Origin of the sequence: Vibrio sp. 070316B, assembly GCF_013114115.1 — a bacterium.
Taxonomy (GTDB): Bacteria; Pseudomonadota; Gammaproteobacteria; order Enterobacterales; family Vibrionaceae; genus Vibrio; species Vibrio chagasii_B.
Window position 1 is genome coordinate 53,644 of the sequence record NZ_VTYC01000015.1, and the last position, 57,671, is coordinate 111,314.

The 57,671-nt window shown below is 43.7% G+C and carries 56 protein-coding genes and 2 pseudogenes (1 of these 58 running past the window's edge); 29 read left to right on the plus strand and 29 right to left on the minus strand.

Annotation, left to right across the window (positions count from 1 at the left end; all coding sequences use genetic code 11):
* Nucleotides 1–98 precede the first annotated feature (98 nt).
* A complete protein-coding gene (gene pmbA, locus F0251_RS13085; protein ID WP_171731129.1) occupies nucleotides 99–1,442 on the plus strand; it encodes a metalloprotease PmbA in 1,344 nt (447 codons plus the stop codon).
* A gap of 95 nt (nucleotides 1,443–1,537) precedes the next feature.
* On the opposite strand, the gene mgtE is transcribed toward pmbA, so the two are convergent.
* The 12 genes from mgtE to F0251_RS13145 form a co-directional block, all read right to left on the minus strand.
* On the minus strand, nucleotides 1,538–2,893 hold the full coding sequence (gene mgtE, locus F0251_RS13090; RefSeq protein ID WP_004738711.1) for a magnesium transporter: 1,356 nt from the start codon (nucleotides 2,891–2,893) through the stop codon (nucleotides 1,538–1,540).
* Between the two features lie 148 nt (nucleotides 2,894–3,041).
* Entirely contained in the window at nucleotides 3,042–3,317 is a 276-nt protein-coding gene (locus tag F0251_RS13095) for an HPr family phosphocarrier protein (protein WP_008220439.1), read from the minus strand.
* Nucleotides 3,318–3,319: 2 nt separating this feature from the next.
* The gene (gene rapZ / locus F0251_RS13100; protein ID WP_102424948.1) at nucleotides 3,320–4,189 is read right to left on the minus strand and encodes an RNase adapter RapZ; all 870 of its coding nucleotides are present in this window, start codon (nucleotides 4,187–4,189) and stop codon (nucleotides 3,320–3,322) included.
* 1 nt (nucleotide 4,190) lies between these two features.
* Nucleotides 4,191–4,652, minus strand: coding sequence for a PTS IIA-like nitrogen regulatory protein PtsN (gene ptsN / locus F0251_RS13105; RefSeq protein ID WP_004738707.1), 462 nt, complete (start codon nucleotides 4,650–4,652; stop codon nucleotides 4,191–4,193).
* Between the two features lies 1 nt (nucleotide 4,653).
* A complete protein-coding gene (hpf, locus tag F0251_RS13110) occupies nucleotides 4,654–4,941 on the minus strand; it encodes a ribosome hibernation promoting factor (RefSeq protein WP_008220435.1) in 288 nt (95 codons plus the stop codon).
* Nucleotides 4,942–5,002: 61 nt separating this feature from the next.
* Complete coding sequence (locus tag F0251_RS13115) at nucleotides 5,003–6,463, minus strand: RNA polymerase factor sigma-54 (protein ID WP_105025877.1); 1,461 nt, start codon at nucleotides 6,461–6,463, stop codon at nucleotides 5,003–5,005.
* Nucleotides 6,464–6,517: 54 nt separating this feature from the next.
* Nucleotides 6,518–7,243 (minus strand): LPS export ABC transporter ATP-binding protein, encoded by a 726-nt coding sequence (lptB, locus tag F0251_RS13120; RefSeq protein WP_004738702.1) that lies wholly within the window; start codon nucleotides 7,241–7,243, stop codon nucleotides 6,518–6,520.
* A gap of 2 nt (nucleotides 7,244–7,245) precedes the next feature.
* On the minus strand, nucleotides 7,246–7,740 hold the full coding sequence (lptA, locus tag F0251_RS13125) for a lipopolysaccharide transport periplasmic protein LptA (RefSeq protein WP_004738701.1): 495 nt from the start codon (nucleotides 7,738–7,740) through the stop codon (nucleotides 7,246–7,248).
* Entirely contained in the window at nucleotides 7,721–8,284 is a 564-nt protein-coding gene (gene lptC, locus F0251_RS13130; protein WP_008220430.1) for an LPS export ABC transporter periplasmic protein LptC, read from the minus strand. The genes lptA and lptC overlap by 20 nt, the downstream gene beginning before the upstream one ends.
* Complete coding sequence (kdsC, locus tag F0251_RS13135) at nucleotides 8,281–8,838, minus strand: 3-deoxy-manno-octulosonate-8-phosphatase KdsC (RefSeq protein ID WP_061033902.1); 558 nt, start codon at nucleotides 8,836–8,838, stop codon at nucleotides 8,281–8,283. Before kdsC ends, lptC begins: the two co-directional genes overlap by 4 nt.
* Nucleotides 8,838–9,809, minus strand: a complete 972-nt coding sequence (kdsD, locus tag F0251_RS13140; RefSeq protein WP_008220426.1) for an arabinose-5-phosphate isomerase KdsD — start codon at nucleotides 9,807–9,809, stop codon at nucleotides 8,838–8,840. The genes kdsC and kdsD overlap by 1 nt, the downstream gene beginning before the upstream one ends.
* 34 nt (nucleotides 9,810–9,843) lie before the next feature.
* On the minus strand, nucleotides 9,844–10,809 hold the full coding sequence (locus tag F0251_RS13145) for a calcium/sodium antiporter (RefSeq protein WP_008220425.1): 966 nt from the start codon (nucleotides 10,807–10,809) through the stop codon (nucleotides 9,844–9,846).
* Between the two features lie 265 nt (nucleotides 10,810–11,074).
* Between F0251_RS13145 and mlaF the strand changes: the two genes are divergently transcribed.
* From mlaF to F0251_RS13185, 8 genes are all read left to right on the plus strand, one after another.
* On the plus strand, nucleotides 11,075–11,869 hold the full coding sequence (mlaF, locus tag F0251_RS13150; protein WP_008220421.1) for a phospholipid ABC transporter ATP-binding protein MlaF: 795 nt from the start codon (nucleotides 11,075–11,077) through the stop codon (nucleotides 11,867–11,869).
* Nucleotide 11,870: 1 nt separating this feature from the next.
* The gene (mlaE, locus tag F0251_RS13155) at nucleotides 11,871–12,650 is read left to right on the plus strand and encodes a lipid asymmetry maintenance ABC transporter permease subunit MlaE (RefSeq protein WP_008220420.1); all 780 of its coding nucleotides are present in this window, start codon (nucleotides 11,871–11,873) and stop codon (nucleotides 12,648–12,650) included.
* Nucleotides 12,651–12,652: 2 nt separating this feature from the next.
* Nucleotides 12,653–13,144 (plus strand): outer membrane lipid asymmetry maintenance protein MlaD, encoded by a 492-nt coding sequence (gene mlaD, locus F0251_RS13160; RefSeq protein WP_061033901.1) that lies wholly within the window; start codon nucleotides 12,653–12,655, stop codon nucleotides 13,142–13,144.
* A 49-nt stretch (nucleotides 13,145–13,193) separates the two neighbouring features.
* Nucleotides 13,194–13,808 (plus strand): phospholipid-binding protein MlaC, encoded by a 615-nt coding sequence (locus F0251_RS13165; protein ID WP_116872052.1) that lies wholly within the window; start codon nucleotides 13,194–13,196, stop codon nucleotides 13,806–13,808.
* Entirely contained in the window at nucleotides 13,808–14,116 is a 309-nt protein-coding gene (locus tag F0251_RS13170) for a lipid asymmetry maintenance protein MlaB (RefSeq protein WP_061033900.1), read from the plus strand. The genes F0251_RS13165 and F0251_RS13170 overlap by 1 nt, the downstream gene beginning before the upstream one ends.
* 13 nt (nucleotides 14,117–14,129) lie before the next feature.
* Nucleotides 14,130–14,384, plus strand: coding sequence for a BolA family iron metabolism protein IbaG (ibaG, locus tag F0251_RS13175; protein ID WP_004738686.1), 255 nt, complete (start codon nucleotides 14,130–14,132; stop codon nucleotides 14,382–14,384).
* Nucleotides 14,385–14,392: 8 nt separating this feature from the next.
* Nucleotides 14,393–15,658, plus strand: a complete 1,266-nt coding sequence (gene murA / locus F0251_RS13180) for a UDP-N-acetylglucosamine 1-carboxyvinyltransferase (RefSeq protein WP_008220410.1) — start codon at nucleotides 14,393–14,395, stop codon at nucleotides 15,656–15,658.
* A gap of 153 nt (nucleotides 15,659–15,811) precedes the next feature.
* Nucleotides 15,812–16,537 carry a 1-acylglycerol-3-phosphate O-acyltransferase gene (locus F0251_RS13185; protein WP_171731130.1) on the plus strand — a complete coding sequence of 242 codons (726 nt, stop codon included), beginning with the start codon at nucleotides 15,812–15,814 and terminating at the stop codon, nucleotides 16,535–16,537.
* A 108-nt stretch (nucleotides 16,538–16,645) separates the two neighbouring features.
* On the opposite strand, the gene F0251_RS13190 is transcribed toward F0251_RS13185, so the two are convergent.
* The 5 genes from F0251_RS13190 to arcA form a co-directional block, all read right to left on the minus strand.
* Nucleotides 16,646–17,035: a RidA family protein gene (locus tag F0251_RS13190; protein WP_004738682.1), complete on the minus strand. Its 390-nt coding sequence runs from the start codon at nucleotides 17,033–17,035 to the stop codon at nucleotides 16,646–16,648.
* 134 nt (nucleotides 17,036–17,169) lie between these two features.
* The gene (pyrI, locus tag F0251_RS13195) at nucleotides 17,170–17,631 is read right to left on the minus strand and encodes an aspartate carbamoyltransferase regulatory subunit (RefSeq protein ID WP_004738681.1); all 462 of its coding nucleotides are present in this window, start codon (nucleotides 17,629–17,631) and stop codon (nucleotides 17,170–17,172) included.
* 12 nt (nucleotides 17,632–17,643) lie between these two features.
* The gene (gene pyrB / locus F0251_RS13200; protein WP_004738679.1) at nucleotides 17,644–18,573 is read right to left on the minus strand and encodes an aspartate carbamoyltransferase; all 930 of its coding nucleotides are present in this window, start codon (nucleotides 18,571–18,573) and stop codon (nucleotides 17,644–17,646) included.
* 269 nt (nucleotides 18,574–18,842) lie between these two features.
* On the minus strand, nucleotides 18,843–19,844 hold the full coding sequence (locus F0251_RS13205; protein ID WP_061033898.1) for an ornithine carbamoyltransferase: 1,002 nt from the start codon (nucleotides 19,842–19,844) through the stop codon (nucleotides 18,843–18,845).
* Nucleotides 19,845–20,000: 156 nt separating this feature from the next.
* The gene (gene arcA / locus F0251_RS13210; protein WP_004738676.1) at nucleotides 20,001–21,221 is read right to left on the minus strand and encodes an arginine deiminase; all 1,221 of its coding nucleotides are present in this window, start codon (nucleotides 21,219–21,221) and stop codon (nucleotides 20,001–20,003) included.
* Between the two features lie 576 nt (nucleotides 21,222–21,797).
* Here arcA and rraB point away from each other — a divergent pair.
* The 5 genes from rraB to F0251_RS13235 all read left to right on the plus strand — a co-directional run bounded on the left by rraB (nucleotide 21,798) and on the right by F0251_RS13235 (nucleotide 28,357).
* The gene (gene rraB / locus F0251_RS13215; RefSeq protein ID WP_171731131.1) at nucleotides 21,798–22,220 is read left to right on the plus strand and encodes a ribonuclease E inhibitor RraB; all 423 of its coding nucleotides are present in this window, start codon (nucleotides 21,798–21,800) and stop codon (nucleotides 22,218–22,220) included.
* Nucleotides 22,221–22,360: 140 nt separating this feature from the next.
* Nucleotides 22,361–23,998 (plus strand): site-specific integrase, encoded by a 1,638-nt coding sequence (locus tag F0251_RS13220; protein ID WP_171731132.1) that lies wholly within the window; start codon nucleotides 22,361–22,363, stop codon nucleotides 23,996–23,998.
* Nucleotides 23,995–25,836 carry a hypothetical protein gene (locus tag F0251_RS13225; protein ID WP_171731133.1) on the plus strand — a complete coding sequence of 614 codons (1,842 nt, stop codon included), beginning with the start codon at nucleotides 23,995–23,997 and terminating at the stop codon, nucleotides 25,834–25,836. The genes F0251_RS13220 and F0251_RS13225 overlap by 4 nt, the downstream gene beginning before the upstream one ends.
* Nucleotides 25,837–25,838: 2 nt before the next feature.
* Nucleotides 25,839–27,845 carry a hypothetical protein gene (locus F0251_RS13230; RefSeq protein ID WP_171731134.1) on the plus strand — a complete coding sequence of 669 codons (2,007 nt, stop codon included), beginning with the start codon at nucleotides 25,839–25,841 and terminating at the stop codon, nucleotides 27,843–27,845.
* A 2-nt stretch (nucleotides 27,846–27,847) separates the two neighbouring features.
* Nucleotides 27,848–28,357, plus strand: a complete 510-nt coding sequence (locus F0251_RS13235) for a hypothetical protein (protein WP_171731135.1) — start codon at nucleotides 27,848–27,850, stop codon at nucleotides 28,355–28,357.
* Nucleotides 28,358–28,395: 38 nt separating this feature from the next.
* On the opposite strand, the gene F0251_RS13240 is transcribed toward F0251_RS13235, so the two are convergent.
* Nucleotides 28,396–28,602: a helix-turn-helix domain-containing protein gene (locus F0251_RS13240; protein WP_011149149.1), complete on the minus strand. Its 207-nt coding sequence runs from the start codon at nucleotides 28,600–28,602 to the stop codon at nucleotides 28,396–28,398.
* A gap of 93 nt (nucleotides 28,603–28,695) precedes the next feature.
* Between F0251_RS13240 and F0251_RS13245 the strand changes: the two genes are divergently transcribed.
* Genes F0251_RS13245 through F0251_RS13260 form a run of 4 tightly spaced genes read left to right on the plus strand, consistent with a single transcriptional unit; the run spans nucleotide 28,696 to nucleotide 31,465 of the window.
* Nucleotides 28,696–29,238, plus strand: a complete 543-nt coding sequence (locus F0251_RS13245) for a phage tail tape measure protein (protein ID WP_171731136.1) — start codon at nucleotides 28,696–28,698, stop codon at nucleotides 29,236–29,238.
* Nucleotides 29,232–30,614, plus strand: a complete 1,383-nt coding sequence (locus F0251_RS13250; RefSeq protein ID WP_171731137.1) for a DEAD/DEAH box helicase — start codon at nucleotides 29,232–29,234, stop codon at nucleotides 30,612–30,614. Before F0251_RS13245 ends, F0251_RS13250 begins: the two co-directional genes overlap by 7 nt.
* 43 nt (nucleotides 30,615–30,657) lie before the next feature.
* A complete protein-coding gene (locus F0251_RS13255) occupies nucleotides 30,658–30,963 on the plus strand; it encodes a hypothetical protein (RefSeq protein WP_171731138.1) in 306 nt (101 codons plus the stop codon).
* A 19-nt stretch (nucleotides 30,964–30,982) separates the two neighbouring features.
* A complete protein-coding gene (locus F0251_RS13260) occupies nucleotides 30,983–31,465 on the plus strand; it encodes a hypothetical protein (protein ID WP_171731139.1) in 483 nt (160 codons plus the stop codon).
* Nucleotides 31,466–31,545: 80 nt separating this feature from the next.
* On the opposite strand, the gene F0251_RS13265 is transcribed toward F0251_RS13260, so the two are convergent.
* A complete protein-coding gene (locus F0251_RS13265) occupies nucleotides 31,546–32,208 on the minus strand; it encodes a hypothetical protein (protein ID WP_253821632.1) in 663 nt (220 codons plus the stop codon).
* Nucleotides 32,209–32,456: 248 nt separating this feature from the next.
* Between F0251_RS13265 and F0251_RS13270 the strand changes: the two genes are divergently transcribed.
* The 10 genes from F0251_RS13270 to F0251_RS13315 are packed head-to-tail and all read left to right on the plus strand — an operon-like array spanning nucleotide 32,457 to nucleotide 47,008.
* Complete coding sequence (locus F0251_RS13270; protein ID WP_367613551.1) at nucleotides 32,457–35,351, plus strand: amino acid adenylation domain-containing protein; 2,895 nt, start codon at nucleotides 32,457–32,459, stop codon at nucleotides 35,349–35,351.
* Between the two features lie 16 nt (nucleotides 35,352–35,367).
* Complete coding sequence (locus tag F0251_RS13275) at nucleotides 35,368–38,865, plus strand: AMP-binding protein (protein WP_171731141.1); 3,498 nt, start codon at nucleotides 35,368–35,370, stop codon at nucleotides 38,863–38,865.
* On the plus strand, nucleotides 38,852–39,775 hold the full coding sequence (locus F0251_RS13280; RefSeq protein WP_171731142.1) for a threonine/serine dehydratase: 924 nt from the start codon (nucleotides 38,852–38,854) through the stop codon (nucleotides 39,773–39,775). Before F0251_RS13275 ends, F0251_RS13280 begins: the two co-directional genes overlap by 14 nt.
* Nucleotides 39,768–40,631 carry an NAD(P)-dependent oxidoreductase gene (locus F0251_RS13285; protein WP_171731143.1) on the plus strand — a complete coding sequence of 288 codons (864 nt, stop codon included), beginning with the start codon at nucleotides 39,768–39,770 and terminating at the stop codon, nucleotides 40,629–40,631. The genes F0251_RS13280 and F0251_RS13285 overlap by 8 nt, the downstream gene beginning before the upstream one ends.
* Nucleotides 40,624–42,009, plus strand: coding sequence for a 4-hydroxyphenylacetate 3-hydroxylase N-terminal domain-containing protein (locus F0251_RS13290; protein ID WP_171731144.1), 1,386 nt, complete (start codon nucleotides 40,624–40,626; stop codon nucleotides 42,007–42,009). The genes F0251_RS13285 and F0251_RS13290 overlap by 8 nt, the downstream gene beginning before the upstream one ends.
* A complete protein-coding gene (gene speB, locus F0251_RS13295; RefSeq protein ID WP_171731145.1) occupies nucleotides 42,006–42,974 on the plus strand; it encodes an agmatinase in 969 nt (322 codons plus the stop codon). The genes F0251_RS13290 and speB overlap by 4 nt, the downstream gene beginning before the upstream one ends.
* Nucleotides 42,967–43,791 carry a 3-methyl-2-oxobutanoate hydroxymethyltransferase gene (gene panB, locus F0251_RS13300; RefSeq protein ID WP_171731146.1) on the plus strand — a complete coding sequence of 275 codons (825 nt, stop codon included), beginning with the start codon at nucleotides 42,967–42,969 and terminating at the stop codon, nucleotides 43,789–43,791. Before speB ends, panB begins: the two co-directional genes overlap by 8 nt.
* A 36-nt stretch (nucleotides 43,792–43,827) precedes the next feature.
* Nucleotides 43,828–44,967: an MFS transporter gene (locus F0251_RS13305; RefSeq protein ID WP_253821634.1), complete on the plus strand. Its 1,140-nt coding sequence runs from the start codon at nucleotides 43,828–43,830 to the stop codon at nucleotides 44,965–44,967.
* Entirely contained in the window at nucleotides 44,964–45,983 is a 1,020-nt protein-coding gene (locus tag F0251_RS13310; RefSeq protein ID WP_171731148.1) for a hypothetical protein, read from the plus strand. Before F0251_RS13305 ends, F0251_RS13310 begins: the two co-directional genes overlap by 4 nt.
* An 8-nt stretch (nucleotides 45,984–45,991) precedes the next feature.
* Entirely contained in the window at nucleotides 45,992–47,008 is a 1,017-nt protein-coding gene (locus F0251_RS13315) for a 2-ketoarginine methyltransferase (protein WP_171731149.1), read from the plus strand.
* A 259-nt stretch (nucleotides 47,009–47,267) separates the two neighbouring features.
* Here the strand turns inward: F0251_RS13315 and F0251_RS13320 are convergent, their stop codons facing one another.
* The 5 genes and pseudogenes from F0251_RS13320 to F0251_RS13335 form a co-directional block, all read right to left on the minus strand.
* Complete coding sequence (locus F0251_RS13320; RefSeq protein ID WP_171731150.1) at nucleotides 47,268–47,990, minus strand: 4'-phosphopantetheinyl transferase superfamily protein; 723 nt, start codon at nucleotides 47,988–47,990, stop codon at nucleotides 47,268–47,270.
* A 121-nt stretch (nucleotides 47,991–48,111) separates the two neighbouring features.
* Nucleotides 48,112–48,312, minus strand: a pseudogene (locus F0251_RS13325) (IS3 family transposase); the annotation flags it as partial.
* 12 nt (nucleotides 48,313–48,324) lie between these two features.
* Nucleotides 48,325–48,576 carry a transposase gene (locus F0251_RS24665; protein ID WP_216610935.1) on the minus strand — a complete coding sequence of 84 codons (252 nt, stop codon included), beginning with the start codon at nucleotides 48,574–48,576 and terminating at the stop codon, nucleotides 48,325–48,327.
* Nucleotides 48,577–48,591: 15 nt separating this feature from the next.
* Nucleotides 48,592–49,356 carry a transposase gene (locus F0251_RS13330; RefSeq protein ID WP_216610936.1) on the minus strand — a complete coding sequence of 255 codons (765 nt, stop codon included), beginning with the start codon at nucleotides 49,354–49,356 and terminating at the stop codon, nucleotides 48,592–48,594.
* A gap of 190 nt (nucleotides 49,357–49,546) precedes the next feature.
* Nucleotides 49,547–50,505 (minus strand): annotated as a pseudogene (locus F0251_RS13335) (IS3 family transposase); the annotation flags it as partial.
* Between the two features lie 519 nt (nucleotides 50,506–51,024).
* Here F0251_RS13335 and F0251_RS13340 point away from each other — a divergent pair.
* Entirely contained in the window at nucleotides 51,025–51,819 is a 795-nt protein-coding gene (locus F0251_RS13340; RefSeq protein ID WP_061033896.1) for a hypothetical protein, read from the plus strand.
* A gap of 7 nt (nucleotides 51,820–51,826) precedes the next feature.
* Here F0251_RS13340 and F0251_RS13345 read toward each other — a convergent pair whose 3' ends face one another.
* The 5 genes from F0251_RS13345 to pepA form a co-directional block, all read right to left on the minus strand.
* Complete coding sequence (locus F0251_RS13345; RefSeq protein WP_171731151.1) at nucleotides 51,827–52,732, minus strand: bifunctional helix-turn-helix transcriptional regulator/GNAT family N-acetyltransferase; 906 nt, start codon at nucleotides 52,730–52,732, stop codon at nucleotides 51,827–51,829.
* Between the two features lie 89 nt (nucleotides 52,733–52,821).
* Nucleotides 52,822–53,220, minus strand: a complete 399-nt coding sequence (locus tag F0251_RS13350; protein ID WP_004738671.1) for a DUF2061 domain-containing protein — start codon at nucleotides 53,218–53,220, stop codon at nucleotides 52,822–52,824.
* 234 nt (nucleotides 53,221–53,454) lie between these two features.
* The gene (locus F0251_RS13355; RefSeq protein WP_061033894.1) at nucleotides 53,455–56,328 is read right to left on the minus strand and encodes a valine--tRNA ligase; all 2,874 of its coding nucleotides are present in this window, start codon (nucleotides 56,326–56,328) and stop codon (nucleotides 53,455–53,457) included.
* 102 nt (nucleotides 56,329–56,430) lie between these two features.
* Entirely contained in the window at nucleotides 56,431–56,880 is a 450-nt protein-coding gene (locus F0251_RS13360; RefSeq protein ID WP_171731152.1) for a DNA polymerase III subunit chi, read from the minus strand.
* A gap of 99 nt (nucleotides 56,881–56,979) precedes the next feature.
* On the minus strand, nucleotides 56,980–57,671 hold the end of the coding sequence (gene pepA, locus F0251_RS13365) for a leucyl aminopeptidase (protein WP_004738667.1). 829 nt of this gene lie beyond the right edge of the window; only the last 692 of its 1,521 coding nucleotides appear in the window; the start codon falls outside the window, past its right edge; the stop codon is at nucleotides 56,980–56,982.

The window sequence follows — 57,671 nt, forward strand, 5'->3', positions numbered from 1 at the left end:
TCTCAAACGAATATATTGCCTATTTTAGCAAGAATCTTGGGGAGAAAGCGAAATTCTTGTTATCCTACGTAATATTGACCTACAAAATTAGAATAGATATGGATGTAAAACAGCAAGTCGCCCAGCAAAGAGTTGATCTAGAAGCCGCAGTTGCAAAAGCGTTGGACATGGCCTCTGTGAGTGCCGACGCCGCTGAGGTCGCTATTACTAAGTCAACGGGTTTGAGTGTTTCAACACGCATGTGTGAAGTGGAAAACGTTGAATTTAATAGTGATGGTGCGCTAGGCATTACTGTTTATCGCGGCCAGAAAAAAGGCAGTGCATCTACATCTGATCTGAGTGAAAAAGCGATTGCTCAAACAGTCGCAGCTGCACTCGATATCGCTCAGTACACCTCGGAAGATCCGTTCGCTGGCCCTGCAGCAAAAGAATACATGGTGAAAGAGATTCCAGACTTGGACCTTTTTCACCCTGATGAACCAAACCCAGACTATGCCGCTGAGATTGCGATTGCTGCTGAGAAGCAAGCATTAGCTTATAGCGACAAGATCAAACAAAGTGATGGCGCGAGTTACGACAGCCACTATGGTGTTAAGGTCTATGGTAACAGCCACGGTTTGCTAGCAAGTTATGCATCTAGCCGTCATAGCACGAGCTGTTGCGTGATTGGTCAGGGTGCTAATGGTGAAATGGAACGTGACTACAGCTATACCGTTGCACGTCACCGTGATGAGCTAAGGACGCCTGAGCGCGTAGGTCAAGAAGCAGCAGAAAAGACCATTAGCCGCTTAGATGCTAAAAAGCTAGCAACAGGTCAATACCCGATCATGTTCGCCAATGATGTAGCGACTGGCCTTATTGGTCACCTAGTGATGGCGATCAGCGGTGGTAACCTGTATCGCAAAGCATCCTTCCTATTGGATCATCTAGGTCAGAAAATCTTGCCAGATTGGTTCAATATCTTTGAGCGCCCACATATCTTACGTGGCTTGGCGTCGAGCCCATTTGATAGTGAAGGGGTATTTACTCAAGATCGTGAAATCATCACTGACGGTGTTTTAGCCACTTATCTACTAACGAGTTACGCAGCACGTAAAATGGATATGACACCGACAGGTCATGCTGGTGGTATTCATAACTGGTTCGTTAAGTCGACAGGTCAAAACTTTGAGCAGATGCTGAAAGAGTTGGGTACTGGCTTCCTCGTAACTGAAGTGATGGGCCAAGGCGTAAATACTGTCACTGGCGATTATTCTCGTGGCGCTGCAGGTTTCTGGGTTGAGAATGGAGAAATCCAATACCCAGTATCGGAAGTGACGATCGCGGGTAACCTAAAAGACATGTTCAACCAGATCGTTGCAGTGGGTAACGACGTTGAAACACGCTCTCAAATTCAGACGGGTTCTATCCTGCTTGAGTCTATGAAAGTGGCAGGTGAGTAATTCACTTAACGCCAACTTGAAGAACTAAAAAAGGGAGCCGATGGCTCCCTTTTTGTATTCAGTGTTTCGCAGTTAAAGTGACTTATGACGACAACTTAGATAAGTATGGTCGCTAAGCCTAAGAACACCGATAGGCCAATAACATCAGTTACTGTTGTGAGCGCCATACCACCGGCTAGGGCTGGGTCGATATTCATCTTCTTCAGCATCACTGGAATGGTTACACCAGCGATACCTGCCACAATCAAGTTGGTCATCATTGCTGCTGAGATGATGCCTCCCAGTATCCAGTTGCCTTTCCAAGCTACCACAATACCACCAATGATAACGGCCCATAGAACGCCGTTGAGGAAGCCGATAGCTGCCTCTTTGAATAGTAGTTCGCGTTTGTTACTGTCACCGATGTGACCAAGTGCTAAACCACGAATCACTAGAGCAACGGTTTGGTTACCAGCAACACCACCCATCGACGGTACAATCGTCATCAGAACCGCAATCGCAGCCATTTGGTCGAGCGTTGCTTCAAACATGTTCGAAACAGATGCGGCAGCAAGCGCTGCTAGAACGTTAGCACCAAGCCATACGCTACGACGACGAGCCGATTTTACGACCGGTGCGAAGGTATCTTCGTCATCGTCCATACCTGCCATACTCATCATCGAGTGTTCGGCATCTTCACGGATAACATCAACCACGTCATCGATGGTGATACGACCAACGAGATGTTGGTTGCTATCGACAACCGGTGCTGAAACCCAGTTACGACGCTCAAATAAGCTCGCGATATCCGACGCGCTGGTCTCTACTGAGATGGCTTCATCTGCATCGTCCATCACTTCTGAAACGGCGATATCAGGCTGAGTCGTAATCAGTGTCGTCAGTGACAAGTTACCAATAAGGCGCTCTTCTTCATCAATGACATACAGAGCATCGGTTGCATCAGGCAGTTCGCCACGCATACGTAAATAACGCAATACAACATCGACATCGACATCACCACGAATCGTGATTACGTCGGTATTCATGATCGCACCGGCAGAATCTTCTGGGTACGACAGGGCGGTTTCAACTAGTGCACGATCGGCGGAGTCCATTTGAGAAAGGACTTCGCGAGATACATCGTCGGGCAGGCTTCGAAGTACGTACGCGACGTCATCGGTCTCCATGCCTTCGGTTGCTTCGGCCAAGGTCTCTGGTGCCATTTTTGACACAAGAGCATCTTTGACGTCTTCGTTTAGTTCATCAAGAATTTCACCGTAGTCTTCTGGATCGGTGAGTTGCCAGAGTACGTCACGACTTTTGCGAGGGGAGGCTTCTAAAAGGTGTGCAATATCCTCAGGTTCCATGTCCTGAAGTTGTCGGCGTACGTGAACAAATCGGCCGTTTTCTAGGGCTTCGCTGACTTCTTGGAGGGTTTGGTGAGCTTGGTCGAATTCTAATTGCTCTGCCATATTTTCCTCCTATCTCATTATTCTTACAATGCTTGGAATAGTAACTTAATTCTAGGGCTTATTTAAATCATAAACTTAGGTAGAACTAAGATTTAATATAGGTTGGTTCACCGTTTGAGTTTGCGGTGTTGTGAGTAAAGCGTCTTGGCTACTCACCCTCATCAAATTTATCTTCGATAAGGTGGCAAACGGCATCAAGTGCTTGTTGTGAATCAGTACCCGAAGCTTGAATCGTGATGTGTTGGCCTTGGGCTGACTCCAGCATCAATAGTCCCATTACGCTGTCTGCGGTGGCACTTTTATCTTCTTCACTATGAATTGTGATAGTGGCATCAAAGCTTTGTGCAAGCTCAACCAACTTTACGGCCGCTCTAGCGTGAAGACCCAAACGGTTTTGGATCAGTACAGTTCGAGTTAATTCCATGGTTAGCCCTGTTGATGCTTCTCTAAAGAGGCATGTCTGATTTGAACTTGATGACCAAGTTGTTCGAAGTATTCGCCAATTTTCTGCGTTAGATACACCGAGCGGTGCTTACCACCAGTACAACCAATGGCTACCGTTAGGTAACTGCGATTGTTTTTCTCTAACATTGGTAGCCACTGCTCAACAAAGCCTTGAATCTGTTGTTTGAGTTCAATCACTTCTTGATGCTGCTCTAGGAAGGAGTGAATCGGAGCATCAAGGCCTGTCATTGGTCGTAAGTCAGGTTCCCAGTGAGGGTTTGGCAAGAAGCGAACATCAAACACGTAGTCGGCATCGCTTGGCAGACCAAATTTAAAGCCGAAAGATTGAAAGACAATGATTAGTTCTTGCTTCTCTTTGCCTTCGACTTTAAAGCGCACTTTTTCACTCAACTCGTAGAGGTTGCAGTCACTGCTATCAATCACAATGCTGGCTTGCTCTGCTAGAGGGCTGAGAAGTGTCTTTTCTAAATCAATAGCCTGCTCCAGAGAAAGTTTCTCTTGGCCAATTGATAAAGGGTGGATTCTGCGGGTTTCGCTGTAGCGCTTAAGGAGTGTCTGCTTGCTGGCATCGAGGAACAATACATCAACATCGATGTTTGTAGCTAACTCGAGTTGCTCGAGCGTGTCGGTGACTAACTGAGGCTCTTTCGGTAGGTTACGTATATCAATACTTACCGCAACGTTTTGGTTGCTTTCGCGTACCGATTCGACAAAGTTGTTGAGCAGGTTTACTGGTAGATTATCGACACAGTAATACCCCAAGTCTTCTAGGACTCGTAACGCAACACTTTTACCGGCCCCTGATTGGCCACTAACCACGATTAATCGCATGTTATTGCTCGCAAGTTGGCACTTGAATCATGATGTCGTAAAGCTCTTGATCGCTCTGAGCATTACGCAGCTGTTTAAGAGTCTGCTTGTCGTTTAGTCGTTCTGCCATACAAGAAAGGGTTTTTAGATGCTCTTTGCACTGTTCGCTAGGAACAAGCAAGGCAAATAGTAGGTCGACAGGACGGTTATCAATCGCATCAAATTCGATCGGATCTTGGCATTGCAGCAATACAGCGATGGCTTTATCACTGACATTCATACGAGCGTGAGGAATGGCGATACCATTACCAATACCGGTACTGCCCATCTTCTCGCGGCTCAACATGCACTCAAATAGCTCTGTTGAATCTTGACCACAGCTCTCTGCTGCGATTTGACTGATGAGCTCAAGGGCTCTTTTTTTGCTTGTGCATTGGACTGCACTTTTGGTGCAGTCCAATGAAAGTACTTCGCTTAATTGCATGTTAGTGACTACTTAGCTTTTCTTTGTGCTTGTTGAGTTGGCGGACGAGTTTATCAACCAATGAATCAATCGCAGCATACATGCTTTCATCTGTTGCTGTTGCATGAATCTCACCTTGATTTACATGAAGGGTCGCTTCTGCAATTTGATTGATTTTCTCAACTTTTAATACAACCTGAACACTATTGATATGATCAAAGAAGCGCTCAAGTTTGTCGAATTTGGTGTGAACATAGTCTTGCATTGAATCGGTAAGATCAACGTGATGGCCTTGAATATTGATTTGCATAGACTTTCCTTTTCAGTTGGTGCCTGATAATAGCTATTAAGCAAAAAGCTATTAAATTAGCTTATAGCAGGCGTTTACGCTGACTCGATGGGGCAATGCCCAGAGACTCACGGTATTTCGCTATCGTACGTCTAGCTACCTGAATTCCTTGGTCAGCCAGTAAAGCAGCTATCTTGCTATCACTGAGAGGCTTAGCGGTATTTTCTGCCGCAACAAGCTTCTTAATGAGTGCTCGAATTGCTGTCGATGAACATTCGCCGCCATTGTCAGTACTGACATGGCTCGAGAAAAAGTATTTCAGTTCGAAGATGCCACGAGGTGTATGCATGAACTTTTGAGTCGTCACACGAGAGATCGTGGATTCGTGCATATCAACGGCTAAAGCAACATCGTTGAGTACCATTGGCTTCATCGCTTCTTCGCCATGTTCGAAGAAATCGCGCTGATGTTCAACAATGCATCGCGCAACTTTGAGTAGCGTCTCATTTCGGCTTTCTAAGCTTTTGATTAACCATTTCGCCTCTTGCAAGTTTGAGCGAATGTATTGGTTATCAGCGCTATTGCCTTTACTGCCTAAGTCGGCATATTGCTGATTGACTTTCAGCTTTGGCACACTGTCCGGGTTAATGGTCACTAACCATTTACCTAGGTCTTTAAATACCGACACATCAGGAACCACATATTCGGTTTCGTCTGGCGTAATCTTGCTGCCAGGTCGTGGGTCCAGTTGTTGAATGAGCTGCAGAACCTCACGTAGCTCTGCTTCCTTCAACTTAGTTTCTTTGATCACGAGTTTGTAATCACGGTTACCGAGTTGGTCAATATGGCTAGTAAGCACTAACTTAGCTTCTTCAAGCCAAGGTGTGTCTTGTGGGAAAGTCGCCAGTTGTAGCAGTAAGCAATCTTGAAGATTTAGTGAACCAACACCCAATGGGTCAAACTGTTGGATTCTTTTGCGCACAGCTTCGATTTCATCAAGCTCTACGTCTTCACTGTCGAAGTTTTCAAGGATGTCTTCACAAGATACGGTGAGATAGCCATAGTCATCGATGGCATCGATTAGCGCGAATGCAATGCTTCGGTCTGTTTCTGTGAATGGTGTGAGGTCGAGTTGCCAAAGTAGGTAATCGTGCAGGCTTTGGGTGGTTTCACCTTGATATACAGGCATGTCGTCATCGATAGCAATACCAGTGTTACCTGTATTTGCGCTGTAGACATCTTCCCAAGTTGTGTCGATCTCGAGCTCGTTACCAATCTCTGATTTTTCGATTAAGTCTGAGCTGTCAGGTAAGTCTTGCTCTGCGGCTTCAACTGTTTCTTTCTCGTCACTGCTAGGCTTTTCTTCCGATGATGGCGTTTCTTCATTGCCTTCTTCGACATCGAGTAGTGGGTTAGATTCAAGTGCTTCTTGGATCTCTTGTTGCAAATCTAAAGTAGACAACTGCAACAAACGAATCGCTTGCTGCAATTGAGGAGTCATTGCTAACTGTTGGCCTAGCTTAAGTTGTAATGAGGGTTTCATTCAGTGTTACTTACCTAGTTATTATTCTTAGAACTCTCGATACTCTCTATATAATCATAGACGGAATTGTTCGCCTAGATAAACTTGTTTAACTTGTTCGTTATTGAGAACATCTTCAGGAGTACCCTCTGCGATCAGGTGTCCTTGGCTCACGATGTAGGCCTTTTCACACACGTCTAATGTTTCACGAACGTTGTGGTCGGTAATCAAAACCCCCAAACCGCGATCGCGCAGGTGTTCGATGATTTTCTTGATATCGATAACCGAGATCGGGTCAACACCAGCAAACGGTTCGTCTAGCAAGATAAACTGAGGGTTTGCTGCAAGGGCGCGAGCGATTTCAACACGACGACGTTCACCACCCGATAGGGCCATACCATTACTGTGACGGATATGTTGGATGTGGAACTCTTCTAGAAGGTCTTCTAGCTTATCCTGACGCTGCTCATTGGTCATCTCATCACGGGTCTGTAACACCGCCATGATGTTGTTCTCTACAGACAGCTTGCGGAAGATAGACGCTTCTTGAGGCAAGTAACCAATACCAAGTCGCGAACGGCTATGCATTGGTAAGATACTGATATCTCGGTCATCAATGCTGATGGTACCTTCGTCACGTGCAACTAAGCCTACAATCATGTAGAAAGAAGTCGTTTTACCGGCACCATTAGGACCAAGCAAGCCGACAATCTGGCCTGACTCAACCTGCAGGCTTACGTCAGTCACTACTTTACGTTTGCTGTATGTTTTCGCTAGGTTTTGTGCTTTTAGAACGGCCATGGCTACTTATTCACTTCCGTTGGTTGTAAAACCGTTGATACTCGTTTGTTCTCACCACTGTCAGCGACTAGCTTCTGAGAGCCAATCTGGTAAGTGATTTTAGAGCCTCGGATGATACTGCCATCTTGAGATAGCATCGCATTCTTGGTCATGATCAGTTTGTCAGCAACAAGCTGGTAATGTAGGTCGTCAGCTTCACCGTAGAGCGTCTTTCCATCATCAGTCAGTTGAGAGAAGGTCGCCGGTTTACCGAAGCCTTGAATCTCTTCAATCTCACCATTTACGGCGTTGCGGGTAACAATCACTTTATCGGCATTGATATTGATGCTGCCTTGTTTCAGGTTTACATCACCGATGAAGGTTACTTGGTTACTTTTCATATCCAATTGCTGGCTGTCTGAGTCAATGTAGACAGGTTGCTCGCTATCCGAAGATAGGGCGTAGACATTTGGTGCCGCAAGAGTCAAAGCGAATAAACTAAGGTGTAAGAGTTTCATATCTACCTTGAACAGAATTAAAGAGAGTCGCATTGTTGGTACCGAAGTTACCTTTTATTGCTTGACCCTCATTTTCAAAAAATGTACCGATCATATGGACCGGAGTATCTGAATAAAAATCTCGGCTTTTCAGCTCAATCACCATTTTTTCAGTGGTCATTGTATCGAAGCTTGCCCCTGGCAGTAGATTCTTTGCCACAACGTTGTCATAAAAAGTGACAACCTGATTTTCATCCATAATCGCGCGATCAGCGGTGACTTGCCATTCAATCGTATGTCCTTCACGGAATACCGAGAGGACAGGGTTTTGAAAGTGCGTGTCGCCAACCACCGAGAAGTGTTCTAAATACGTCGATTCAACTTGGTAGCTGCGAATGCCTGATTCATCGTAACTGATGTTGTTTAGGCTGTTGCCGCTAAAAGCAGGTAGCTCCAAATTCGGAGCCACTTGTATCGTCGATGTTTGCTCTTTGTCGAACAAGTAGTAGGTCGACCAAGAGGCAATAAATATTAGTATTAAATAGATAATACGAGTAAAACTCATATGCTTAAACCTTTATGCACGTCGAGTTCATTTCTTGCTTGTAAAATAAGGTCGCAGACTTCACGTACTGCACCGTGACCACCGTTGATGGTTGTCACATAGTTTGCTCGCTGTGCAAGTAGCGGGTGACCATCTGCTACACAAACTTTCAAGCCAACTTTTTCCATTACCGGCCAGTCGATCAGATCATCGCCGATGTAACCAGTGTTCTCAGGATTAACAGAAAGCTTATCGCAAATGTCTTGGTAAGCCTTAACTTTATCGTCTTGGCCTTGATAAATAAGTTTGATACCGAGAGCCGTCATTCGATTTTCAACAATCTGAGATTTACGGCCTGTGATGATTGCGATTTCAATGCCCGCGTTCATCAGTGATTTGATGCCGTAGCCGTCACGAGTGTGAAAGGTTTTCAGCTCTTCACCATTGTTGCCCATGTAGATACGACCATCAGAGAATACGCCGTCTACATCGCAAATTAGGAGTTTGATGTCTTTTGCGATAGCAAATACATCTGAGTCAACAGTGCCGTAGAGAGTTTCGACTGTCTGTGTCATTACATTACTCCAGCTTTCAATAAATCATGCATGTTTAGAGCACCAACTAGTTTGCCATCTTGGCATAGCATCAAGCCATTGATGCTTTTAGCTTGCATTAAGTTTAAACCCTCAACCGCAAGCATGTTCGGATCGGCAACGGTAGGGTTTAGCGTCATCACATCGCCAATTTGAGTGCTATGAATATCAACGCGTTTATCTAAGATACGACGTAAATCACCATCGGTAAAAATACCGGCCATTTGACCATCTTGATCAACGATGGCTGTCATGCCCAAGCCTTTCTGAGATATCTCTAGTAAAGCATCTCTTACTAAAGCATCAGGTGCAACGACAGGGAGTGCATCGCCTGTGTGCATGATGTCGTCTAGTTTCAATAGTAGCTGACGACCTAAAGCGCCACCTGGGTGAGATAGGGCAAAGTCTTGAGCCGTGAAGCCTCGAGCTTGTAAAAGTGCAACGGCTAATGCATCACCCATTACTAGGGTAGCAGTGGTGCTGGTTGTTGGGGCTAAACCTAGCGGACACGCTTCTTCCGGCACCGAAATTTGTAAATGGATATCAGACAAGGTCGCCATATTCGATGCAGGCTTACCTGTCATGCTGATGATCTTGATGTTCAAACGCTTCAACACAGGAAACAAGCTAAGAATTTCACCTGATTCACCTGAGTTCGATATTGCAATCACGATATCACCCGGTTCGATCATGCCTAAGTCACCGTGTGCCGCTTCACCTGGGTGAACGAAGAAAGCTGATGTCCCCGTACTTGCTAGCGTTGCTGCGATTTTGTTGCCGATATGGCCGGATTTACCCATGCCCATCACAACCACTTTACCCTTGTTGTTTAGGATTAAGTCGCAAGCTTTGCAAAAATCATCATTAAAATATTGGTCCAATTGAGTGAGACCTGCAACTTCGGTTTCCAAAACTTGTTTGGCAACACTGCGATAATCAAATGGCTGAGACATCAAATACTCCAAGTACGGAAAGTTAAGTCAACAATTAAGCCGACATGTTCATTAGTAGGTAGCTTTGGTAAGCCACAAACGTCACGATTAACACGCCACCTTCAATACGATTCACACTGCGTGATTTACCTAGCGCCATCACAACAAGTAGCAGAGATACACCTAGCATGACCCAGAAGTCACGACCCATCGCAAATTCGCTCAAGATAGAAGGGTTTAGGATGCCTGGAATACCCATAACAGCCAGAATATTGAATACGTTTGAGCCAATGATGTTACCCACGGCCATATCGTCTTCGCCTTTCATTACACCAGCAAGTGATGCAGCAAGCTCAGGTAGGCTGGTACCAACGGCAATAATGGTTAAACCGATAACAAGGTCGCTCATGCCGAAGAACTTAGCGATGATCACGGCATTATCAACCAGCATATCAGCGGCTAAAGGAAGAATGATAAGACCAATTACTACCCACATTGCAGCTTTCGGGTTACTAACACCCTCTGGAATCTCTGATTCTTGTTCATCAAGAAACGCATCGCCGTTCTTTTTCTCACTGCGGCTGATTTGCAGCATGGCAAACAAAAACGCACCGAACAGAACAAATAGCAATACGCCTTCGTAGAAACCTAAGTGGTTATCCCAAAGCAGTGCGCCAGCTAGTAAAGTGACACCAATCATGAGTGGTAGTTCACGGCGAATCACAGCGGAGCTGATTGATAGCGGCTTGATAAGCGCAGTGATACCTAAAATTAGCGCAATGTTGGCAATGTTTGAGCCTAAAACATTTCCGACCGCAGTATCTGTTTTGCCATCAAGTGCAGCGGTTGCAGAAACCATCATTTCTGGAGCTGAAGAGCCCATTGCAAGAATCGTCATACCGATAACTAATGGTGAGATACCGAAGTTGCGAGCAAGAGCTGCGGCGCCGTAAACCAGCTTATCTGCACTCCACACCAAAAAACCTAGACCGATAATAAGAAACGCAATCGCTTCAAGCATGATGATTCCTAAAAAATTAATAAAAAACGGAGAATTAACCGCTAATTTTGACCTGTTGGTAGATAAAAGGGAAGTCACTCAGCAAATTAATTACCACTTAGCGACTGAGAAAGAGATCTGAAAAGATAATTTTCTAATGCTTTCAAATCCCTGCATAGATTCCTGTTTAATATGAATTAATTGAACAGTGCTTTTAATTCTAAAGTAGACTCATTATTATTGCAGCCATAATTGGCGTTTTTTAAAGCAAGGAAACTACAAGAGTATGTCGAATACTGAACTTGTAAAAGTTAAGAACCTTAGCTTCTCACGCGGTGATCGCGTTATTTTTGACGACATCAGTTTAGAGGTCCCTCAAGGCAAGATTACTGCCATCATGGGGCCATCAGGGATCGGTAAAACAACTTTACTGCGTTTGATTGGTGGACAATTGCCTCCAGATAACGGTGAAGTTTGGTTTGATGGCGACAATATCCCAACTCTATCTCGTCGAAAGCTTTATCAAGCACGTAAAAAAATGAGCATGCTTTTTCAATCGGGTGCACTTTTTACGGATCTCAATGTGTTTGATAATGTGGCGTTTCCACTGCGTGAGCACACTGAACTTAACGAAAAATTCATTCGTACCATCGTGTTACTTAAGCTTGAGGCTGTAGGGTTACGTGGTGCAGCGCAGTTAATGCCAAGTGAGTTGTCTGGCGGAATGGCAAGGCGTGCCGCATTGGCGCGTGCTATCGCGCTGGATCCTGAACTTATCATGTACGATGAGCCCTTTGTCGGCCAAGATCCAATTACAATGGGTGTGTTGGTTGAGCTTATTCGTAACCTCAATCAAGCCTTGGGCTTAACCTCGATTGTTGTTTCTCACGATGTTCCAGAAGTAATGAGTATCGCGGATTGGGTTTACCTACTCGCAGATGGCAAAATCATTGCTGCTGGGTCACCGGAAGAGTTGTACAACAATGACGACCCGAGAGTGCAGCAATTTTTGCAAGGCGAAGCTGATGGCCCTGTGCCATTTAGGTTCCCAGCGCAAAGTCTTGAAAAGGATTTGTTTTAATATGATTGCTAAAACTATTGCAGGTGTCGGTAAGCGAACACTTGCGATCTGTGAGTCATTTGGTCGAGCAAGCCTGATGTTATTCGGGGCTTTGTTTGGCATCCCGCGACTAAAAAACTTCCCTTTATTAGTTAAACAACTTTATAGCGTTGGCGTTCAGTCATTGGCTATTATTTTAGTTTCGGGCTTGTTCATTGGCATGGTATTAAGCCTGCAAGGTTATGTCGTGTTAATTGACTACGGCGCTGAGGGCAACCTTGGCCAAATGGTCGCACTTTCATTGTTACGTGAACTTGGCCCTGTGGTTACTGCATTGCTGTTTGCTGGTCGTGCTGGTTCAGCACTGACGGCTGAAATCGGTTTGATGAAAGCAACGGAGCAGATCTCCAGTTTAGAAATGATGGCGGTAGATCCTCTAAAGCGCATTATTGCACCACGCTTGTGGGCTGGGCTTATCTCTATGCCTCTACTGGCGATGATCTTTATGGCGGTCGGTATTTGGGGCGGCCAGTTAGTCGGTGTTGATTGGAAAGGCATTGATCACGGCAGCTTTTGGTCAGCGATGCAGTCTTCTGTTGAGTTAGGTCGAGATATCGGTAACAGCATGATCAAATGCATGGTGTTTGCCATCACCGTAACTTGGATCGCTCTTTTCAATGGTTATGATGCGGTACCGACCTCTGAAGGTATTAGTCAAGCAACCACACGTACAGTAGTACACTCTTCTCTAGCGGTATTAGGGCTAGATTTTGTTCTTACCGCATTGATGTTTGGGAATTAATCATGCAACAAACTCGAAAGTTAGAATTATGGGTCGGCACCTTTGTTATAGCCGGAATTTGCGCAATCTTAATCATGATCTTTCAAGTCGCTGACGTAAAAGGGCTGGGTTCAAACCATACTTACAATCTGAAAGCGACCTTTGACAACATTGGTAGCCTAAAAGTTCGTTCTCCAGTGAAGGTTGGTGGCGTAGTTGTTGGTCGTGTGAAAAGCATTGAGCTTGATACCGAAAGCTATCTGCCTGTGGTTGAAATGTCGATTGATGCGAAGTACTCACAGTTTCCTGATACCTCTAGTGCTCAAATCTTAACGTCAGGTTTAATCGGTGAGCAGTACATCAGTTTAGTTCCAGGCTTCATTTTTGACGATGAAGAGATGTTGGTTGATGGTGATTCGATTGAAGACACTAAATCGGCATTGGTACTCGAAGATTTGATTGGCCAAGTGCTCTATAGCGTTGGCGGCTCTGATGACAATAACGCTGAGGAATAAGATGATGTTGAAAACGATGAAACACTTGAAAATAGGTTTTTTCGCTGTAATGGCCTTGTTGGTTTCAACTCAAGCTTTTGCGGATGCAACTATTGATAAAACGCAGCCTTACCAAATGATGACGCAAGTCGCTGAGGTGGCATTTGAGCGTTTGAAGAGCGAACAAGACAATATCCACAAAGATCCAGAATTACTCAAGGTGATCGTGGAAGAAGAGTTGATGCCTTATGTGAATGCTCAATATGCAGCACTTAAGCTGCTTGGGCCAAACTTGAAAGGCGCAGATAGAAAAGATGTGCGTGTATTTATCGACTCATTCCGTAAATACTTGGTTTCTTCTTACGCGCAAGTGCTGACTCAATACACAGATCAGACAATTGAATTTGGTCCTGAGCCAAAAATCAAAGCAGACAGTCGTATTACCAGCATCAAGGTCGATATCATCGATTCACCACGACCTAACATCAAACTTGAATTTAAGCTTCGCAAAGACAAAAAGTCTGGCGAGTGGAAAGCATTTGATATGGTTGCGGAGGGGATCAGCCTGCTGTCGAGTAAGCAATCAGAGTGGAATACTAAGATTCGTCAAGACGGTATCTTAGCGGTTGCTGACGAGCTAGAAAAACTGGCTGCACAACCGATTCGCTTTGAGAGTAATAAATAATGAGCCAATCTCAATGGCAAGCGCTAAGCTCTAAAGAGTATCAGCTTATCGGAGATATTGACCGAGACAGTGTTCCTGCAATCTGGCGTATATTGGAAAAGTGGCAAACAACGGAATCGAGCGTTGAAATTGACCTTCGCCATATAAATCGAGTCGATTCAGCAGGAATGGTGATGCTAATTCACTTATTAGAGCATGCAAAAAATCAAAACTGTCATATAATGCTCAGTTTCGTGCCAGAACAATTACGAACGTTGTTCCAATTGAGCAATATCCAGCCAATGATGGCAGAACACATAAAAAATTAGGCAGGAGCTATTTGTGGACAGCACAAAAGTACAAGAATTATTAGCAGAGGCACTGAACCTTCAAGAAATTATCGTGAAGGGTGAAGGCAGTCATTACGAAGTTGTTGCGGTTGATCCATGTTTTGACGGCATGAATCGAGTTAAGAAGCAGCAACTAATCTACGGCCCACTAATGGAATACATTCAACGCAATGACATCCATGCTCTTTCTATCAAGGCATTTACGCCGGAAGAGTGGGAACGTGATAAGAAACTGATGTCACTTTAAGGTTTATGATGGAAAAGTTTCGAGTTATTGGATCAGACAAGCCGTTAAGCGGTGAAGTGACGATCTCTGGCGCAAAGAACGCTGCGCTACCAATCCTATTTGCTTCAATTCTTGCTGAAGAGCCAGTGGAAGTAAGTAACGTTCCTCATCTACGTGACATCGATACTACGATGGAACTGCTAAAGCGTTTAGGCGCGAAAGTATCACGTAACGGAAGCGTTCATGTTGATGGCAGCGAAATTAATGAATTTTGTGCGCCTTACGATTTAGTAAAAACAATGCGTGCTTCTATCTGGGCTTTAGGTCCTCTCGTTGCTCGTTTTGGTGAAGGCCAAGTGTCACTTCCTGGCGGTTGTGCAATTGGTGCTCGCCCTGTTGATCTGCATATCCATGGCCTAGAGCAACTAGGTGCAACCATTACATTGGAAGATGGTTATGTGAAAGCAAGTGTTGATGGCCGTTTGAAAGGCGCGCACATCGTGATGGATAAAGTAAGCGTAGGCGCTACGATCACTATCATGTGTGCAGCAACACTCGCAGAAGGTAAAACGGTATTAGATAACTCAGCGCGTGAGCCTGAGATTGTTGATACGGCTGATTTCCTTAACAAACTGGGTGCTAAGATTTCTGGCGCAGGTACAGATACGATTACTATCGAGGGCGTTGAGCGTCTAGGTGGTGGTCAACACTCTGTGGTTGCAGACCGTATTGAAACGGGTACTTTCCTTGTTGCTGCAGCGGTTTCTGGCGGTAAAGTCGTTTGTCGTAACACTAACGCTCATCTTCTTGAAGCTGCCTTAGCGAAGCTTGAAGAAGCGGGTGCGAAGGTTGAAACGGGCGAAGACTGGATCAGTCTTGATATGACAGGTCGTGAGCTTAAAGCGGTGAAAATCGTAACGGCACCACACCCTGGTTTCCCAACCGACATGCAAGCTCAGTTTACTCTGCTTAACATGATGGCGAAAGGTAGCGGTGTGATCACTGAAACCATCTTCGAAAACCGTTTCATGCATATTCCTGAACTTCAGCGAATGGGTGCAAAAGCGGAGATTGAAGGTAATACAGCTATCTGTGGTGAAACCGAGCAGTTGAGCGGCGCTCAAGTAATGGCAACGGATCTTCGTGCATCAGCGAGCCTTGTTATTGCTGGTTGTATCGCACAAGGCGAAACCATCGTTGACCGTATCTATCACATCGATCGTGGCTACGATAAGATTGAAGATAAGCTTTCAGCGCTGGGCGCAAACATTACCCGATTTCGTGACTCAAACTAACTTAGGTTAGTAAATTCATGAATCAGTAAAATGAAAACACAAAAAGTCGGAACCTTGGTTTCGGCTTTTTTATAGTTGTATTTACCGCAAGTGAACCTGTTTGCTTATTATAAAGTGAATAGGTGGGTAAGCTTTGCGGTTGTGAGGAACAAAATGATAGCAATATTACGTATTTTCGCATTGGCGATATTTGCGATTCTTATGTTTGTATTCGGCTGTGGCTATTGTCTACTTAGCCCACGTAACCCAAAGCACGTATTTACCTTTGGTCGTTACTTCGGTCGTATGTCGAAAGTGTTTGGTATCAAGCTAGAGCTGCGTATCCCTGAAGATGCTTACTCTCGTGGTCAACATGTTTATGTTGCGAACCATCAGAATAACTGGGACCTGTTCACGGTATCATCGGCTGTGACGCCTAAAGTGGTAACTGTTGGTAAGAAAAGTCTAGCGTGGATGCCTCTGTTTGGTCAGCTTTACTGGTTGACGGGTAATATTCTAATCGACCGTGCAAACCGCAGCAAAGCGGTTGGTACGATTGATCAAGTGGTCGATAATCTGAAAGGCAGCGATGTTTCGGTATGGATGTTCCCTGAAGGAACGCGTTCAAGAGGCCGTGGTCTGTTGCCATTTAAAACTGGCGCTTTCCATGCGGCAATTGGCGCAGGCTTACCTATTATACCTATCGTATGTAGCTCTACAGGTGGCGTTAAGCTAAACCGTTGGAACAATGGTCATGTGATTGTGGAAATGCTAGCCCCAATTAATACCGAAGGTTACGACAAGTCGAATGTTCGTGAATTAGCAAACCTAACTCGTGAACAGATGGCGGCTAAGTTGGAAGAGCTAGACAAAGAAGTGGTTGAGCTTAATAAGAAGTAGCTTAAACGCAGAAAACAAATAATAAAAAAGGTTGCCCAGTTGGCAACCTTTTTTGTATCTAATCAGTGCTTAGCTCTGCATTAAGCCACTGACTAAATAGAGTGGAACCTATTTGCGAACTGCAATAGCTTCGATCTCGATACCAACATCTTTTGGTAGACGAGCTACTTCAACACATGAACGTGCAGGGTAGTTTGCAACGCCGTGCTCATCAAAGAATTTACCGTAAACTTCGTTTACTGTGCCGAAGTCGTTTAGGTCTTTAACGAATACAGTTAGCTTAACGATGTCTTTTACAGTCAGGCCAGAAGCTTCTACAACCGCTTTCACGTTGTCTAGAGATTGGCGTGCTTGCTCTGCGATATCAGCAGATACTTCACCAGTTGCTGGGTTTACTGGGATTTGACCAGAAGTCAGTACCATGTTGCCAAGGTCAACGCCTTGTACGTATGGGCCGATTGCAGCTGGAGCCGATTCTGTGTGAAGTACTTTAGTCATTGGTTTATTCCATCAGTTATTAGATAAAAATCGTTTTTCAGTGTGCCTACAAACCGTGGCTAGGTAAAGCGCAAAATACCCCGCACGGGCGAGGTATTTCATAGTTTTTACATTAATCACGTGCTACGCGAAGCTTATCTTTCTGTCACGATCTCGCGAGAGAAGACTTTTTCGCAGTACTTACATTTCAGGCGAATATCTTCATTCTTCTCAAAGATCTTAAAGCTGCTCTCAACCGGCTCGTTGTGAGTAATGCAGTTGGTGTTTGGACACTCAAACACATCGTTGATTTGCTCAGGTAGTTCAAGCGCTAGCTTCTTAACCACTTCGTAATCTTCGATTTGGTTTACCGTTGCGTGAGGTGCGTACAGTGCTAACTTGTTTGCTTGCTCTTCGGTGATAAACACATTCTCAATTTTAAGTAAGTCTTTACCGCCAAGTGCTGAAGAAGGCAGGTTTAAACCAATAGTGACACGCTGATGAGAGTTGTGCATATCAAACAGTTTTAGCACCTTGATCCCGATGTTTGCTGGGATGTGGTCGATAACGGTACCGTTCTTGATTGCTTCAACTTTTAATTGAGTCTCTTTAGACATGATATCTCTCCTCTACAGCGTTTCGTTAAGAACAAGGGCTAGTAATGCTTCACGCGCGTAAACACCATTTTCAGCTTGCTGGAAGTAGTAAGCGTAAGGTGTTTTATCGACATCGACAGTGATTTCATCAACGCGAGGAAGCGGGTGCAGTACCTTCAAGTTATCACGTGCATTTTCTAATAGAGCAGCCGTTAGGATGTAGGCTGACTTGATGTGTGCGTATTCCGACTCATCAAAGCGTTCTTTCTGTACGCGAGTCATGTATAGAACATCCAGCTCAGGAATCACATCTTCCATGTCGGTCAGGAGTTGGTATTTGATGCCAGCTTCGTCAAGCTCTTCACAGATGTAATCAGGCATAGCCAATGCTTCTGGCGCTACAAAGTAGAAACAGATGTTATCGAACTTAGCCAGTGCTTGAGTCAGAGAGTGAACCGTACGGCCGTATTTAAGGTCACCAACGAACGCGACATTAAGGTTGTCTAGGCGGCCTTGTGTCTCAGCGATAGAGAATAGATCAAGCAGGGTTTGTGTTGGGTGTTGGTTAGCACCATCACCAGCGTTGATTACTGGTACACCGTTAGAGAACTCAGACGCTAGGCGCGCTGCACCTTCTTGAGGGTGACGCATTACGTACGCATCAACGTATGAAGAGATAACCTGTACTGAGTCTGCTAGCGTTTCGCCTTTTTTCGCCAGTGAGGTGTTACCGCCGCTGTCGAAACCAATCACATCACCACCGATGCGTTGAATCGCAGTTTCAAAAGAGAGACGAGTTCGCGTTGAAGGTTCGAAGAAGCAGCTAGCCACAACTTTGTTCTTGATAAGTTCTGGGTTTGGTTCTGCTTTAAGCTGACCAGCCGTTTGAACAATTAATTCTAGCTCTTCACGAGAAAGCTCTGGAATTGAGATGATGTGCTTTTGATAGAGCGAATTCGCCATGATCTTCTTCCCCACAATAATGTATTGGCCACAAAAAAGCCCCCCATAATGGGAGGCTTTAAAAAAGTGCTGAAAAGCAGAATAGACCGCCTGGCAAGCATGCTAGCTTACGAGCAATATTAGGTGTTTTCACAATTTTATTATGTGTGATCACAATATTGGTTGGCGTCATTTTCACTACTCTCAGACAAATTGCCGAGAATTATACGCTTTCAATTTGTGAGCGCAAGCGATTACATCAAGCTTTTGTTTACTTTCACTATTCTCAATTAACCGAGTGTTGCGACCATGACAGCTTTGATGGTGTGCATGCGATTCTCCGCTTCATCAAACACGATAGAGTAGTCAGATTCAAACACTTCATCCGTCACTTCCAAACCGTTCATGCCATATTTGTCAGCCACCTGCTGACCGATGACGGTCTCATTATTGTGGAAAGCGGGTAAGCAGTGCATGAATTTCACTTGAGGGTTGCCCGTTAGCTTAATCACATCCATATTCACTTGATATGGTTTCATCACTGCCACACGTTCGTCCCAAGCTTCTGGCGCTTCGCCCATCGATACCCAAACATCGGTGTAGAGGTAGTCACAGCCTTTTACGCCTTCAGCAACGTCTTCAGTCAGCGTGATTCTAGCGCCGGTACCTTGCGCGATAGCTTGGCACTCTTCGACAAGCTGCTCTTCTGGCCAGAAAGCTTTTGGCGCGACAAGGCGAATATCCATGCCCATCTTGGCAGCCCCTACTAATAGAGAGTTACCCATATTGTTACGAGCATCACCTAGGTAAGCAAAGCTGATTTGATGTAGCTGTTTACCGCGACCATGTTCGATCATGGTCAGGAAGTCAGCCAAGATCTGAGTTGGGTGAAATTCATCAGTAAGGCCATTCCACACTGGAACACCAGCATAAGCGCCAAGGTCTTCGACGATGCTCTGACCAAAGCCACGGTACTCGATGCCATCGTACATACGGCCTAATACGCGTGCTGTATCTTTCATTGATTCTTTTTGACCGATCTGAGAGCCCGAAGGACCCAAGTAAGACACTTGAGCGCCTTGATCAAAAGCGGCGACTTCAAACGCACATCGCGTTCGCGTTGATGCCTTTTCAAAGATCAAAGCGATGTTTTTACCAATAAGCTTCTTTTGTTCAGTACCTGCATACTTAGCTTTTTTTAGATCAGCAGACAGATCGAGTAAAAACTGAATCTCTTTAGGAGTAAAGTCTAGTAGTTTTAGAAAGTTACGATTGCGAAGATTAAAGGCCATCTCTCGCTCCTTGCGTATATAGAATCAATGAAGAACCCAGTTAAACATAAAAATGCTATATTTGTGAATATTTATTTTTTTAAATTAATAAAAAAGGCCAGTACAATGGTACTGGCCTAGATGAGTTATGTATTTTTACTCTATTGAGTTATCAGCTTAGATACCGTCTCTTTCGATAGGGCAGCTCATACAACGAGCGCCACCACGGCCACGACCCAGTTCATTACCTGGAATCGTTAGAACTTCGATACCTGCCTTGTCGTACTTCTCGTTGGTGTAAACATTACGTTCGTAACCGATAACCGTGCCCGGTTTCACTGTCAGTACGTTGTTGGCGTCATTCCACTGCTCACGTTCAGCTTCGTAGTTGTCACCACCTGTAGTGATGATCTTAAGCTGATCAAGACCTAGCGCACCTTCAATCGCTGACAGGTAGTTTTCCGCTTTCTCTACGCGCATCTCACCATTCTCTTTTGGTGTTAGGCGCCATGTGTCTAAATCTTTACGAACGATTTCTGGATACACAGAGAAGGTATCGATATCCATGTGTGTCATTACCGTATCAAGGTGCATACATGAACGGTGCTTTGGTAGATCGATAGCGATCACTTCGGTTGCTTGCCCTGACTTAAATAGGCTCGCCGCTAAGTTCTCAACGCCTTGTGGTTTGGTACGCTCAGAGATACCGATAAGTACCGCGCCTTTACCAATAACCAGTACATCGCCGCCTTCAATGTTGGCGTTGTCGTAATGAAGGTCCTCATCACCAAAGTACTTAATGAAGTCTTGTCCTGCAAACACAGGGTGCCAGCGATAGATAGCGCGTAGATGGTTTGTCTCACGTTGACGTGCTGGCTTCATCATTGGGTTTAGCGACACACCGCCATAAACCCAACACGAAGTATCGCGTGTAAATAGGTGGTTAGGCAATGGCTCGATAACGAAATCAAGTGGGCGATGCATTTTAGGAAGCATCGATGATGATTTGATAGGAAGCTCTGAATACGCCAAGCCACCCAGTAAGATTGTCGCTAGATGCTCATTATCCATTTGAGCAAGATAGTTTCTTAAGTCACGAGCAAAGGTAGGCCCATAACGGAAATCTGAGATTTGAGTGTTTAGCAGCCATTCGCGTGCTTGAGGTACGGCAAGCGTCTCTACCAATAAATCGTGCAGTAGCAGTACTTCTACGTCTTGATTACGTAGAGTCTCTGCAAAGGCATCGTGTTCTTCACCAGCAGCTTCCACAGCCAATACGTCATCAAATAGAAGGTCATGACAGTTAGAAGGGGTGAGGTGGGTGAGTGCTCTTTCAGGTCGATTTAGGAGAACTCGTCTTAATTGACCGACTTCGGAGCCAACGTACAGCTTACTCATTTTGCATCCTTACTTTTAATCCAGCGTCTATTTATGACAAGCTTGATCGTAATATGCAAGTTTTAGGGTTTGTGTAAAAATGAAGTATTTTTGAAATTATCCAAACTAAAAACCATTTTTTGTTGGAAATTAGGTGTTAAATTCCAATTGAGTGCGTTTAGCATGGAACAACATTTTTGAGGATCTATGCTCAATCTGCGCTCTGTCTGAAATCTACTTTGCTTATTATTAGTGATTTTTTATTCACTATTATGCATTTTTTAAAAGCAACTTGAGGTTTTATGCATCTCAAAACCAGTTCAGCGTATGCACTCACCATGACTAAGCACGCAATTTCTATTTAATATGCTCAAAAGTGACATTAGAGACGAAATGCTGAAATAGTCACCAGTTAATAAAATGTTGAAAATTTGTTTCTGTGATTTTGGTTTCACTTTTGAATTGATATTACTTCTGTTATCTAGCGATAAACTTATCTTTCTAGGCCTGATCTGGGTGGCTTTTCTGGACGATCCGTGCCATATTTCGTGGCAATCAAATTTGATCTTTTCATAGTCAACACTCTGGAGCAGACACATGTCTCACGAAGATGAATATCTATCAGTAGCGGAATTAATTGAATTTCAAAAGGAAGAGACTCGCGACATCATTGAAGCACTAATTGAAGATGGTAGCGATCCTGAAGCTCTATACGATATCGAGCATCACCTATTTGCTGAAGATTTCGAAGTGCTTGAGAAAGCCGTTGTTGAAGCATTCAAAATGGGTTTTGAAGTACTTGAAGCTGAAGAGACAGAAGACGAAGATGGCAACAAGCTACTTTGTTGTGATGCGACTATGCAGTCAGCTCTAGATGCAGAAGCGATCGATGCGCAAGTTGAGAAGCTTGTGAACCTTGCAGAGAAATTCGACATTATCTACGACGGTTGGGGCACTTACTACGAACACCCCTACGATTCTGAAGAGGATGACGAACCCTACGACTCTGATGAAGAGTAAAAGTGAGAATTATTGAGAGCCTCGCCATATGGTGAGGTTTTTTTTAACTCTAATTTTATTTTTACCATCCATACGACTTTTTGAGGTGAGAATGTGTGATAGGTTTAATGTTAACTAGATAATGAGTTAGCGACATTCAAATGACGGAAATCATTTACGACATCAAGACAAAAACATTAAAACCTTTCACTTATAAAAAGCCATTGGTGTTCGTTGATGATAATGGAGAGCTTCAATATGAATACTCTCATAACAAAGAAAGTCATGTTCATATTAAGAAGGTTATCTTCTTGAACTTGGTTGGTTACGAGAAGCTTAAACGGCTTGATGAGAAGGGTAAGCCAATGAAAGGTGAGTATGGCAACACTATTTTCACCAAGGGAAAGCTGTTTTCATTTGAGCCTCTGGATTGTGTTAATGAGTTTATTCTTGCAAAACACGTTGAGAAAGATGCAGAAGAGTCCCAACAAGCCTCTAAAGCTCTCACTCATTACTTCAGGTTTATATTGGATGCTCAAGCGAAGTGGGATAGTAAATATGGCAATGAAGATTACGATCCCTTTATCGACCCTCCTCGCCCTGCTTGGGATAAGTTTGCTGTTAGAAAAAACCTCCGCGCCACTTTCATGTACAGAGAAGCGGTCAAAAAGACAACGCTAAACGGGACAGGGTTAGCTCGAACGACCGCCGTATCGTATGTACGTTCAGTTGTAGAGTTTTACAAGCATCATCTCAGACAGGGTATGAGGTTTAATAACCCTCCGTTTGAATTTGAAACTTTGCTAATTGGCATTGAAAACAGTGGCACTCACATGAGCGCTTACAGTCGTAAGGTGATACAAACCACCGATTTAAAACTGAGTTTCCCAAAGTCAAAGCGAAACGATGGAGGTAAGTTACCTAATGCAAGACGCGACCTAAAGCCACTGACAAACAGTGAATGGGAAGAGGTTAAGAATGTCCTGGTTAACACCCAGCGAATCATTAAGAATGTTAATCGCGAAGAAAAGTTGGTTAGCCTACCTGAAGAGTATTGCTTATTGTTGCGCGTCTACCGCTACACGGGGTTGCGTAAGGAGGAAGGCGCAAGTTTGCACCTAGGGCAAGTGGTTCGCCCTGATATGAAAACGGCTCAATTGAGGCTGGGTGTGGGCGACCAATATGGCTCTCTCACTAAAGATCCGAGTGGTGGTTACAACAATAAGTCTCGACGCACCATCATTCCTAGTTCATTGATGCTCGAACTTTACAACTACAGCCATTCACCAAGATACAAAAAACGCTTGGCGAAATTTAAAGAACGGTGCATGGCTGAGAGAGAGGCGGGGAACGATGCCTACTTTGACGGGACTGATGGGGTTGATGAAAACAAACAATACCTTTTCATTAGCAACTCTGGCGTACCGTTGTTTAGGAAACTAGAAGAAATCAATACTCGATGGAATGAGGTCAGGAAAACAGCCGCTATCAATTTACCGAATGAAATTGATTCGGTAGTTCACAACTTACGCTCGACCTTTGCGGTCTCGGCTTTTCGGACATTGTTAAAGAAAATGGACGCAGACGAGGCTCTAAAAATAGTATCAGCATTTCTTGGTCATGAAGATTTATCCACAACACTGTTGTACCTACAAATTGCTCAGGACAAGCCAACTGGGGATGAAATTTGGGAAGATGTGTTGGATTACGTTGGTGTGTTCGATGAAGAGGGCGACTTGGATGATTTGCCTGAGTTTGAAGAAGTGTCTAAAAAACTTGAGGAATCAAAGAAAAAATGAGCCGTAAAAACTTCACCCCTGTTTTCCTTGATGAGGCATTTTATGAGGCACCAGCCGCTTGTGTTGAGCCACTTCACTTGGATGAGTTGAAATTGACGTGTAACGGCACTACAAGTCATTTTATTCAGCTGCTATATAAAGGCGCTCCTAACTATTCTCAGCGAGGCAAAAAAATAGGAGGTGTGGATTATGTACCTGTTGGTGGTAGAGAAGTTTTTGTCCGAGATGTCTACCGTCTTCTAAAAACGGATTTCAACCGCACAAAGAGAAGATATTTTGAACATTTGAAGCTATACCTTCGCTGGCTGGATAATAATCACCTAGAACCTATTAATGGCGACTACTTTGCCCCAGAACTATACGCGGCTTACATGGATTATCATCAAGAAAAATGTAACCAAGGTATGCAAAAGTTAGCAACGTGGAGTATCGCTAAAGCTATGGTTAGCTTTTTTCTTAAAGCAAATAACCGCTCAGTCGAGGCAAAGCAATTAATATCAATAAAAGGTACCAAAAAACAGACTGTTCCACATAAAGGCATCGATGTTGTTGGGGAGTTTAAGCCGCTTGTTCGACGGTTTATTGCGGCGTTTAGAGAGTTTAGAAAACATTTTTCAGAGGGCACTAAACCTAGCATTCATCCACTTTGGAGTGAGGAACTTTTCAATCAACAAGCCGAGAAAAATGGGTGGAGCGTAAAAAAAAGAAATCAGATTAAAGGGAGGTTTAAACATGCTGTAGCAAGAGAGAACTCTGCAAGAAACCACTTTTCCCGATTGGCCGCGATGCTCGCATTTTGCTTCACGGGTCAAAACACAGCCCCCCTTTTAAACCTTCGCTTTAGCGATATTCGGTTTACTGCTAAATCGAATGGCAAAGTCTACTTTGACATGACCAAGGCGCGTGCAAATTATTTAGGTTTTGATACTTCGCTTGGTTTTCATAAAAAAACACAAGAGTTTCTCCACCAATGGATAAAAATCTCGATGTCGCTCCAGAAAAACTCTGGAACAGAATGGGTGTTCCCCTATTTCAGGACATCAGGCGATATTCAAGGGGCCATTGATGCAGATCAAACTAAACCTCATGAGAGCATCAATGTGTACACTAAGACATTAGGGCTTGTACATGTAACACCCTCAAAACTGCGCCAAACGAAGATTGATACATTAATGAAAGTGACAGAAGATATTTGGTTAGTGTCGATGTCAGCGAATAACTCAATTGAAGTTCTTGCAGCTAATTATTCTGACGGTAATGAAAGCGATCATAGAACGAGTTTAGCGGCAAACGCTGACGCGTTGTACGACTTTTCGAGAAATGGTACAGATCCTCATGAGGCGGCGAATAAATCGAAGTTTAATCATGCCAATGTACTGAGCGACTACGACTACAAAAGGCTGCGCAAAGAAGAAACCGCGAACGACACTCAAACCCCTCTTGGCGTTCGCTGTAAGGACTCCTCACAAGGTGTTGCCGCAAGAATTAAGAAAAACCTTGAAAATATGGGGGTCAAACAGCCAGAAAAGGAGCAACGTTGCACCGATTTCCTTGGCTGCTTCGAATGTTCTTATCATCGATTGGTGTCTGAGGTCGAGGATATTTGGCTAATGCTGTCCTTCAACGACACACTACAAGAAATGAAGGCTTACCCAGCGATTAATAGTCTTCCAACGGATAAGTTTTATAAGCTGTGTAACACAATAGAATCGATTTTAAAGGATTTTAAAGAGGTTGCGCCTGATAACTACACCCAAGCGCTAGAAATGCACAGCAATGGCCCTCATCCGCTTTATAGTGATGGATATAGCCTAATGGACTTACTGGAGACATTTTAACAATGAATGACAAACCAAATAAGCACCATAACGCTGTTCCATCAGCTCCCATTCAGAAGTCTGGAACGGCATTCTTAATCGAGGGGTTAGACAGGCTCTCCGCCGCAGATAAACCATACCACGTTGATGAGTGGGACTTTTCAACGTCGCATGTCGTTGGTGTGCGGTATCGATTAACCGTGAGCTTTACTGCTACCGAGCCAGAGTATGTGAATGCAATACAGGACGTTTTATATAAGTTCTATCACCACTCAAAAAAAGAGAGTTCCTTGCCCTTATCGGTCGCTCAAATGACGACTATGAAGGGGTCACTACAGCATATTGCAGGCTGCTTGGAGAGGACAGATTGGAGTCAGCTAAATAACGTCAGGCAGTGGAAATTATTTATTCGCCGCCTAAAAAATAGACAATTAAGCCGTTCAATAGTGAGTCAAATTCTTACAGCATTAAATAAGCTGACTGCTGTTGGTTTGCTTGATTCATATGTTGATACGAAGGAGTTAAAAAAGTGCGCAACTAGGAAAGAAGGTAAGCAGCATGTGGCCATTCCGCATAGGTTGTATCAATGTATCATGAATCATGCTTTAAAAACCGTTGAAAAATACCATCCGTATCGCCATGAGATTTCATTGGTGATGGGAGAAGCTTATGACATTCACGAGCAAGTTGATAATAGGGAAAGGCTTGTTAAAAAAGGGAAAGGCTCTGGCCGAAAAGAGCTATCAATGACCTCTACCGCCCAACAAAATAGAACGACCACGGCTATAAAAAGGATTGAGCATCGCATTCCTGATTTCAAGGTAAACCTGCGCGCTGGGGACTTGTCTGCCATCCTGACCAGTTGTTTGGTGGTAGTTCAGGGGTTTTCAGGTGTTAGAATTGGCGAGGCCGTGTCTTTCAACAAAGACAGCGCAGATGATGTGATGGTTAACGGTAAGCCTGTTACCATACTCACAGGTGAGACAAGCAAAGGAAAGGGTGGAATACCTACTCTTGCCACTTGGCAATCACACACTGTAGTAAAAATAGCACTAGAACTGGCCTATGACATGATGGCGTCAACTCGCGAGATTTATCACAATCGCGTTGATAGAAAAGAAGCGGAAGGTGAAACGGCAGAAAAAATCGCACACATGAGAAAACAATTGTGTTCCGCATTTTTGGTGCCTGTAGCTTCACGACAAGACGGTGATAACTATATATTCAGCCCTAAGGCTTCACTAAGAACATATATAAAAAACCTAGGATACAAGGCCACGCCAGAGGATGTTGAAGAGTTTAATATGCTGAACCCCACAAGGGATGGGCAATTATACTTAGGTGGCACATACACTGGTCTAAGCTCCCATGACTTTAGAAGGACATTTGCAGTTTTCTTTGTGCGCTACGGGTTCGGCACGGCTTCGGGAATCAAATTTCAATTCAAACATCAAAATATCAATATGTCAGGTTATTACGCTAATAATGCGGTATTGGCACAGCTGAATGATCTCCTAATGGATGAAGAGATATTAAACGATTTGAAAGAGGCGGGGATTGATTTGGGGGTGGACGTTTTCGATGAGATCTACAATGACAGTGAGCATTTGAGTGGGGTAAAGGGCGAGGAAATTATGCAGGAGCGATTGGAGCAATTGAAAGCTGGAAATCACATATTCATGACTCGTTCAGAAATTGAAGAGAACATTCGTCGAGGAAATTTCCATATCATGCAACTTCCGAGCGGTGCATATTGTACTAATGCTTCGTGCGATCGAGTGTGTGGCACACAGCTATTCCGAGCGGAGATCAAAGAGTGCGCTCATAAAGTTGTGACCGATAAGGGAGCGAAGATAATTGCTAGACAAAGAGAGCGTTTGATTGCCAAGTTTACGGATCTTAACACTGGCGACCCACTAAAAAGTTCAATTCTGACTGGCTTAAAACAGAAGATACAAGTGGAAGAGCTAACGCTTAAAGTTCATGAGATTCCTTATATGCCGTTTAACGATGAAATTAAAGCGAAATAGTAATGACTGACGATGCACTAAAAAGACTCATACAAGAAGAGAAATCGCTTTCCGCTGAAGAGAAGTTACATAAAGCGCTTGAACGATTGCTAGCAGGTAAGCCTCTGCGCACAAAAGCAAAGGGGCTACTCACCTTAAATAAAATAAATAATGAAGCCGGTTTAGGGCGTAGCTACATCCATAAATTTAAAAAATTCATCGATAATGTGGCTGAAGATGCTATTGAAAATTACAACAATCCTGAGAAGCCTGAGCTAGGTACTCAAGACTTATCTGAGCATATAGTAGATGGAGAGGATATCAGTGAGATTGAAAAGCTCAGAGAAGAATTAAAACACCAAATTAACCTAAAGGAAGATTATCGCAAAGAGAGAAATGAGCTTTTTGCTATCAATGACGAGTTAGAGGTATTGAATAAATCACTTATGTTCCGTGTATATGAGCTTCAACAAGAGATTGAAGGCGAACTTGTTGAATATGAGCACCTTAAAACTAACCAGAAACTGGATTAATCGTCATTTTAGTTGTGAATGGTACAAACTAGTTCATGTTAGGGCAATAAATCCCGCACATCGCAACCAAGAATGCTTGCCAACTGGTACGCTTTTTCTAGAGTGATGTTGACCTCCCCTCTTTCTATGCGACCGACATAGCTTCGGTCGATGTCTGCTGAAATAGCCAATTTATCCTGAGATATACCTTTGAGCTTACGCTCTCTACGTAAGTTATCCCCAAACCGTTTTGCTAAGTCTTTCATTTTAAATGGTACTCAAAATGAAAGAATATCCTTCATTGCGGATTATATAGCCACGGACTATAATCCGCATTTTTGATTCGTAGTTGAGCTCTTATGACGAAGAAAACATCGATTAATGAATACATTTTTACCCTATTCATCGAGAAAGGACTTGATGGATTAACTGTTCCTGCCTTGAGGGACGAACTACTAACGATTACGGAAGAATTTAAGGACATAACGGAAGCGCGTAAATTTCTTTATCGTCAGTTATTGCCTTTAGAAAAGAAAGGACTGCTTTGGACTCAGGGCCAAGGGCGGACAAGAACATACCACAAATCAGAGCAGTTCAAAGAAACTGTATTCAAACCGAAAAAGCGTAAGCAACAGAAGCTAAAAACAGTTGTAAAAAATTCGGATGAAGTACTTACCCTAGATGAGCTGACTTTGGAACGACGAAAGTATGAAGCTGAACTTGCGATAGCTTTAGCTGAGATCGAAGAATTTCAACTATTGTCTGAAAGGTTACCTTCGCAGAAATCATCATTGTTAAAACTATCCGAAGAGACTAGAGAACGTTCTGTTAGATATCTAGCCAAAATAAATGTCCTTAATCACGCCCTAAACTTTAGTAATTATGGGGAAGTAAAATGTTAAGACTATGGCAAGAGGAGTGTGTTGGTTCGGCTTTAGAAAAGTATCTTGCTGGGCATTCGCATTTTCAGGTTCAGGCTACTCCAGGGGCTGGAAAAACGGTGGCCGCTGCCGAAATCGCCAAAAGGCTGTATGACTTAGACAAAATTGACCTGGTCCTCTGTTTTTCGCCATCATTAACGATTGCTGATGGTATCAAGAGTACCTTTTCATGGCGATTGGGGTGCTCTTTTACCGGTGGACTTGGTTCAATAGGCGCATCGTTTACGTACCAGAGTATGAAATACCTTAGAGACAGCTTTTGGGAAACAATTAAAAAGCACCGCGTATTGGTTGTATTTGATGAGATTCACCATTGTTCAGGTGATGAAATTGAAAATGCCAATGTATGGGGTGAACAAATTTTGAAACAAATTCAAGGGATTGCTGCGTTTACATTATCCCTATCTGGCACTCCTTGGCGCTCAGATTTACTGCCAATTACGTTAGCACAGTATTCTGACGCAGAAGGTCGTATCCACTGCGATTATCAATACGGTTTAAAGCAAGCGATTATCGATAAGGTCTGTCGTTCACCTAAAATTGTACTAATTGATAATGATCGCTTATCTATCTCAGAAAGTGGACAATCGAAGTCCTTTTCGTCAATTCCTGAACTTTTAAAGCAATCAGCAACCCCGTATCAAAGCATTTTACAAAATATTGATGCAATGACCTATGTACTTGGTCTTGGTTGTAAAAAGCTAGCAGAAATACGTATAGATAACCCTAATGCCGGTGGTTTGGTTGTTGCTTCATCGGTAGGACATGCAATCGAAATTCAGAAAATTTTGGCTGAGACCTATGAACAAAGCACAGAGGTCGTCACTTACTATCATGAAAGTCCGTTAGAGAAAATCAACGGGTATCGGGACGGTATGACTCAATGGATTATCAGTGTTGGAATGATTAGTGAGGGTACCGATATTCCACGTCTACAAGTTTGCTGCCATTTAAGTTTTGTGAAAACCGAACTTTATTTCAGACAAGTTTTAGGGCGGATTTTACGGACGAATGCATCCGCGAACCAGCAGGCATGGTTATACACTTTTGCTGAAGAAAGTCTGGTGAGCTTTGCAGAGCAAATCGAGAAAGATATTCCGGACTCATGTCTGTATATCAAACCAGAGAGTTTGCAGCATAGGCTTCCATTATCTATTCCATCAGATCGAACCTATTTCTCCGAACAACAGAAGAGAAAAACTGATATTGGAAGCAAGCAACTTAGTTGGGATAAAGAGCATGCGGGAAAACAGTCAACCATATCTGCGTACTCAGCTTCTTCTGGGCAGTTGTATTTAGGAAATTTCAGAGAGCGCGTAATCGCTGCATTTCTGTAATAAATATTTTTAATATTAAACAATACGTTAGTGAGGTCTTGATATGTTCTACATTGGTGTTAGCCATTATTACGCGACGGGTGAAGGCGCCACAATTTATGTTGCTAGCGGTAGCGAAGAATCAATACGGGCAGCCATTCCAGAGTATTTTCATCTTGGGCTCACTATTTTAACCCCTTCAGAGTGGCTAAAAGCGGCTGCAGGGGACTGTGAGGATGAATATCATCAATCGGAAGCGGAAGACCTGAAAACCTATTTACCAATCTTATGGAAGCAAATTGAGGAAAGAGCGTTAGAAAGAGGATGTCATCTGGACTTTTTCATGAAGCACCATTTTAACTATGCCTAATACGGACTAGGCGGTTTCAGTGAAGGTTTTATATTTCGACATGCTTAGTTTGTTCTATTCGAATGAATATTTTCACCATAATGTAAGTGTACATGCCAAGTATAAAGAATGGTTCGATACACGCACAAATACACTTTTCGAAATAGTGGAGCCTGATTATCAGGCTATCGAAAAGCTAAGAAATGCATCGTCAGAAGCGGGGCTACTACTATACCCTTTGGGGGCTTTTTATAATCGAGCATATCTTATTGAACATGGTGTTTTTTCCACTGATGAATTAGCGCCTGATACAGAATTACCCTTCAGGGTGCACATGAACGACCCTGTGCGTCGGATGATAGCTCACGCGTATGGGGTGAATGCCAAATGGTACGTCTGCGGAGAAATTGGCTCTGATGAACGATTACAACCCTATTCAGGACGTTACTTACGTTCAGAGTTTGGCAAGGGCGTCACTAGGGAACTTATCTCCCAAATAAGTAGCTTAAAATCCGCGGAATAGTGATTGATTATGGTTATTGCAATTTACCGGAAAGGCTACGCATCACACATAGTATGAGCGTAACCATAATCTGGGTTAGATTAGTTCAAAACTCTCGGCCATAGTTTTTCCAGCCTGAGCGGACTTACCGTCAATGATTTTGTATTTAATACCAGATGCAACACCCATGAATTAGTACAAATAAGTGGACATAAAACGAGTTGTTGAGTTCGAAGTTCTCTTGGGCACTCTTTGTCATGAATGCTCACCTTTTCATAGGATTCTGATAACAAGTCAGTGATCTTAGTCTTGAGGTTACTTGCACCTTTAGGGATCTCATGTTTACCCTTCACAAAATCATTTTTTGTAGGGATATCGATAAATGCCGGTTCCATTACCGCCCCATCATAGTTCCAATCGGTCATGATGAACTCTACCATTTCACACCATTCCGTCACGTCGTCTTTTTGTTGACTCAGTTTTTGCAAAACGTTTCGAGGATAGAAAGCGTCAACGGATAACTTGCAATTCTCAGTCCCGATAGAAGCTTCGGAATCGTATATGAAGGCTAAATCAGATTTATCACGGGGAATATCAACAACTTTTACTTTGATTTTATATCGATTTGTCAAAACGTCATTTTCAAGATCAGCGGCCAGATGTGGTTCATGTCCCATACAAACTAACATCATTTCTTCGACAGCTTTATTTGGTTCGGCTTCTTTACAAGCTTCAAACTGCTTATAAGGGAAGTTAGCTATCAAGTCACATTGAGGGCGATCTTCAAGCTTGCTTCGATAAAATTGGGCATCAATGGCTTATGGGTAATATCACCGTAGATAACCCCCTTGATATGTGAAGAGTTTTTATGCAACTGTGGTGTCAATCACAAAGTTGATGGTTTGTTGAGTGATTATTCTATTTATGTATAGATATTTACATTTTACCCTGTTAGTTTTCTTCGACTTGTTATTTGTTGTTTTTAATATTGTTATTAAGGGGTTACATTAGAGTGTGCTTTGAAACGTCTCGTGATCGGAACTGTATTGCTAATCATTATTTATTCAAATTATGTGAGCACCTTGAAAGATATCCGGATAAGATCTTCGCTCGATCTCGAAACGGTAGTATTAAAAATAAAAATGCAATTGCGTATATTGAACAACAGAGGATTACCTTAAAGAGAGCAGGAGTGAAGCCTGGTGATCGTATTGGAATCTTAGTTGACAGAGATGAATTTTTACCGCTGCCCTTGTTGACTTGCTTACTGGATGGCTATGTATATGTTCCGTTAGATAAACATTATCCCCAAGAGCGCACAAAGTACATACTGGAAAAGTCACGTTGTCAGTATGTCATCACGGATGAACCAGAACACCCAAATTTAATAGATGTAGAGAGAAGTCACCGAATACCTCACCAGTCTAGCCGTGATCTCCCACTGTCGGCACACTTGTCGGCAATAGAACCTCCAGCGGAAGATGCTTTGGCCTATATCATCTTTACCTCAGGTTCAACAGGAAAACCAAAAGGGGTGTCCGTTCGTCATCAAGGCATAGCGCAGTTGGTAAACTGGACTCAATGTACCTACAGAGCAGAAGAAATCGACTTGGTTTTAGCCAGCACCTCAACTTGTTTCGATATCAGCGTTTTTGAACTCGTTTGCATACCTGCGAGTGGGGGGAGCATGTACGTGGTTGAAAATGCTTTAGATCTCGCTAACCCCTTAGAAGCAGACCTTACTCTTATAAATAGTGTACCGTCGGTTGTAACCGAAGTATTGAAGTTTACTGATCTTCCTGAGTCGTTGATTACTATCAACTTTGGTGGTGAGCCATTGCCCCTTAGTCTTGCTCAAAATCTCCATAAAAACTTCAGAGTCTTGAATTTATATGGACCGAGTGAGGACACAGTCTACTCCACCTTCTTTGAATACGGTGGGGAAGAAAGTATGTACATTGGTGAGCCCATTATGGGCACTCGTGCCTATGTGGTGGATACTCAAGGAAACCTTCTTCCCGATGGAGAATTAGGCGAGCTAGTTCTTGCTGGACAGGGATTAGCCGCTGGTTATTGGGAGGAACCGTTGAAAACGGAACAAGTCTTTGTGTATTTGGAACAGGCAAAAGAAAAAGTATATAAAACAGGAGATTTGGTAAGACGTGAAGATAGCGGACTGAGGTTTTGTGGGCGCCGAGATCAACAAGTTAAAATGCGAGGGTTTCGCATAGAGTTGACGGAGATAGAAAATACTATTTATCAGCTTCATGGTGTCTCGCAATGTTGTGTCATGAAGATAGAAGAAGGGTATGACAAATTGGTGTGCCTATACGTGGGTGATGAATCGATTACACCTAATGCAGTTAGGGACTTATGCCAACGTGAATTGCCAAACTACATGGTACCAACTCATATCCAAAAGGTTGTGGCGTTACCTCAAACACCAGCAGGAAAGACAGACAGGCAACGGTGCGTAGTTGATTATAAAAACAGGAGCAATTCGAGCGATAGGCACTTTAACTCTTTAGAAGATATTCAGACTTTGCTTACTGCTGTGATGTCGAACTCTACAACTCAAACTTTCAGTGACATGGGGATCAACTCTATGCAACTTCTAAGCATAAAAATGATTCTAAAACGAGAGCTTGGTATGGATGAAACGTTAGAGGAATTGAATGCGACTTCACCCGTGCAAAGCTTATCGTCATGGTTGACCCTGCCCAACAAGATAATTGAAGAAGTATTGCCTCCTCCTCAGGATATTTACCCCTTGAGCGAAACTCAGCAACGTTTCGTTTTTGCTCAAGAAAAAATGCAAATCAATGATCGTGTTTCGTATGGATTTACCTTTAAGGATACCTCGGTAAGTGACGTTTACGCTTTGGCCGAGCACATTGTCCGTAATGAAATATTCCAGACAGGGTTTTACTTGAAAGAACAGGTTTGGTTGGCTAAAACCACTCTCCCAGCGAAAGTGCTCCATCTGGGTAACAGTGCTTCGTTTGAAGAGTTATTGGCTCAAGTTAATCAGCAGATGTTGTTCAATGGCAACGCCCTTTGTTTCGTTGGATTCGGCCATGTGAATGGCTCCCCAGCTATACTGATCAACGCATTTCATGGTTTACTGGATGGCTTCACAAAGTCCCTCATAGTTGAAGATATTTGCGAATATCTCACCCACCAGCGAGTAACACTAAGGCCTGCTCTCAGTCAAGTTATCCCATCTACTTATTATTTCACTTTAGAGATGGCAAGACAGATCCAGGCCCGCTATCCAAGGCCCAATAGGCTTGTGTCTGAGTCGATAGCGGAACACGTTGGGGAAATGATCGCACTTGATTTAGCCGACGAATACTTCGTTACAATTTGCGACTATCTTCAAGCTACGAATATTTCCGAGCATACCCTTTTTTCGGTTTCTCTATTGAGAGCGCTGGCCCGACACTATTCAATAAACGGTACTGTTGTTTCTCCCGTTGTGAATCGAGAATATTATCAAGAGCGGAGTTATGGTTGTTTTATCAATGTGTTGGCGATCAATTATGCCAACTTTGATTTACCGTTGCTCAGCGATGCCTTGGGATCTAATCGGCATAGCCTGAATGATGCTCTCGAATTCAAAAAGGCCAGTTATCTAGACGTGCTTGAGTGTTGCTCTGGGTATGCCTCCCATATTGTTGTCGTAGGAGGGGTGCAGGAAAACTTTAATGCTCGTTTATCCGAACTCGGGGTTGTGGATCATGATATTGATGGTTATCTGCCTTGCGCTAAAAACCCGATAACGTTTTTCTACGAGAAAATACCCGGTTCCTACCGAGTCAGAATTATCTATAACCGTTCGGTGGTGGCGGCAGAGTTAATATCTGAAGTGATCTCAGACATGAAGCGTGAGCTTATCTCGTTATAAACACCAGAGAGTCAAGATGAATTCAAGAACTTACAGCACTACGTTGTCGAACGTGACCGGTGCGAACGACAAGCTAATTGGCGCGGCACTTATTTATTCATATATGTGTGTGACGGATATGAAAACAGACTTATCCTTTAGCATCTCAGGTAAGGTATACAATCTGTCACATATTGAATCTGATATTGACTCTCTGACTTTAGCTGAGTTTGCCGATTGTCTTACTGGAGGTTCAGTTTTAGAGGCTGATAGCATTCACTCAACTTTGTTTAATCTTGATGGTAAGCCCATTGAGCTACCTCATCAACATAGTACCACTATCAGGCTAGATGCTAGTTTGTCTTCAACCATCCGTTTGAGTATTTTGTCTAAAAACAATGGACAAACATCAGATTTTTACGATGCGATACTCTCGGTATTTAAGACACTGCTGAAACAGGTGAATTGTTCTTTGCCGCTGAAAAAGCTGAGGCTAGTTGAAGACACGGTTTTGACGCCACAGCATGAGTTCGATCACCAGTACCTTAACCATATTCGTCATTATCTAGAGCAATACCCAGACAAGGTATTTGCCTATTCGCGTTACGGTCAGATAACCAACAGGTGTGTTATCAACCGTATTGAGTATCAAAGGTTGCAATTGAAAAAATCGGGTGCTCAGCCAGGTGACCGTATTGGGATTTTGGTAGATCGGGATGAGACACTTGCTATTCCATTGCTAGCTTGTTTGTTTGATGGCTACACCTATGTTCCACTAGACAAGCACTATCCGTCAGATCGGGTTGCTTACATTTTGGAAAAGGCCGCTTGTCGCTTTGTTATTTCAGATGAGCCAGACCATGAAAAGCTTTCATCTATCGAACCGAGTCGTATTTTGGATAATCGCGTGACCGATCACGTCATGTCAGTGGAACATCTCTCTCCACTTCATACGCTCACAGCAGACAGTCTGGCTTATATTATTTTCACTTCAGGCTCGACAGGGCAACCGAAGGGGGTCTCAGTTTGCCATCGTGGGGTCGATCAGCTGGCCTACTGGAGTCGCCAAAACTACACGGATGAAGAGATGAGTCTCGTTGTGGCAAGTACATCTATTTGTTTCGACCTGAGTATTTTTGAATTGATTTGTGTGCCAGCGTGCGGTGGAACGATGTATGTGGTTGAAAATGCCTTGGAGTTATTTAAGCCAGTCGAACTGCCCCTCTCACTGCTCAATAGCGTGCCTTCAGTGGTCACTGAAATAGTCAATGCTTCGATACTGCCTGCCTCACTAAAAACGATTAATTTGGCAGGGGAGCCTCTTCCAGTAACTCTTGCGCAAACGCTCAGTAAAAGCTTTCGAATTCTTAACCTTTATGGGCCGAGTGAAGATACAACCTACTCGACGTATTTTGAGTATGGGGGAGAAAGCAGTATGTCTATCGGTATTCCTCTGGTTGGCACAGCGATTTGCGTCTTGGACAAACATAATCGTCTACTTCCCGATGGTGCATTGGGCGAATTAGCCTTGTTAGGAGCAGGGCTGGCTGCCGGCTATTGGGACGAAGAAGAAAAAACTTCTGAAGTTTTTATTCACCTTGATCATGTTGGGGGGAGAGTATACAAGACGGGTGATTTGATAAGGCGGGAACAAGGTCTGTTGACATATTTGGGTCGGCGTGATCATCAGGTCAAAATACGGGGTTTTCGTATTGAACTGACAGAAATTGAAAATGTGCTTTACCACAACTCCGCGATTAGCCAGTGTTGCGTGATGAAGTTAGACGGTGAGTACGATCAATTGGCATGTGTTTACGCCGGTGATGATGATTTGTGCGATAAGACATTACAGAACTTGTGCAAGCAAAGTTTGCCTGACTATATGGTGCCATCACTGTTTTATCGGATGACGGAGTTGCCCTGTACACCTTCAGGAAAAATTGATAGGAAACAGTGTCTCAGTATATTGAATCATCAGCGTCCTAAATTGAGTGTTCACGCAGAGCAACCGAGTCTAATAAGGTATATTGAGCGACTTCTTGGTATCCAGATTCAAGACCCTCACCAGACCTTGAAGGATTTAGGGGTGAACTCACTGCAATTTGTCAAACTTATGACAGAACTGAAATCATCCGATCGCTATCGAGATAGGGTAAAAGCCGTTGATAGTAGCCTAACACTTTTGGAAATAATCCAATTGCTGGAAGGAGAGCAACGGGAATTCCACCAGGAGGTCTCAACTTCTCCTGCCTTGTTTGAGCAATTAAAAGAGAGCTGTATTGCCAATGCGATTGAAGAAGCTGAGATCTCTCTTTATCAAGATAATGTGCTGCACTCAAGCTGCTATCAGTCGACTAAGAAACATCAATGGCAGCGTAATCCAGTAAAGCACTTGGGTTGTATTTCAAAAATTGTCAACTTGCTATTAGCGCTTAAACTTCATCAAGAAAATCTGTTGCCGATGTACAGTCGCGTATCCGACTTGTTAGGTAATGAATTCAGTTTGGTGTTCGGGGATGAGATTGAGGTACACCACCTACTTAATCACAGCCATGGTATCGTCGAAGGCTTCGATTTTGAAGTGTTCTGCGACACTCACACAATAGAAGAGTATAGAACTCAATTGTTGAATCACCACTCTCGGCATTTTGTGGTCGGAGAGAGTTTTGCTTACTCATTCGTCGGTCCGTTACTTTTTGCTGGTTTGGTTGAAAAAAAATTCGCTAGGTCATACGGAGAGATTCTCAGTGAGTATGTACTTGAACCATTGCATATAGACCTTGTTCAGAATGTTAATGGTCAAGATATAACGCTCAAGTGGGCACGACAGGTGGGAATGGCAGCGGTTCTTTCATCAGCCTCGCTTCCAGCAGGCTCGGAAAAAACTCGAATTACTCATGCTGATCTATCCGTTATCGGACAATGTTTCTTGAACGAAAGTAACGGCGGTCTGGGTTTCTTAACCGATCAGACTTTAAGTTTTCTGGATGATCATGGTCAAGCCCTAGTTAATCACCCCGTTTACTACTACAACCACTGTGGCTTGTTTGGATTTTACAATGGCATTGAAGGTCACCTTGGTGATACCGAAAAAAATCAATGTGGATTGTTTATAGATCGTGTGGGGGGGCGCATTATGACAGTGTCTGCTGAGCACAATCCTGCGGTAACTCTCTTTATTGATATGCTCGAAAAATGCGGTTTCTCGCAAACACTTGAGTCAGAAAAGCAACACTCTATTCGTCAAGAAAAGGTTGAAATTGATGGGCTCTATAGTGATGGAGTGTACACAATTCAAGTGAGTACTCGGGGGGAAAAAACGCAATTATCTGTTCAGCATATTGTTGTGAATAAACAAGCCAACCTGCAAGAGGTTTATGGTTTAACTAAACTGGATAACTTGTATCCAATATATAGCTTAGATCAACCTGACTATCTTGTCAGCGGGTCTGTGTCGTTTTATTCACAGAATGGGCAAGGCTTTATGAGAAAAGGACTAAGATGCATGAAAAGGATCCAAAATGTCAGCGAGTAGAGCGAATATTGAATCAATAGTCTATCAGCATGCGATTAAATCTCCCTTGTTATATGTCGACCAAATTAAGGGCAAAAAGCTCTACTTAAAGTTGGAGTGTATGCAGCCAACGGGTTCGTTTAAGGTGCGAGGCGCTGCTTATGCTATGAGTGTCATTGAGTCAGATAAGACGATCATCTCAAACTCAGCAGGAAACCATGCCTTTTCATTGAGTCAAGTGGCCGGGGAAACTCGCAAAGTAAAACTGGTGCTGCCCGCTTCAATACCCAGTAAAAAATTGGCCAATATACGCAGCAAATTCAATGATATCGAGTTAGTCGACGGGGATTATGATGCCGCTGAAAACCGAGCGATAGAGTATCGGAATATTGAGGGATACTATTATTTGTCGCCATACAATGACCCTTTATTGATCAATGGCATTTTAACGCTTGGTTGGGAGATTTTCGATGAACTGGAAGAAGCCGCGATTGTGAGTCCTATCGGAGGAGGAGGGCTTTGTTCAGGGGTCTTTAGCAGTGTGCAAGACCGGACGAAATTTAGTGTGTATGGCGTGGAGTCTATTCAGTCCTGTGCGATGACATATGCACTTCAGCACGGTGGTATCGACCCCGTGCCTATTGGTGAGACTATTGCTCAAGGCTTAGCTGGAAACATTGAAAAGGGCAGTATCACATACGATATCTTAAAAATAAACCCCAATGGCACGACAACGGTGAGCGATAGCGAAATAATCGAGGCGATTGAGTATATCTATAACAAAATAGGCTTAGTGGTTGAACCCGCAGGGGCCGTGGGATTGGCTGCATTGTTAGCGGGCAAAATCACGACACCTCATAACACCTTAGTGGCTATTGTAAGCGGAAGAAATGTGGCCTTATCTGAGTGGAGGAACTATATCAATGAGTGATGCTGTCTTGAAGCAATGGAACAACATAACCTTTGGCTTTCATCAAAATTACATTCAAGAAGTGATGGCCGAATGTCAGCAACTGTTGAGGAAGAACCATCTCCACTCTTCTGAAGCACCGATCTTATTGATCGCGCCTCAAGATTTTCACCCTCAGACTCTAAAGGAAATTGCTTACGAAAACTACAAATGGATTCAGCTTAGTACCGCGGGCTACGATTTTTTTCCTTTAACGCTAGTTCCTCAAGAGACCACAGTTACGCGTTGTGTTAGCAGTTACTCAGCTCCCATTTGTAACTACATCATGAGGGAACTTTTCGTTTGGTTTGCTGAGCGAGGCCTGAAAGGGTTGAAGATATTCATTTTGGGAAATGGGCCGATATCAAAGCGATTACAAGCCATTTTCGACTTGTTGGAAGTGGAATATGTTATTTATCAGACAACGGAAACAAATATAGCAAAGCGGTTAGTGCGTTCCTTCGAATCTATCCATAAGTGCCATGCGATTGTCAATTTGTTGCCACTGAATAGCGGTACTTATGGAGTTTTGGATCGTTCACTTCTCAGTCGTCTATGTGCAGACACCGTTATTATCAACCCTTCTCGAGGTGAGCATGTTGACCAAAGAGCATTGGAAGAAAAACTCAGCCAAGGTCAGCTTAAAGCAAGTTTAGATACTACAACACCTGACCCTTTACCTGCCGATCACCTGTTGAGAACGCTAAGTAACTGTAGGGTCTCGGATCATGTCGCTTGGAAAAGTGGCCAAAGAGAACACTATTTCCTAGACGATTTCATAGCAAACTACAACAAACTTTTGAGAACGGAACCCCTTGATGGTGTTATCAATGAATAAGAAGAGAGTAAGCGCTGAGGACTACTTAAACAGCCTCAATGATGGTCGTGAGATATACCTCCAAGGTGAGCGAATTAACAATATCGCTGAACATGCCAAGTTAAAAGAGAGTGCCTGTTTTTTCGCGAATCTTTTTCAGATGATTCACGGAGATCCTGGCAATTTTATTTATGAGCCAAGTTTAGAACGGTCTATTTGCTTGCATTATTACAAGCCTCGCACGAGAGAGGAGTTACAACTTAAAACGGATTATTTCAAAAAAGTTGCATGTTACGGAGGGGGATTTTTAGCTCGTACACCTGATTTCTTAGCTTCCTTGATCACGAGTTGGGATGCTGCGGCTGAGCAGTTTGGGTCAGCGGAGCAAAATGTTAAAGAGTTTTACCGTGATTGCATTGACCGGAATTTATGCCTGACACACGCTATCAGTGATCCACCTACAGACCGCTATCTAAACAAAAAAAATGCCCTGAGAAAAGTTGCCAGCCACTCCGACGGTATAGTCGTTTCTGGGGTCAAAATGTTAGCCACTTATGCACCGTACAGTGATGAAATCGTCGTTTACCCGTACAAACCCGTCACGGAGAAAGAGCGTGCGCTGGCATTTTCTATCCCGCTCAATACCGCAGGCTTAAAGCTGATTTGCCGACCAACGCACAGTTCCAATCATTCGGCGCTGGCCAGTAAGGCTGACGAAATGGACTGTTTGTGTATTTTCGACGAAGTTTTTGTCCCCGCAAATCGCGTATTCATTGATGGTGATATTGAATTGGCAAATTCGATTCGCGAACGCACTCACATGGTTAATTTTCTTTGGCACCAAGGCGCGGTTCGCGTCGAAGTTCTGGCGGAAACCATGTTGGCTATCACTAGCCAGATTGCTGAGTATAGTGGTCGAGACAATATTCAGCGCGTGACTGAGATGTTGGGGCAGCTTGCCATTCAGCATCAATGTATGTCTGCGCTTAACCATATGGCGATTAAAAACAGTGAATTGTCCCTGGATGGGGTTCATATCCCAGCGTTAGTGGATTTGTCGGCGGCGATGACGGCTTCTTTTGATTATTTCACGTATGCGTTGTCGTGCTTACGCACCATTGGAGCCAGCGATCTGACATCGGTACCAGATGAACTCACAATTCAATGCTCACCAGAACTGAGCGATTATTACGGTACAGAAGATACCAACTCTTGTTATACCGAACTGTTACGCCTTGCTCATGATATATGCTGTGGTGACTTTGGTGGACGACAGCAACTGTACGAAGAGTTCTATCTGGGGCCGCAACCTCTGCTGAAGTCGGGTCACTTCGAGAGAGTAAAACCTTTTATAGCAACAACATCATTAGAACAACTAATAGGATCTTTGAAGCAATGACACATTACAAACCCGATGATTCAATGAAAACGCCTCGGTTTTGCAGCATTAGAACGTTTTTCCGTTTGCCTACCATCCCCCCGGATGATCTGACTGGCGTGGATCTGGTTGTCACTGGAGTGCCTACAGACTCAGCTGTTGGGTTTCGCACAGGTGCTAGGTTTGGTCCCGAAGGCATCAGAAACGCGTCAATTCTACTGCGCCCATTTCACCCATCTCATTTGGTTGATATTACAGAAGAGTTGTCGATGGTTGACATCGGAGACTCGCCAGTTTGGCCCGGTTATCACTTAGAAACATTGCAAAAGATCGAGCAGCACTTCGCCCAGATATATGAGCAAAACTGCATTTCTTTCGCACTTGGTGGCGATCACTCGATTACCATAGGAGAACTACGAGCGGCGCACAAGCGTTACGGGAAATTAGCGCTGATTCATATCGATGCCCATGGTGATGTTCTCGACGACTATTACGGGGGGATCAAGCATTTTCATGGCACAGTATTTCGTCGGGCAGTCGAAGAGGGGTTGGTTGACCCGGAAATCTCGTTTCAGATCGGAATGAGAGGCTCTATCTACCCGCAAGATCTCAATCAAGGTACTGAGCTTGGCTTCAATGTCATAAGTTGGGATGAACTTCATCAAAGTGATTTTGCCGCTCTTGGAAAGCGAGTACGTGACGCTGTTGGAGATCGTAAAGTCTTTTTGTCGTTTGATATCGACTTTCTCGACCCTGCATTTGCTTCTGGAACGGGCACGCCCGAGCCGGGCGGACCTAGTTCGTACGAAGCGATGCAACTTATACGACAGCTAGGGCCAATGAATTATTGCGGGATGGATCTGGTCGAAGTCGCTCCTGTCCTTGATCAAAGCGGAGCCACTTGTATTACCGCAGCAAATATCGCCTTTGAATTGCTGTCATTGGTCGCATTAGCGAAGAAAAAAGGAATGGTTAAAAATGTCTAAAGTAGTTGAATCTCAAAGAACCACAGTTACTACATTAATGAACACGGCACGTGAGAGAAAAATTGCTTGCCTCACGGCTTATACCGCGCCAGTCGCGAAAATTGTGGATGAGCATGCGGATCTTATCTTAGTGGGCGACACGTTAGGTATGGTTGTTCACGGCATGCCTTCTACTGTTGGCGTGACTCTAGATATGATGATTCTGCATGGTCAAACCGTTATGCGCTCCACCAACAAAGCTTTGGTTATAGTGGATATGCCGTTTGGTACGTATGAAACGTCCCCAGAAACCGCATTTGAAAATGCCAAGAGAATCATGCAAGAAACTGGCTGCTGTGGAGTGAAAATTGAAGCTTTTCCTGGAGCAGATAAAACGGCCAAGTATCTGGTTGAACGCGGGATTCCAGTTATCGGCCATATTGGCATCCGTCCTCAGGCAATTAATGCGACTGGTGGGTTCAAAGTCGTAGGCAAAACCAAAGAATCACAAACACAACTCTTAAGTGAAGCAGAGGCCCTGCGAAGAGCGGGCTGTTTCGCTATTGTTTTGGAAGGCGTGCCCGCGTCAGTATCTCAGGAAATTGTCAAGCATGTAGACATATTGACGATAGGGATTGGGGCTTCTGAAACTTGTCACGGGCAGATATTGGTGACAGATGATATGTTGGGGCTGTTTGACTGGACACCAAAATTCGTCAAACGCTATGCTAACCTGCGCTATGAAATTGACAGAGCAACTAGAGAGTATGTCCAAGAGGTCAAGGATGGTACTTTCCCCGACCAAAGTCATATGTATAAAGCTTTGGGGGATAAATAGTTGAATAAGAGGAACCAGAAACTCTTAATGGTGGAAATGCTGCTGTCGCACTTTTCTTATTTTGCCTTCATAGGTGTTTTATCAGTGTACCTTATTAATACATTGGAATTGAATCCTGTCTATGCTGGCACTATGTTATTGTTTACCAATGTTGCAGCAAAAGTTGTAAAGCTTTTAATAGGGCCATTTTTAGGAAATGTAAACAATAAATCATCTTTAATTGCATGTAATGCTTTATCCTCTTTGGCGGTTTTATTCTTCTATTATGTAAAATCGCCAATGGCGATCTCGTTTGCCATATTTGTATATATATCATCATTTACAATACATAGTTTTGTTGTCAGGGCCATTATTGCAACAGTTAATGAGAGTGCAAGTGAGAGGTATAAGGGCTTTGCAAACCTAAATGTCTTTGTTTCATTCTCTTCAGCTATTGGTCCTTGGTTAGCTTCTGAATTGCTGAATATGGATGCTATCAATTGGCTTTATTTCTGCTGGGGAATAGGGTTTATATTAAGCATCTTCACTCTTGTTATCATTAAGTTTGATAATGAAAAAATTTCTCCTGATGAGAAAACAACGATAAGTGTAGTCAAAGAATTTCTTACTAAGGATGCCCTACTTGTATATTCTGTGGTTTCCCTTGGTTGGTGTACATATTTCTTTTTCTTTTCAGCTTTACCTTTAATGCATGATTTGGTATTTAATGACAGTAATAGCTTAGGTTATATCTTTATTATTAATGCAGCCATTGTAATTTTTCTAACAAAATACATCACAAAATTAGTATCAGAAAAATCAATTAGTTCTATTGTTTACCTTGGAAGCACCTTTTATTTTCTGTCATTTTTATCAATGTTAATTGTAGATAAGACTGGGGTATTTATTTATTCCCCAGCTATTCTTATGTCTATTGGAGAGGTTTTAGTCATACCAGCCTTATTTGCTCTTGTGACTTCATACTTCAAAAAAGAGCAATTGTTACTTTCATTAACGTTCACCTCGATTTCTATTGGAGTCGGGGAAGGTATTTCAGGATTTATAGGTGCGCACATTTTGCCCACTTACGGTGTCGAGTACTTTGTTTTTACGGCAACCGCTTTATTAATTATTAAGCTGTTCTGTGTAAAACAAATATATACAAAAATAGCTAATGAGGATGAGAAATTAGCATGAGTAACCAAAAAGTCAGTATTTCCCGATTTTCTGATTTTTCCGAAAGCGACGTGAATTGCGTACACGCTCTTATCAGATATATGGAAGAGAACAACATAAATCTACAAAATCCCGATGACTATGCCGTGATCCAAGAGTTGGCTAATGATTTACCTAGTTCTTTGCGAGATTTCCTTGACCGAACAATGGCAGAAAGACAGGCCGTTACAGTGGTTGATACGACACAGTTAGTTGGGCCAGTTACAGTCGAGACTCCTGCTCATTGGAATATAGTTGATGAGCTTAACGTCGCCAAACGTCAAAGCTATGTGTACGCCTTAATCAGCTCTTACGTAGGCTATGTGTTCGGATGGGCCACTCAGCAGAATGGTCGCTTGATGCACGATATTTTACCAATTAAAGAACACAGTTATGAGCAGGTTGGGTTCAGTAGCTCCGAAGAGCTGAGCTTCCACACTGAAGATGCGTTTCATGAAAACCGTTGTGACTTTTTGTCACTGATGTGTATGAGGAACAATGAGAAAGTTCCCACATCTTTTTGGTCGGCGCATGGGCTCGGTGATGAAGTGGAGCAATTCGATAAGCTGTTTGAGGAGCATTTTGCCATCATGCCGGACAACTCTCACAAACCGGAGTTGAATCAAGGATCGGTTAATTCCTTTGACTCGATTAATCAGCTTTTGGAAAAGCCAAGAAAAACATCGGTGTTATCAGGGGAGTGGAATAAACCTGATTTGTGCATTGATCCTGACTACTGTCTTGTGACGTCCGACTCAGAGGTAGCACAACAGCAATACAGTACTTTTGTACAAAAAATTAAAGATGAGCTGATTGATATTAGCCTTACTGCAGGTGAGATTTGCCTGGTCAACAATAGCCATGTTGTTCATGGCAGGCGACGATTTACCGCTAGCTTTAATGGGCAAGACCGTTGGTTGAAGAGACTCAACTTATTCTCTCATAAAAACAAAGAAAAAATTGCCTCTATAAACTCTAAAACACGATTAATAGGATAACTATTTCCATGAAAGAACAAGAAATTAAAATAATACAAGGCCTTCAACCGATACGTCATATGGCTTTAGCGCAGAGCTTATTTAACCTTTTTAGTAGTGGATTGTATGACTATTTAAATGAAAACAAGGTGAGTGTGTCGCAATGTGCCACTGACTTACAGTTCGATAAAACGCGTTTGACTGCCTTTTTAAAATACCTAAGAAATGAGGGTATTGTCTCAATGGACGACGTTGTGTCGCTTACTGAGTATGCCAAGTCGTTTGAGCTGACTCGACCTTGGTATGAAATGATGGTTGGAGGTTACTCAGAAACGTTTCTGAGTATGGGAGAGGGCTTAAAAGCTGAAGCTGAGCCGCTCTCTCGTAATGCGACTTGGGTTGGTATTGGGAGCTGTGGGATCAGCCAATTTGATTCGATTCCAATTGTGCGCAATATTATTGAACGTGCTGAGCTGTCGCCTAAAACCATTTGCGATTTGGGGTGCGGGAGTGCGGTATACCTCACTGAGCTATGTAATGATTTACCTCAAGCCAATGCTATTGGAATTGAGCCGGATCTTGGAGGAAGCTTAGCGGCAATCAACCATGTAAGTGAATGTGGTCTGAGTGACAGAATTGATATCGTGCAAGCCGATGCAATTTCCTACATTGAGTCGATGAATGAGAAGCCAGACTTGCTGCTATTGTGCTTTGTGATCCACGAAGTGCTAGGCCAGTCTGGTGAAGATGCGGCTATTGAGATGCTGAAGCGTGCCATGGCAGGCAATGCAGACCAACGCTTGATCATTATCGATATCGATTACCTGATTGACGATAAAAAATCGATGCAACATGGCTTGGGGCTGGCACATTATAACCCTTATCTGCTACTGCATCCTTTCACCTCTCAACGACTAGAAAAGCAACAATACTGGGATAGCTTATTTGCAAAAGCTGGTCTTGAAGTGATTGATAAGCAATATACTCTGCCAGAAATGGACTCGACCAATATTTGCATGGGTTGGCTGCTAAAAAGAAAAAATTAGTTACTAGGTTGATAAATTTATAAGTTATTGCCGAGTGAATGACAATTGTATGAAATAGTCAACATCGGCTGAACCACAAAAAACCATCGAATAATTCGGTGGTTTTTATTTATGTATGCTCGAAAAGTCAGATATGGCGCAAACCAGAAGGTCAAGTCTGAAAAAAGCTTTCACTAATATTAGTAGCATTTGATAGGTCGATCAGATAAAACTGTCAGCAATTCAGCACCTTAATAATTTGATACTAAACCAGATTAACTCAATGATGCCAGACTAGCCATGAGATAATTTTTCCATCTAAGATTTTAAAATAACCATCGAACTGAGCCCCTTTTGGGAGGTTTTCAGCAAGGGGTTGAGTTAATTGTAGAGTAATACTGTTATTTAGAAGATCTAAATTACTGATTATAGCTGTATCAAAACCAAAAAAATGACCCACTTTGGGATACAATGCTTTGTATAAACTTTCTTTTGCGGAAAAGACAATGGACAAAGCTATTTCATAATGCACGCAGCTGGTTGAGAGAAGTTCTTGTTCTTCAGGTGAGGTAAAATAATTAGCAGTATCTCTCATTATTGCAGGATTCAGTTCTTCAATATCGACACCAAGAGATATTTGTGTTTCGGTAGACGTCACTAATGCTATAGCATCTCTGTTGGTGTGTGAAAGGCTACCACACCAGCCGGAAGGCCAAGTTGGGCAGCCATCTACGGTTGTTCCGACTCTGCCGTAGCATTTTGGCGACTTCAATAGCAACTTAGCGGCGAAGCGTCCTGCGAGATACTCAGCTTTCCTCTTTAATACCGCAGAATTTAAAGTAGTTGAGAAAGGAATAGAAAAGGCATCAAATAACGCATCTTGATACTGATGAGAGTCAAATATAACCTTACAGTATCTTACTGAAGGATAACGATTAACATAACCAATATCAATATTTCGGATAAAGGGGACTGCGGAGCTTTGTGTTATTGAAGTGAGCACTAAATTTCATCTTATTTTGTTGCGTTTTTATTTTGATAAATCGTACTAAAATCCGATCTTTAACTCAATGTCAATTATTCTAAACTGTAAGCGCCCCATACTCCCACGGGACGTGTTCTGGTCAACTCCATCCGGACACTTTCTTTAGAGACTTTTCATAATTAACCGGCGACATATCATTGTTCGCCGAATGCAGCCTTTCGAGGTTGTAATACCTCATGTAGGCTAAGACATCTTCCTTCATATGCTCTCTGGTTGGCTGATGTACTTTAAATAACCAGTCGTGCTTTAAGCTTCCGAAGAACCGCTCGACCACGGCATTGACGCTCCTATGTCAAGACAGATTCGCTATATCTTTCAGTATTAGCGGGAAAAGCTCTCTCGCTATATAACGTTTTAGGGTGCGAGTTATTTCCTTAGTTGATAACCCTTCCGCTGTTCTTCGAGCAACATAGTCTTTTGTTCTGGGATCACTGCGCATTCTTACCATCGCCACGGTCCAAAGCGCATTATTCGCACTACGGCTACCTCCTCGATTCAACCTATGACGGGTAGTTTTCCCTGATGACGCTGGAATGCCACACAAGGCTGCAAACGATGATTATTTCCTTAATCGGTTGGCGTTGTCTCCAGCTGTAACTAAGAGCGTCGCTGCCACATTTGTGCCGACCCAAAATTTTGACACAAGGCTTTGAGCTGTGTTTAACGTTAGTTTTTTCAAAGCATTATCAAGAGCTTTCACTTGGTCGTTTAGGAAGCTCCAACGTTGTGCCAACAACACTAGTGAAATCATTAATGGCTCACTACTATTAGAGCACCGCTTTAAGCATGCCCCCGCACAAGCACTAGACTTTGGCTGGTAGAGGGACTGTTTTAGCTCATCCGGGCCTGATACAAGAAGTGCTCGTATTTGATTCATCGCCTGAGTTCTAGACTTGACGGCGCTATTGCGGGTCATTAGTAAACTCCGTAATGACTCAACGGGTCCTGCCTGGCTTTTAGGAATGACCTTTGCCTCACCAGATAATACGCTTTTAGCCGCATTCTCTGAATCTATAACATCTGTTTTGCCTTTCAGACGTCTCTCCATTCGATTTTGCCGCATAACTTCATATACATCAATACCGTTCTTGATCAGGAACTTTGTCAGTTCAGCGCCATAGCTTCCCGTCCCTTCGATGCCAGCTTTTTGAAGGAACCCGCAAGACCGACACCATGCTAAGAGTTCACGATAACCTGTAAGGTCGACACTAAATGACTTACTTTTAACAACCTGACCCAGTTCATTGAGAAGTGTCGCAACATGAAGTTCCAGATGAGTATCTACACCTAAATACAATTTGTAGCGGGGATCGTTACTGTTCATTTAACCACTCTCCTGTGTGAATCGCCCAGCAGGACGGGACACTGGAGGTGCAATACAAAGCTCCTATTAGGTCACAACTGAGTCGATAGAATTGAACAGACTCTTTGAACGACAGGTCAACACAAAGACATTTCAGTCAATCCCAGCACGGGTCAGTACAAACAGTCTGTATTTATATTCTAATCCCAGTATCCCAGTAAGCTCCGACATCTCCCATGCTCGCACGCATGCCATAACCCCATAGCTGTTTGCGATATTGTCTGCTCGTATACTGGGAGCCTCTGTCGCTGTGGAACACAAGCCCCTTTCCTGGTTGACTCAGGTTATATGCCTTTACCAATGCCTGGCTAACCAAGTCGGTTGTCATTCGCTTATCAATATGCCAGCCAATAACTCGCCGCGAGTACAAGTCCATGACGATGGCTAAATACATCCAGCCTTCACCTGTTTTCAGGTAAGTAACATCACCCGCCCACACCTGATTGGGAGCAACTGGGTTAAAATTCTGATTCAACAAGTTATCGGCTACTGCATCACTGTGTTTACGCTTCGTTGTGATTTTGTAAGCCACTCGCTGAGTCACTTTTAGGCTGAGCCTGTTCATCACAGTGCACACTTTGTACCGACCAACGCTAAAGCCTTCTTCGCGCAGCTTCTTTGTCATTTCCCTACTACCGAGGCTCTGTCGGCTTTGTTTAAATAGCCACTTCACCCGGCGGTACAGGTTCAGCGTTTCAGCAGTGACCTCTTTTGCTGGCCGTTTTAGCCAGTCGTAATAACCTGAGCGGCTTACTCTCATCGTCTGACAAAGATGGGTTATTGGGTATCGAGTTGACTCAGTTTTAATGAAGTTAAACTTTACTTCGTTTCTTTCGCGAAGAAGGCTGAAGCCTTTTTTAGGATCTCCTTCTCCATACGTAACTCTTTGACTTATTTACGAAGTTGCTTGAGCTCAACACGTTCGTCATCGGATAGCTAGGTGCCTTCTAACTGGGCTTCTAACTTTTCCTTCCACTTGTAGAGAACCGTGGTTGTAACACCAATAGCTTCTGCTGCCTGAGCTACGCTATAGCCTTGATCTCGTACTAAGGCGACTGCTTCTTTTTTAAATTCCTTGGGGTAGCGTTTGTAAGCTCTTTTCACTGTCATGTTTCACCTCATTGATCTGACAATTATTGTCTCTCAATTCAGTGTCCAACTTCATTAGACCAGTACATTGAGAAGTTTAAAGGTGTGGGTGGTCAGATTTAAGGCTAAAATATCGAAAAGGATAGAGCTTCTGATTATCATTGAGTGAGGTGAAAGTGAAGTCCAAGCAGCAGCTATAACATTGGTATGCTGCCATACCAAAAGGTGAGAATTTTTTAGTTTGTAAATTCACACCTTTTTCGATCTTTCCGCATGATTATTGCAATAATGTGCGAATAGTGAGATAAGCCTTTTAGAATATACCTTCTCACACCAATCTCACTAATAAAAGTGTAAGGGTGAATGCAGGTGAAGATGCTATCTACCCTGAAGAAGATGATGAAGGTGAAGAGTAATTCCTTCCCAGTTTGAAAAATGCCAGCCTTGAGCTGGCATTTTTTTATCCTCAGAAAAATAAATGTCTTTAAATGCATTCATTCATTATAATGCGGTCAAAATTGATCTGGCTCAAGGAATGATATGCGGTTACTTCTCGATGGTCTTTGGCAAATTTCGCCATTGACGGATCTTTCTATTCCACAAGATGACATTACCTTTCCGGCTCCGTTAAGTTCAAAGCTCCCTGATACGTTGAGTGAAGAGCGAATCGCAGAGCAAGAGTGGCATTTAATGCACGACATTGAAGTCGATGATGCGATGCTGGCTTGCCCCTTTGTTGAGCTAGTCGTCGCGGGTGTCGATTACTTTGCTGAAGTGCGGCTCAATGGTGTAGCAGTCTTTGATTGTGATGGCAGCCAAGAAGAGTATCGTAAAGACATTCGCCCTTATATGCAGCCAGGTCGAAACCGCTTTGAGATCTTGTTTCTTGAAGAAGAGGAAGGGTTGTTGCTTGAAGAAGACATGGATGCACTATCACCTTCGTCAAAAGTCGTTAAATCAGACTCTCGAATGGGTATTTGGCAAGCTCCTTATCTGCAGTTTGTTCGCAATGTGAAACTTGACCAAATTGTCACTGAGCAGATCTGGCACCACGGTGGCGGTTGTGAGTTTAAAGTGGATGTGATCTACCAGACGCTAAAAGCGGGGCTGGTATCGGCATCAATCAAGTTCAATGGTATGACGTTGGTGATGCCGATAGATGTACGTGCGGAACATACTGGCGTTGTGTTCCAAGTTGAAGCACCGATAGTCTTTAATGTTGATAAGCCCAACCCTAAGCATTTATACCAGTTAGAAGTTGAGCTCGATGGACAAAAAGAGAGCTCTTTTGTTGCCCTAAACCCTGCGTCTTGCGTGAGTAACTTTTTACGCTAGACTGCACTTATAGCATTTTGGCCATGGCCACTTCACAAGCGTCGTGGCCTGTTTCTCCCCAAGCACTCTCTAGGTGCTCAAAACCTAATGCTTCATAAAGCTTAACCGCTGCCTCCAAACATTCTGTCGTTTCTAAGTACATTTGTTGGTAACCCAGTTGCTTGGCGAGTTTCAAGCTTAAGGCGACGATACGTTTAGCCAACCCCTGCCCACGAGTTTGTTCTAAGAAGTACATCTTTTGTAGCTCACATACGTCTTGTCGGCCTGCCAGTGGGGCAAAACCGCCACCACCCACAACTTCACCTTGATACTCGATCACCCAGTACATCGCATTGTCTTGGCTATATACAGAATACATGTCATCAAGCGTTGGATCGGCGACGCCATAGCCTTTGTCTGCGGTTAAGCCATGTTCGGCAGAGACTTGTCGTATGACATCGGCAACTTGTTCGTTGTCGGCGTGAGTGAGTGGGCGCAGTACAAACTCGTCGGCTTGGCAGACTTTAGTTAGCCCTTTGAGGTAAACCTCCAACCCAAGCTTTAACTGTTGTTGCTCATCCTCGTTTAGGGCTTCTAGCATATTGTCGAAGAAAGCGTTCTGTTGTTGGTCGAGCTCAGACAGCACCTGCTGTCCTCGAGTGGTGAGTGTGACCTTTTGACTGCGTTTGTCATTTGGGTTCTCGATGCTGTCGGTTAACTCAAGCTTGTTTAACCCTGCGACGGTGCGACTGGCATTCGACTTATCGACATTTAATCGTTGTGCGAGCTGGTTGATCGTGAGCGGTTGGAGTTGGATTTCTCCTAGGGCATGGGCTTGGACTGGGGTTAGGGCCATTTCGCCACATTGCTTATCGAGCATACCCAGCAAGCGAACGGCTTGGCGGGAGTAGTGTCTTAGTTGTCGAGCATTCATAATTACTTACCTCAAAAATAAAGTTGCGCACTGCAATTAATTTAATTGCGGTGCGCAACTTTGTCAATGGGTAAGATTCGATTCTCTGTTTAAGCGTGCTGGTGGACGCAAAATTGTGGTGCTTGAGCGTCTGATTTACGTAACCACACTTTCTCATGGAAGTAGTACGCGACTGTATTTAGAGCGGGCTCTAGCATCGCCATCACACCACCAACAAAGGCGTCACCAGTCAGCAAGTAGACCACGGTAAAAGCAACACTGAAGTGGATGGTCGCAAAGCTGGCGGTTTTTAATTTGGTCATCCACTGACGAGCTTTAAGCGCTGGAACTTGAGCCCACGCCTTTTCATGAAAATAGAAGGCGACCGTATTTACAGAGGGCTCAATCATGGCAATTAAGCTACCAATTAAGATGTCGCCTGTTAGTACGTAAGCGACACTAAATGCGATAGTAAAATGTAATGCAGCAAAGGTTAGTGTCTTTTTCATGATAATTACTCAATCGTTGTGTTGTTTCGATAGAGCTATTATTGAGAATTATTATCATTAAATGAAATGGGTATTAGAGATTAATTTGATAGGCAAAAGCTATCAAATTGCCGGCGAAGTTTGGAAAGTGCTGTTATTGGGTGATAAATCCAATGGCATAAAAAAAGGCTGACCATAAGGCCAACCTTTTTATCTGTAACGAGAAGTTTAAAGGCTTCTCATGGAGCGAGGATTTTAAAGAGCTGCGATGGTCGCTTTTTGCTCTTCAAGCTTAGTTAGTGTCTCTTGGTAACCCACTAGCTTCTCACGCTCTTTCGCGATAACCGCTTCAGGTGCTTTAGCAACGAAACCTTCGTTACCTAGCTTGCCTTCGATACGCTTGATTTCGCCGTGAGTTTTCTGCACTTCTTTATCAAGGCGAGCAAGTTCTGCGTCCTTGTCGATCAGACCGGCCATTGGGATCATCAGCTCAGATTGACCCACTAGCTTAGTCGCACATGCTGGAGTCTCAGCATCTTGAGCAAGAACAGTTAGGCTATCTAGCTTAGCAAGAGAGTTCAGAACAACCTTGTTTGCTTCGATACGCGCAGCGTCTTTCTCACTAGCAACTTTGATCATTACTTCTAGGCCTTTGCTAGGTGCAATGTCGTATTCCGCACGTAGGTTACGGATAGCAGTGATGAAAGTCTTAACCCATTCGATATCTTCTACGATCTCAGCGTTGAAGTTCTCTTCGTTAAACTGAGGAAGCGCTTGAGTCATGATAGTGTCGCCTTCAACACCATCTACTAGCGGCTTAACGCTCTGCCAGATAGATTCAGTGATGTAAGGAAGTACTGGGTGAGCAAGACGCAGTGTTTTCTCTAAAACAGTGATCAGCATGTAGCGAGTTGCTTGTTGCTGAGCTTCAGTGCCTTTCCATAGAACCGGTTTAGTTAGCTCTAGGTACCAGTCACAGAATTGGTTCCAGATGAATTCGTAAAGCGTGTTTGCTGCCATGTCTAGACGGTAGTTGTCTAGGTGAGCATTAAACTCTTTCGCTGCTAGTTCAAACTGAGATTCAATCCACTTATCCGCTAGAGAGAATTCCATGTTTGCACGGTCTTCAGCTGATAGTGACATGCCACAATCGTGCTCTTCTGTATTCATCAGTACGTAACGGCTTGCGTTCCATAGCTTGTTACAGAAGTTACGGTAACCTTCAAGACGCTTCATGTCCCAGTTGATGTCACGGCCAGTTGAAGCCATAGCAGCAAGAGTGAAACGCAGTGCATCAGTACCGTATGGTTCGATACCGTTCTCGAAAGTCTTACGCGTGTTCTTCTCGATCTTCTTCGCTAGCTGAGGCTGCATCATGTTGCCACAACGCTTCTCTACTAGAGACTCAAGGTCGATACCATCGATCATGTCGATAGGGTCAAGTACGTTACCCTTAGACTTAGACATCTTGTCGCCGTTTTCGTCACGGATTAGACCCGTTACGTAAACTGTCTTGAATGGTACTTGTGCTTTACCATTTTCGTCTTTGTTGAAGTGCATGGTCATCATGATCATACGCGCAACCCAGAAGAAGATGATGTCGAAGCCAGTTACTAGAACGTCTGAAGGGTGGAATGTCTTCAGGTCTTCAGTTTGCTCTGGCCAGCCTTGAGTACCGAATGTCCATAGTGCAGAAGAGAACCATGTATCTAGTACGTCGTCGTCTTGGCGAAGAACAACTACTGGTGCAAGGTTGTTGTTTGCACGTACTTCTTCTTCAGTACGGCCTACGTATACGTTGCCGTCGTTGTCGTACCATGCTGGGATACGGTGACCCCACCAAAGCTGACGAGAGATACACCAGTCTTGAATGTCACGCATCCAAGAGAAGTACATGTTTTCGTACTGCTTAGGAACGAACTGGATATCACCATCTTCAACCGCTTTAACAGCAGGTTCAGCAAGAGGTGCAGCACGTACGTACCATTGGTCAGTTAGCATTGGTTCGATAACCACGCCACCACGGTCGCCGTAAGGAACCGTTAGGTCGTGATCTTTGATCTCGTCAAGAAGACCAAGTTCTTCGAATTCAGCAACGATCGCTTTACGAGCAGCAAAACGCTCCATGCCGTGGTACTTAGCAGGCAGTTCTGTAGAGTAAACATCGCTAGCTTCACCATTAGTAGTGAATACTTCAGCCGCATCACGGATGTCTGCGTTGAAAGTTAGGATGTTGATCATTGGTAGGTTGTTACGCTTACCAACTTCGTAATCGTTAAAGTCGTGAGCAGGGGTGATCTTCACACAACCTGTGCCTTTTTCCATATCTGCGTGCTCATCGCCTACGATAGGGATAAGGCGGTTTACGATAGGAAGTAGGATTTCTTTACCGATAAGATCTTTGTAACGTGGATCTTCTGGGTTTACAGCAACACCAGTATCGCCAAGCATTGTTTCTGGACGAGTTGTCGCAACAACAATGTAGTCTTTGCCTTCAGCTGTCTTTACGCCGTTTGCTAGCGGGTAGCGGAAGTGCCACATGTGGCCTTTTTTGTCTTTGTTTTCAACTTCAAGATCAGAAATTGCTGTGTGCAGTTTTGGATCCCAGTTTACTAGACGCTTACCACGGTAGATTAGGTCATCTTCGTATAGGCGAACAAACACTTCTTGAACAGCGTTAGATAGGCCATCATCCATAGTGAAACGCTCACGGTCCCAGTCTACCGATGCGCCTAGACGACGAAGTTGCTTAGTGATTGTGCCACCAGATTCGTTTTTCCATTCCCAGATCTTGTCGATGAAAGCATCACGGCCGTAATCGTGCTTAGTTTTGCCTTCTTCTGCCGCGATCTTACGCTCAACAACCATTTGAGTTGCGATACCAGCGTGGTCAGTACCTACTTGCCAAAGCGTGTTCTTGCCTTTCATACGCTCAGCACGGATTAGAGTATCCATGATAGTGTCTTGGAACGCGTGACCCATGTGTAGGCTACCAGTGACGTTCGGTGGCGGGATCATGATGCTGTAAGCTTCTTTTGATGTGTCACCGTGTGGCTTAAAGTAGCCTTTCTCTTCCCAAGTCTGATACAGAGCTTGTTCGATTGATGTTGGGTTGTATGTCTTTTCCATAGTGCTCTTAAACGGATACTGTGAATGGTTAATCGTGGTCAAACTTCATAAGTGAAGCTTCTTGAATCTAAATTCAAAGATAGCTTTATCTATGAGGTTTGACTATGGATGTTGAATCTCGATAGTCTGTAGCTGATATCCAGCCTGACGGTAAATTTTATACCTTTCTCGAGCGAGTTGCTTAGCTTTTTCTTCGCAAGGGACGAAGTCTATCACCTGAGCAAAGGCGTTCGCAAAGGTTGTATGATTATCGGCCAGATTAATTACTAGCTGACGATTCCAATTATGCTTTACACCTTGGTAACCAATCTCAATATTGGTTGAATACTTCGGGCCTTCGCCAACCAAGTTATGCGCAATAAATTCACTGGGATCGACTTGCCAGAAAACTTCTGCGATACGCTCGGCATGGGTTTTGTCATTACAGTTGAGATAAAGTTTAGCGCCTTGTTTTGCAAAGTGCTGAGCAAGAAACAGCACATAGTTAGCGAAACCTTCTTCACTCGCTTGCGGGCTGTCTGATGACACTATGTAAAACGTAGCGGTCTGCATACTTAATACTCGAACTGTAAATCGTGGCTATTTATCTTACTTGGTCAATAGACTCTCACAAATAGCGCTTATTAAAAAAGGGCCCGTAGGCCCTTCTTATTATTTTGAAGATTGCTCTTCAGTCTCTTGGCCGCTGCGGTTCAATAAGAATTGGACTAGCATTGAGACAGGACGACCTGTCGAGCCTTTTGCTGCGCCAGATTTCCAAGCTGTACCTGCGATATCTAGGTGAGCCCAGTGGTATTTCTTAGTGAACTTAGACAAGAAACAACCTGCAGTGATAGTACCGCCTGGGCGGCCGCCGATGTTTGCCATATCAGCAAATGGGCTGTTTAGCTGCTCATGGTACTCGTCTGCCATTGGTAGACGCCATGCACGGTCACTTGCTTGCTCAGAAGCGTTGACTAGCTCGTGAGACAGAGGATTGTGGTTCGATAGAACGCCACTGATGTGGTGACCCAGAGCAATAACACACGCGCCAGTTAGTGTTGCAACGTCAACCACGCAATCTGGTTCAAAACGCTCAACGTAAGTTAGCGCATCACAAAGAACCAAGCGACCTTCAGCATCAGTGTTTAGGACTTCAACTGTTTGGCCTGACATCGTCGTTAGGATGTCACCTGGGCGGTAAGCGTTGCTACCTGGCATGTTTTCACAACCAGCAAGAATACCGACAACATTGATAGGCAGGTTCAATTTAGCTAGCGCTTTCATTGTACCGAATACAGACGCAGCACCACACATGTCGTACTTCATCTCATCCATACCTTCACCTGGCTTAAGTGAGATAC

Excerpts from the sequence above, each read along its gene's own strand:
- pmbA (WP_171731129.1), top strand. The coding sequence starts at position 99 with ATGGATGTAAAACAGCAAGTCGCCCAGCAAAGAGTTGATCTAGAAGCC.
- mgtE (WP_004738711.1), bottom strand. The coding sequence starts at position 2,893 with ATGGCAGAGCAATTAGAATTCGACCAAGCTCACCAAACCCTCCAAGAA.
- F0251_RS13095 (WP_008220439.1), bottom strand. The coding sequence starts at position 3,317 with ATGGAATTAACTCGAACTGTACTGATCCAAAACCGTTTGGGTCTTCAC.
- rapZ (WP_102424948.1), bottom strand. The coding sequence starts at position 4,189 with ATGCGATTAATCGTGGTTAGTGGCCAATCAGGGGCCGGTAAAAGTGTT.
- ptsN (WP_004738707.1), bottom strand. The coding sequence starts at position 4,652 with ATGCAATTAAGCGAAGTACTTTCATTGGACTGCACCAAAAGTGCAGTC.
- hpf (WP_008220435.1), bottom strand. The coding sequence starts at position 4,941 with ATGCAAATCAATATTCAAGGCCATCACGTTGATCTTACCGATTCAATG.
- F0251_RS13115 (WP_105025877.1), bottom strand. The coding sequence starts at position 6,463 with ATGAAACCCTCATTACAACTTAAGCTAGGCCAACAGTTAGCAATGACT.
- lptB (WP_004738702.1), bottom strand. The coding sequence starts at position 7,243 with ATGGCCGTTCTAAAAGCACAAAACCTAGCGAAAACATACAGCAAACGT.
- lptA (WP_004738701.1), bottom strand. The coding sequence starts at position 7,740 with ATGAAACTCTTACACCTTAGTTTATTCGCTTTGACTCTTGCGGCACCA.
- lptC (WP_008220430.1), bottom strand. The coding sequence starts at position 8,284 with ATGAGTTTTACTCGTATTATCTATTTAATACTAATATTTATTGCCTCT.
- kdsC (WP_061033902.1), bottom strand. The coding sequence starts at position 8,838 with ATGACACAGACAGTCGAAACTCTCTACGGCACTGTTGACTCAGATGTA.
- kdsD (WP_008220426.1), bottom strand. The coding sequence starts at position 9,809 with ATGTCTCAGCCATTTGATTATCGCAGTGTTGCCAAACAAGTTTTGGAA.
- F0251_RS13145 (WP_008220425.1), bottom strand. The coding sequence starts at position 10,809 with ATGCTTGAAGCGATTGCGTTTCTTATTATCGGTCTAGGTTTTTTGGTG.
- mlaF (WP_008220421.1), top strand. The coding sequence starts at position 11,075 with ATGTCGAATACTGAACTTGTAAAAGTTAAGAACCTTAGCTTCTCACGC.
- mlaE (WP_008220420.1), top strand. The coding sequence starts at position 11,871 with ATGATTGCTAAAACTATTGCAGGTGTCGGTAAGCGAACACTTGCGATC.
- mlaD (WP_061033901.1), top strand. The coding sequence starts at position 12,653 with ATGCAACAAACTCGAAAGTTAGAATTATGGGTCGGCACCTTTGTTATA.
- F0251_RS13165 (WP_116872052.1), top strand. The coding sequence starts at position 13,194 with ATGGCCTTGTTGGTTTCAACTCAAGCTTTTGCGGATGCAACTATTGAT.
- F0251_RS13170 (WP_061033900.1), top strand. The coding sequence starts at position 13,808 with ATGAGCCAATCTCAATGGCAAGCGCTAAGCTCTAAAGAGTATCAGCTT.
- murA (WP_008220410.1), top strand. The coding sequence starts at position 14,393 with ATGGAAAAGTTTCGAGTTATTGGATCAGACAAGCCGTTAAGCGGTGAA.
- F0251_RS13185 (WP_171731130.1), top strand. The coding sequence starts at position 15,812 with ATGATAGCAATATTACGTATTTTCGCATTGGCGATATTTGCGATTCTT.
- F0251_RS13190 (WP_004738682.1), bottom strand. The coding sequence starts at position 17,035 with ATGACTAAAGTACTTCACACAGAATCGGCTCCAGCTGCAATCGGCCCA.
- pyrI (WP_004738681.1), bottom strand. The coding sequence starts at position 17,631 with ATGTCTAAAGAGACTCAATTAAAAGTTGAAGCAATCAAGAACGGTACC.
- pyrB (WP_004738679.1), bottom strand. The coding sequence starts at position 18,573 with ATGGCGAATTCGCTCTATCAAAAGCACATCATCTCAATTCCAGAGCTT.
- F0251_RS13205 (WP_061033898.1), bottom strand. The coding sequence starts at position 19,844 with ATGGCCTTTAATCTTCGCAATCGTAACTTTCTAAAACTACTAGACTTT.
- arcA (WP_004738676.1), bottom strand. The coding sequence starts at position 21,221 with ATGAGTAAGCTGTACGTTGGCTCCGAAGTCGGTCAATTAAGACGAGTT.
- rraB (WP_171731131.1), top strand. The coding sequence starts at position 21,798 with ATGTCTCACGAAGATGAATATCTATCAGTAGCGGAATTAATTGAATTT.
- F0251_RS13220 (WP_171731132.1), top strand. The coding sequence starts at position 22,361 with ATGACGGAAATCATTTACGACATCAAGACAAAAACATTAAAACCTTTC.
- F0251_RS13225 (WP_171731133.1), top strand. The coding sequence starts at position 23,995 with ATGAGCCGTAAAAACTTCACCCCTGTTTTCCTTGATGAGGCATTTTAT.
- F0251_RS13230 (WP_171731134.1), top strand. The coding sequence starts at position 25,839 with ATGAATGACAAACCAAATAAGCACCATAACGCTGTTCCATCAGCTCCC.
- F0251_RS13235 (WP_171731135.1), top strand. The coding sequence starts at position 27,848 with ATGACTGACGATGCACTAAAAAGACTCATACAAGAAGAGAAATCGCTT.
- F0251_RS13240 (WP_011149149.1), bottom strand. The coding sequence starts at position 28,602 with ATGAAAGACTTAGCAAAACGGTTTGGGGATAACTTACGTAGAGAGCGT.
- F0251_RS13245 (WP_171731136.1), top strand. The coding sequence starts at position 28,696 with ATGACGAAGAAAACATCGATTAATGAATACATTTTTACCCTATTCATC.
- F0251_RS13250 (WP_171731137.1), top strand. The coding sequence starts at position 29,232 with ATGTTAAGACTATGGCAAGAGGAGTGTGTTGGTTCGGCTTTAGAAAAG.
- F0251_RS13255 (WP_171731138.1), top strand. The coding sequence starts at position 30,658 with ATGTTCTACATTGGTGTTAGCCATTATTACGCGACGGGTGAAGGCGCC.
- F0251_RS13275 (WP_171731141.1), top strand. The coding sequence starts at position 35,368 with ATGAATTCAAGAACTTACAGCACTACGTTGTCGAACGTGACCGGTGCG.
- F0251_RS13280 (WP_171731142.1), top strand. The coding sequence starts at position 38,852 with ATGTCAGCGAGTAGAGCGAATATTGAATCAATAGTCTATCAGCATGCG.
- F0251_RS13285 (WP_171731143.1), top strand. The coding sequence starts at position 39,768 with ATGAGTGATGCTGTCTTGAAGCAATGGAACAACATAACCTTTGGCTTT.
- F0251_RS13290 (WP_171731144.1), top strand. The coding sequence starts at position 40,624 with ATGAATAAGAAGAGAGTAAGCGCTGAGGACTACTTAAACAGCCTCAAT.
- speB (WP_171731145.1), top strand. The coding sequence starts at position 42,006 with ATGACACATTACAAACCCGATGATTCAATGAAAACGCCTCGGTTTTGC.
- panB (WP_171731146.1), top strand. The coding sequence starts at position 42,967 with ATGTCTAAAGTAGTTGAATCTCAAAGAACCACAGTTACTACATTAATG.
- F0251_RS13305 (WP_253821634.1), top strand. The coding sequence starts at position 43,828 with ATGCTGCTGTCGCACTTTTCTTATTTTGCCTTCATAGGTGTTTTATCA.
- F0251_RS13310 (WP_171731148.1), top strand. The coding sequence starts at position 44,964 with ATGAGTAACCAAAAAGTCAGTATTTCCCGATTTTCTGATTTTTCCGAA.
- F0251_RS13315 (WP_171731149.1), top strand. The coding sequence starts at position 45,992 with ATGAAAGAACAAGAAATTAAAATAATACAAGGCCTTCAACCGATACGT.
- F0251_RS13330 (WP_216610936.1), bottom strand. The coding sequence starts at position 49,356 with ATGAACAGTAACGATCCCCGCTACAAATTGTATTTAGGTGTAGATACT.
- F0251_RS13340 (WP_061033896.1), top strand. The coding sequence starts at position 51,025 with ATGCGGTTACTTCTCGATGGTCTTTGGCAAATTTCGCCATTGACGGAT.
- F0251_RS13345 (WP_171731151.1), bottom strand. The coding sequence starts at position 52,732 with ATGAATGCTCGACAACTAAGACACTACTCCCGCCAAGCCGTTCGCTTG.
- F0251_RS13350 (WP_004738671.1), bottom strand. The coding sequence starts at position 53,220 with ATGAAAAAGACACTAACCTTTGCTGCATTACATTTTACTATCGCATTT.
- F0251_RS13355 (WP_061033894.1), bottom strand. The coding sequence starts at position 56,328 with ATGGAAAAGACATACAACCCAACATCAATCGAACAAGCTCTGTATCAG.
- F0251_RS13360 (WP_171731152.1), bottom strand. The coding sequence starts at position 56,880 with ATGCAGACCGCTACGTTTTACATAGTGTCATCAGACAGCCCGCAAGCG.